The organism is Schumannella sp. 10F1B-5-1 (assembly GCF_006517535.1).
In the GTDB taxonomy this organism is placed as follows: Bacteria; Actinomycetota; Actinomycetes; order Actinomycetales; family Microbacteriaceae; genus Schumannella.
The window spans coordinates 55675-113345 of the sequence record NZ_VHQH01000038.1; the positions used below are offsets into that span (position 1 = coordinate 55675).

Sequence of the window (57671 nt, forward strand, 5' to 3'; positions counted from 1 at the left end):
CGAGATACTCGAGGTCGAACGCGGCCAGCTCGTGGGCGGCGTGCTCGGCCTCGTCGATGTTCCAGCCGCCGTTCGCATCCACCCTGATACGCCCCTCGGGCCCGATCGCCGCGCGCACGGCGCGCACGCGCGCCACGTCGTCGGCGAGGGTCTGACCGCGCTCGGCGACCTTGACCTTGACCGTGCGGCAGCCGTCGAAGCGGGCGAGCACCTCGGGCACGCGCCGCGCATCCACCGCCGGCATCGTCGCGTTGACCGGGATGCGGTCGCGCAGCACGGCGGGCTGGTCGCGCTCGGGCGTCCAGCCGAAGTCGAGGGCGGCGGCGAGCCAGGCGCTCGCCTCGGCGTCGTCGTACTCGGCGAAGGGCGAGAACTCGGTCCAGCCGGCCGGTCCGCGCAGCAGCAGCGCCTCGCGCACGTCGATGCCGCGGAACCGCGTCGCGAGCGGCAGCGCCACGACCCGCGCGCTCGCCAGCACCTCGTCGAGCGGGGGGAGCGCGGCGAGCCCGGACTGCGCGGCATCGGACATGCGAGTCAGTGTGCCACGGGCATCCCCGCCACGGATGCTCGCGGACAGGCGCTGGCGTTCGACGCCGGGGCTGCGCGCGGTCGGCGTCGCCGGCGCATCCGCGTCGACCCGAGGGTGGCCGTAGATGCACGCGATCATCGGCGTGTCGCGGGCGTTCGTGGCCACCCTGACGAGAGTGGGGTTCGCGGGTGGCCACAAGTGCACGGATGCGGCGGCGTGTCGCGCGCATTCGTGGCCACCCTCGGGAGAGCGGTGGTCGTGGGTGGCCACAGGTGCTCGGGCGTGGCGGCGTGTTGCGGGCATTCGTGGCCAGCTCCGTGTGGCGAGGTCGTGGCCTGCAGGTGGATGCGACGCCCCGAAGTCAGGGAGAGGCAGGAAGTAGGCTGGAGGGGATGAGCGATCAGCAGCCGTGGACTCCGGGGCAGCAGCCTCCGCCGACCGCCGCGCCGCAGTGGTCGCAGCCGCAGCAGCCCGCTCCGCAGCAGCCCGCTCCGCAGCAGCCCGACCCGCAGTGGCAGCAGCCTCAGCACCCGCAGCCGGGCTACCCGCAGCAGGCGCCCGCGGGACAGCCGTCGGTCGCGCCGCAGTGGCAGCAGCCGCCGGCCGCACAGCCGGCCCCGCAGCAGCAGCCCGGCCCGGCGCCAGTGCGGCCGGTGCAGCAGCCCGCTCCGGTGCAGCAGCCAGCGCAGCCGCCGCTGGTGGCCGCGCCGCAGTTCACCGGGCCCGCGCCGACGGTGGTGCTCCCGGCGCACGGAGGCACCGCATCCACTGACCCCATCGGCGACGCCGGGGCGACGGCCGACAGCGCGCCCGACTCCAGGCGCCGCCGCGGCACGGGCGTTCTCGCCCTCGTGCTCGTGGTGCTCATGCTCGTCGCGACCGGCGTCGGCATCGCGGTGTCGCCGGGCAGCGCGACCGCCGGCATCGTCTGGTCGATCCTCGCGATCGCGCTCGGCGTCGGCGCGCTCGCCGTGGGCCTGACGGCCACGATCCTCGGCCGGGGCCGCGCCCTCGGCATCGTCGCGATGGTGCTCGGCGTGGTGCTGAACCCGCCGGTGCTCGCGTTCCTGACCAATGTGGGGGCCTGATCCCGATGTCCGCGACCGTCTCCGAGCTGTTCGACGCCGAGGTGTGGGCCGAGGTCGACGGCTTCGCCGACCTGACCGACATCACCTACCACCACGACACGACCGGGCGCATCGCCCGCGTCGCGTTCGACCGGCCCGAGGTGCGCAACGCCTTCCGTCCGCGCACGGTCGACGAGCTCGCCGCCGTGCTCGACGACGCCCGCCAGAATCCGCGCATCGGCGTCGTGCTGCTGACCGGCAACGGGCCCAGCCCCAAAGACGGCGGCTGGGCGTTCTGCTCGGGCGGCGACCAGCGCATCCGCGGCCGTGACGGCTACAAGTATTCCGACGACGCCACCGAGGTCACGCCCGAGGGCGCCGCGCGCGCCGGACGCCTGCACATCCTCGAGGTGCAGCGCCTCATCCGGTTCATGCCGAAGGTCGTCATCGCGGTCGTGCCCGGCTGGGCGGCTGGCGGCGGCCACTCGCTGCACGTGGTCTGCGACCTCACGATCGCCAGCCGCGAGCACGGCCTGTTCAAGCAGACGGATGCGGATGTCGGCAGCTTCGACGCCGGCTACGGCAGCGCCTACTTCGCCAAGCAGGTCGGGCAGAAGTTCGCCCGCGAGGTGTTCTTCCTGGCCGAGACCTACGACGCGCAGCGGGCGCTCGAGATGGGCGCCGTGAACCGGGTCGTGCCGCACGCCGAGCTCGAGTCGACCGCGCTCGAGTGGGCGCGCACCATCCTGGGCAAGAGCCCGACCGCGATCCGCATGCTCAAGTTCGCGATGAACGCCGTCGACGACGGGATGGTCGGCCAGCAGATCTTCGCCGGCGAGACGACCCGCCTGGCCTACGGAACCGACGAGGCCGTCGAGGGCCGCGACTCGTTCCTCGAGAAGCGCGAGCCTGACTGGTCGCCGTTCCCGTGGCACTACTGATCGCGTGACCCGCCCGTGACCCGGCCGCTGCAGGCGCTCGGCGCCGACGCCGACGTGTTCGCGGCGCTGCGCGCGGCGCTCTCGGGCGGACCCGCGATCCTGCCGCTCGCGCCGGGCGAGCACCGCGGCGACCGCGCCGACCTGCCGGCCGAGGTCGAGCAGAAGGTCGCGCTCGTCGTGCAGACCAGCGGCTCGACCGGGCGTCCGAAGCGCGTCGCGCTGTCGGCGGATGCGATCCTCGCGAACGCAGGCGCGAGCCAGGCCGCGCTCGGCGGCCCCGGGCAGTGGATCCTCGCGCTGCCGACGCACTACATCGCCGGCCTCAACGTGCTCAGCCGCTCGCTCGCCGCCGGCACCGAGCCGGTCATCGTGCCCGGCGAGCACTTCACGGCCGACGGCTTCGTCGCGGCGACGCGCGAGCTGAGCATCCCGGAGCGCTTCGTCGCCCTCGTGCCGGCGCAGCTGACGACGCTGCTCGACGACCGCGCCGCGCTCGCCGAGCTGCGCCGGTTCCAGCGCGTGCTCGTCGGCGGGCAGGCGACGCCGCGTGCGCTGCTCGAGCGGGCCGAGGATGCGGGCGTCGCCGTGTCGCGCAGCTACGGCTCGAGCGAGACGAGCGGCGGATGCGTCTACGACGGCGTGCCGATCGGCACGACCCAGGTGCGCATCGTCGACGGCGAGGTGCAGCTCGGCGGGCCGAGTCTGGCCGAGGGATACCTCGGCGACGCGGAGCTGACGGCCGACCGCTTCGTCGTCGACGAGGGGATGCGGTGGTACCGCACCTCCGACGGCGGGCGGCTCGAGAACGTCGTGCCCGACGCCGCTGCCGACGCGGGCGCACCGGCCGTCGAGCGCCTCGTCGTGACCGGCCGCCTCGACGACGTGATCATCTCCGGCGGCGTCAAGGTCGCGCTCGCCGCGGTCGAGCGCACGCTGCGCGAGCTGCCGGGGCTCGTGGATGCGGTGGTCGTCGCCGCGGACGACCCGCGCTGGGGCGAGGCCCCCGTCGCGTTCACCGCCGCTCCCGCCGACCGCGTCGACGATGCCGCCCTGGCGGAGGCGATCGCCGAGGTCGGGCGTCGGCTCGGGCCGGCGTCGCGCCCGCGCGCGATCGTGCGCCGCGCATCCCTGCCGCTGCTGGCGAGCGGCAAGCCCGACCGTCCGGCCCTGCGCCGCGAGGCCGCCGCGCTCTGACGCCGCGGGCTGCTCGCTTCGCAGACGCTCGACGGGGGCTCATGACACACCGCCTAGGATTCGGTGCGTGGCACGACCGAAGCAGCAGCGCATGGACCCCCGCAAGCTCGACGACGCGATGAGCGGCACGTCGCCGAAGGCGGCCGCCACTCCCAAGGGATCCGCGTCCACCGCGAAGAAGGGCGGCGCGACCCCGAAGGCGAACGGCGCGGTCGCGAAGACCCGCCGCGGCGCCTCCGGTCCCGCCTCGGCCGCCGCGCGCGCCGGACGCAGCGAGCAGCAGGAGAACCGCGCCCGCGCCAACGCCGGGCGCTCGGGTCGCCCCGGCGGACGCCCCGTCTCAGTCGAGCGACCGCTGCGCTGGACCGACTGGATCAGCGCCGCCCGCCCGCAGACCCTCGCGCTGGCGATCGCCCCGGTCGCGCTCGGCACCGCCACGGCAGGCCTCGTCGCGGGCGGCTGGACGCAGCACTGGGTGCGCGCGATCGCCTGCCTCGTCGTCGCGCTGGCCCTGCAGATCGGCGTGAACTTCGCCAACGACTACTCCGACGGCATCCGCGGAACCGACACCGTGCGTCAGGGCCCGGCTCGCCTGGTCGGCTCGGGCCGCGCGAAGCCGCGCACCGTGCTGATCGTGGCGCTCGTGTTCTTCGGCATCGCCGCGGTCGCCGGGGTGTTCCTCGTCGTCCGCAGCGAGCAGTGGTGGCTGCTGGCGGTCGGCGCGGTCTGCATCGTCGCCGCCTGGTTCTACACCGGCGGCAAGCGCCCCTACGGCTACATGGCGCTCGGCGAGGTCGCCGTGTTCATCTTCTTCGGCCTGGTCGCGACCGCCGGCACGATGTTCGTGCAGGTCGGCACGGTCAGCTTCGAGGCGTGGATGGCGGGCGTCGCCGCCGGCCTGTTCGCCTGCGCCGTGCTGATGGTCAACAACCTGCGCGATCGCGAGCAGGATGCGCTGGCCGGCAAGCGCACGCTGTCGGTGCTGATCGGCGACCTGCCGTCGCGTATTGCCTTCGGCGTGCTGCTGCTCGCGCCGTTCGTGATCAACGTGTTCTTCCTGCTGCTGTTCGACAACGCGCTCTACGTCTACTTCGTGCTCGTCGCGGCGCTGCCGGCGGTCGTCATCACGCTGACTGCGAAGACGGCGAAGGAGCTCGTGCTGGCGCTGCGCCTCAGCGTGCTCAGCTCGCTCGCGTTCGGGCTCGCGCTCGCCGCGGCGATCGCGTTCTAGCCCGAAAGCGCAGGTCGGCGACTAGCTCTCGTCGGCCGCGTCCTCGGCGCTCTCGTCGCTGGTGCGGCGCGGGCGCCGATTCGCCATCTGCTCGGCGACCTGGTCGCGCTGGCGGCGGAAGAAGATGAAGCCGACGCAGAAGCCGATCACGGCGGCGATGAGCGCGGCCCAGAGCCAGTCGATGCCGAGCATCAAGAGCACGATCAGCACGACGGCGAAGGTGCCCACACGGATGAGGGCGTAGCGCAACCAGGCGGGCATCCCCCCAGTGTAGGAAGCGCGAGCCGGGAGTCCGCCGCACGGCGAGATGCCTCGGGTGCGCGCGCCGACGATGATGGAGGGGATGCCGACGACGATCGAGACCGGAATCCCCCAGCGTGACGAGGCGGTCGCGCTCTATGAATCGGTGGGCTGGACGATCTACGTCGCCGACCCGGAACGTCTCATGCAGGCGTTCCACGGGTCCGACCTCGTGGTGACGGCGCGCGACGAGGTCGGACGGCTCGTCGGACTGGCTCGCACGGTCTCCGACGGCGCCACGATCGTCTATCTGCAGGATCTGCTCGTCGTGCCCGAGCTTCACCGGCAGGGTGTCGGGGGAGCCCTCCTCGACGAGGTGCTGCGGCGCTCGTCCAGAATCCGGCAGTTCGTGCTGCTCACCGACGACGACGAGTCCCAGCGCGCGTTCTACGAGGCGCACGGCCTCGTCGAGGTGAGCGATATCGAGCCGCGACCGCTGCGATCGTTCGTGCGCATCGGCTGATCTGTCGTGCCCGGTCGCGCGCGCCCGCCCGCGTCCGCGCTCACCCGGAGTGACCCTCGGGAATCGCGACGTAGACTGCCCGTGTGGGCAAGGTCTATTTCATCTACGGGCTGATCTCGCTCGCCGCCGTGGTCATCGCCGTGGTCGACATCGTGCGCACCGACGACCTGAAGATCAAGCACCTGCCGAAGTTCGCCTGGGTCATCATCGTGATCCTGCTGAGCCTGCTCGGCGCGCTGCTGTGGTTCTTCCTCGGAAAGGACCGCCCCGAGCGCGATCGCGCCGCCCGCCAGGCGCGCGACGCCGGGCATCCCGTCGGCACCGGCTCGCTGCGCCTGACCCGCCCCGTCGCGCCCGACGACGACCCCGACTTCCTCCTCCAGCTGCGCAAGGAGCGCGAGCAGGAGGAGCGCATCCGCAAGCTCGAGCAGAAGCTCGCCGAGCTCGACGATGACAGCAAGCCCAAGGAGTAGCTCGCCCGCCAGCGCCGTCGCCACCCTGCTGCTGCGGGGTCTGATCGCGCTCGGCGTGCGCGACCTGGTGCTCTGCCCGGGCTCGCGGTCGCAGGCGCTCGCCCTGGCCGCCGCCCAGCTCGAGCGCGACGGCGAGCTGACCCTGCACGTGCGCCTCGACGAGCGCGGTGCCGGCTTCTTCGCGCTGGGCCTCGCGGTCGAGTCGGGCCGGCCGGTGCCGGTCGTGATGACGAGCGGAACCGCGGTCGCCGAGCTGCACCCGGCCGTGCTCGAGGCCGCGCACTCGGGCGTTCCGCTGATCGTGCTGAGCGCCGACCGGCCCGCCGAGCTGCGCGGCATCGGCTCGAACCAGACGACGGTGCAGCCGGGGATGTTCGCCTCGGCGGTCGTCGGCGAGTGGGATGTCGCCGCGCCGGATGCACAGACCGACGTGCCGGCGCGGGTCTCCGGCCTGCTCGGCCAGCTGGCCGCAGCCCTGGATGCGCGACCCGGGCCGCTGCACCTGAATCTGCAGTTCCGCGAGCCGCTGTCGGGGCCCGTGCCCGCGGAGCTGGAGCTGGTCACGGGCGAGGAGCTGCTGGCGGGCACGGGCGCCGTCGCTGAGACCGCCGCTGCGGCCGGGCCCGGATCCGATGCCGCCGCTCCCGCATCCACCATCGACCCTCTCGTGCTGCGCCCCGAGCCCGGCACGGTCGTGATCGCCGGCGCCCGCGCGGGGGAGCGCGCCGAGCAGCTCTCCCGCGAGCTCGGCGCCCCGCTGCTCGCCGAGGTGTCGAGCGGCGCCCGCTTCGGGCCGAACGCCGTGCCCGCCTACCGCGAGCTGCTCGACGAGCCCGGCTTCGGCGACGAGATCCGCCGGGTGGTCGTGCTCGGCCAGCCGACCCTCAACCGTCAGGTGCCCGCGCTGCTGCGGCGCGAGGGCGTCGAGACGATCGTCGTGCGCGCACCGGGCCGCGACGCCTACGATCCGGCGGCCGTCGATGGGCGGCCCGCTCGCGTCGTCGACGACGTGGTCGTCGAGGACGAGCATCCCGAGGGCACCCGCGCCTGGGTCGGACGCTGGGTGTTCGCGTCGCGCGCGCTGCTCGAGCAGCGCGCCGAGGACGTCGGCGCGGTCGACCCGCCCGCCGCGATCGACAGCACCGACTACCGCGAGCGCGCGGCGTTCGCCCGCTCGCAGCTCGAGCGGATGCGCCGCCCGGTGACGCGCGAGGAGCTGGCCGGCGCGGTCTGGTCGGCGACCTGGCCGCACGACCGCCTCGTGCTCGCGGCGTCGCGCCTCATCCGCGTCGCCGACGACACCGTGCCGGGCAAGCGCCTGCGCGTGCACGCGAACCGCGGCCTGGCCGGGATCGACGGCACCGTCGCGACCGCGCTCGGGGTCGCCACGGAGTCGCAGCGCGAGGGTCGGTCGGCATCGGGCACGACGCGGCTGCTCATCGGCGACCTCGCCCTGCTCCATGACGTCGGGTCGCTCGCGCTCACGCCCGGGGAGGCGCGGCCGCGCATCCAGGTCATCGTCGGCAACGACGGCGGCGGCACGATCTTCGACGGCCTCGAGGTCGCCGGGTCAGCCGACCCGACGCTGTTCGACCGCGTGCAGCTGACGCCGCAGCAGGTCGACCTGTCGGCCCTCGCCGCCGCCTACGGCTGGGAGTTCCGTCGCATCGCGAACCGCGGCGAGCTCGACGAGGCGTTCAGCGCGAGCGCCGCGCCGACCCTGATCGAGGTCGTGCTCGGCCGGTGAGCCCGGAGGTCGGCGGCGGACCGCGCGCGCCCGGTCGCTGAACGGCGCCGAGCCGCGCGCCGGCCGACGCCGACGCGTTGCTCGACGCCTGACGCGCATCTGTCACCTGCTGTCGGCAGGTCGTACCCCATTCGTACCCCGATGGCTCCCCTGCGTCCCCCTCGTTGGGGACTGGGCATGTACCCCGCGTGACCGCACACTGACTAAAACGTTTGCGAAGCGCCGTCCCAGCGCCGCCGACGACCCGAAACGCAATACCCGCACCACCACCCGAAGCACCACCGAACCCGACCGCGCCGCCGACACCGAAACCGGCGGCCGGCCCGGCCCTCGACACCGAAGGCACCGTCATGCCCGCGCTCCGCCGCATCCTGCCCGTCCGTCACGCCCGCGCGCTGACGACCGGCGGCGTCCCCGCTCTCCGCGTCCTCGCGACCCGCCGCGCCCGCGCGCTGACCGCCGGCATCGTCGCCGCGCTGGTCGCCGTCGCCGCTGTGCTGGTCGGCGTCGCGCCCGCGCAGGCCGCCGGCTCGCCGCTGCTGACCGACACCTTCACGACCGCGACCGTGGGCAACACCCACTACGTCGAGAACGGCACCTTCACGCCGTGCCTCACGGTGCAGGGTGCGCCGAGCGGCCAGCTGCCCGGCAGCTGCGCCAACACGACCGACACGAGCGGCTCCGGCGCCCTGCGTCTCACCGCCCTGCCCGGGTCGCAGTCGAGCTACTTCCTCTACAACAGCCCGCTGCCCTCGCGCGCCGGTCTCGACATCCAGTTCACGCAGTACCAGTACGGCGGCTCGGGCGCCGACGGCATCTCGTTCTTCCTCACCGACGGCCAGTACCCGCTCACCACCGCCGGCCCGGTGGGCGGCTCGCTCGGCTACAACACCCGCGGCGGCGTGCCCGGTCTCGCCCACGCCCTGATCGGCATCGGGCTGGATGCCTGGGGCAACTACCCGATCGAGACCAACGCAGCCGGATGCGACGCCCAGTACATCGAGACCGGCCTGATCAAGAACGTGATCGCGATCCGCGGCCCCGCCTCTGACGTCGCCGCCGCCGGCGGAACCACCTCGGGCTACTGCCTGCTCGCCAAGCGCGTGCAGCTCGCCGGCACCACCGCGCAGCCGAACGCCACGACGGCCGCGCAGACCCCGAAGCCGACCACGCGCGGCACCGGCGTGCCCGTGCGCATCGTCGTCGACCCCACGAGCGACCCGACGAACTACCCGAACCCGCAGGTGCGCGTCTACTGGAACAACGCCGCGACCCCGATCATCACCGTGCCCGCCCCGCAGGCGCTCAAGGACGCCTCGACCTTCAAGTTCGGCTGGGCCGCCTCCACCGGCGGATCGAACGACATCCACGAGGTCAGCGCGCTCAGCATCTCGACGATCGAGCCGCTCGAGCCCGGCATCACCGTCAGCGCCTCCGCCCCGACGACCGCGGTCGCCGCGAACGGCACGACCTCGAGCCCGGCCAGCGTGACCCTCGGCTTCACCGGCACCGACGGCCCCGCCGTCTCGCCGATCCCGGTCACCGTCAGCATCGCCTCCGGTGCCTTCGCCGGCGCCCCGAGTGGCACCCGCTGGAGCTGCCCGACCCCGACCCCGACCACCGGCCAGACGAGCCTGAACTGCACCTTCACGCCGAACACCTCGGCCGACGTGCCCGGCGCGACCTCGCCCGCCCTGAGCGTGCCCGTCACCTCGACGAAGAGCGGCGCCGTCAAGGTCACCGCGACGGTGAACTACACGAACAACCAGGTCACGGACCCGACGAAGAAGACCTCGAGCGCCAACGTGCCCTTCGCCCCCGTCGCCTCCGCCGTCAGCGGCAGCGGCGTCGCCGCGGCGACCAGCCCCGCGACCGTCACGATGACCGCGTCGACCTCGTCGACCGCGACCTCGGGCGCCACGACCTACACGAAGGCCACCGACCCCGCCAACGGCACCGCGAGCATCAGCGGCAGCACGATCAGCTACACGCCGAACGCCGGCTTCAGCGGCACCGACAGCTTCACCTACACCGCGAGCGCCGACAGCCAGACCAGCGCCCCCGCGACCGTCAGCGTCACGATAACCCCGACGAACGCGGCATTCAGCGTCAGCACCTCCGCCGGCACCGCCGTGGATGCCGACCTCGCCGCCCACAGCTCGGGAACCGGCCGCAGCTACTCCACCCGCAACCCGTCCGCGGGGATCGGCTCGCTCAGCGTGACCGCCGCGGGCCTCGCGACCGTCACCCCGGCATCCGGATTCTCGGGCGACGCGACGTTCCAGTACCGGGTCAAGGACTCCGCTGACGGCCTCAGCGGCTGGAAGACCGTCACGGTGCATGTCTCGCCCGTCACGGGCGACGTCGCTGAGACCGGCACCCTGAACGCCGACGGCGACGCGACCGTCACGACCGACGCGCCCGCCACCACCGCATCCGGAACGAAGCAGTTCGCGCTCGTCGCGGGCAGCGCCTCGCCCGCCGGCGTCGGCGCGTTCTCGATCGACTCCGCGACCGGCAAGGTCACCTACGTCGCCGCGAACGGCACGAGCGGCGTCTTCACCGCGCGCTACACGGTGACCGCCGACGGCGGCGCCAGCACCGAGCACACCGCCACGATCACCGTGCGGCCCTACGCCGACGGTGTGAGCGGCTCGACCCCGGCGAACACCGCCGTCGACCTGCCCCGGCCCGCCCAGAAGGGCAGCGACCTGCACTGGGCCATCACGACCGCGCCGAGCCACGGCACGGCCACGGTCGACGCCGCCACCGGCGTCGTGAGCTACACCCCGAACGACGGCTACTCGGGCCCCGACAGCCTGAAGCTCACGCCGACCAGCGGAACCGGCCCGAACGCCGTCGCCGGCGACCCGGTCACCGCGAGCGTCACCGTCACGCCGGTCGCGAAGCCCGTGTCGGGCACGGCCACCGCCTCGGCCACGCCGGCCGCGGTCGACATCGCGATCGACGCGATCGGCGGCACCGCCGCCGCGCCGCTGAGCGTCACCGCGACCACCTCCGACGCCCGCATCGCCTCGGTCTCGGTCGTGAACGGCGCCGTGCGCATCAGCCCGGCCGCCGGAGCGAGCGGCAAGCTCGTCGCGAGCTACACGGTCAGCGACGGCACCAGCTCGACCAGCTCGACCGCGACCCTCGAGGTCACGCCCGTTGCGGCCGCGGCGACCTTCAGCGTCGACAACGGTAGCGGCGACACCTTCGCCCTGCCCGCCCCGACCGGCACCGGCCCCGTGACCTACACGCTCGTCTCGGGCACCGTCGGCACGATCAGCGGCTCGAGCTTCGTCGTGCCGACCCAGCCGGCCGGCACGAGCGGCGACCGCACCGCCACCTACACGGTCACGACCGACGGCCTGACCAGCGCGCCCGCGACCATCACGGTGCACGTGCTGCCGACGGCCGCGTCGACCACCGAGTCGACCGACGCGGGCCAGGCCGTCACGACCGACCTCGCCGCGCTGAGCGCCGGAACCGACCTCGGCTACACGTTCACACAGCCCGCCACCGGCACCGGCTCGGTCGTCCTGAGCGGCGGCGAGGCCACGTTCACGCCCGCCAGCGGCTTCACCGGCACGACGAGCTACACCTTCACTCCGGTGGATGCGCAGGGCAACGCCGCCGCGCAGCCCGCGACCGTCACGGTCACGGTGAAGCCCGTGCTCGCCGACCTCAGCGCCGAGGTCACGCTCGACGCCGACGGACTCGCCACGGTGAGCGCTCAGCCCGCGACGCAGGCCGGCACTCCCACGTACGAGCTGGTCGGAACGGCCGACTTCGGCAGCGCATCCATCGACCCGAACACCGGGAAGATCACCCTGCAGGTCGCCGACGGCACCTCGGGCGTCTCGACGGTCGGCTACCGCGTCACCTCGGGCGGCCAGTCCAGTGCCACGAAGCACGCCGTCTTCACGGTGCGTCCGCGCGCCACGGGCGTCTCGGGCAGCACCACCGCCGGCACGCCCACGGGCGTCGCCGTCGACCTGCCCGCCCCGGCGAAGCAGGGCACCGACGTGACCTTCGGCATCCAGACCGGGCCGTCGCACGGCACCGCCGGCGTCAACACCTCCACCGGCGTCGTGCACTACGTGCCCGCCGACGGCTGGTCGGGCGACGACAGCGTCGTGCTCAGCGTCACGAGCGGCAGCGGCGCCTCGGCCGTCAGCGGCGCGGCGATCACCGCCGCGGTGCGCACCTCGCCGGTCGCCCGCCCCGTCTCGACCACCGCCACGGCGTCCACCTCGGCGCAGACCGCGAGCGTGGCCGGCGACGCCACCGGCACCGGCCTCACGCTCGTGCCCGGCACCGTCACCGACCCGCGCGTCACCGGCGTCAGCGTTGTGAACGGCGAGCTCGCGATCACCCTCGCGGCGGGAGCCTCCGGCGAGATCACCGTGCCCTATTCGGTGACCGACGGCACCAGCTCGAGCGTGTCGACGACCGCGACCGTCTCGGTCGCCCCGGCCGCCGCCGGCGACGAGTTCTCGGTGAACACGGGCGCGAGCGCCACGCGTCAGCTGCCCTCCGCGGTCGGCACCGACCCGCAGTACCGGCTCGAGACGGCCTTCGGCGACGGCATCCTCGCGACCATCAGCGCGGCCGGTGAGCTGACCGTGCACACCACCTCGGGTCAGAGCGGCACCTTCACCGCCGAGTACGTCGTGTCGAGCGACGGCGTCGACAGCGCCCCGCAGACCATCACCCTGCACGTGCTGCCCACCGGCACCGCCGCGAGCCAGACCACGTCGGTCGACCACGACGCCGACCTCGACCTCGCCGCCCGCTCGAAGGGCACCGACCTGAGCTGGAGCTACACCCAGCCCGCCGCCGGCACCGGCTCGGTGACCGTCGACCAGGCCACCGGTCTCGCGACCTACACCCCCGCCGCGGGATGGGCCGGCACCACCAGCTGGACCTACACGCCCGTCGACGCCCAGGGCAACGCCGCCGCCGCGGCGAGCACCGTCAGCGTGACGGTCGTGCCGACGGCCGGCGACACCGCCGCCTCGACCGCGCTCGACAGCGACGGGGATGCGACGGTCACCGCGACGCCGACCACCACCGGATCGGGCACGAAGCACTACGACATCACGGTCGACCCGGCCGCGGGCTCGGCGAGCTTCGACCAGAGCACCGGCGTGCTGACCTACCAGGCCGCGAACGGCGTCTCGGGCGTCTTCACCGTGAAGTACACGATCACGAGCGGCGGCGTCACGAGCGCCGAGCACACCGCCACGATCACCGTGCGCCCCTTCGCGAAGGACGTCACCGGCAGCACCGACGTGAACACCGCGGTCACCCTGCCCGCGCCCGTCGCCCTCGGCTCGACGCCGTTCACCTGGACGGTCGCGACCGCCCCGCTGCACGGCTCCGTCACCGCGCTGAACACGGCCACCGGCGCCGCCGTCTACGAGCCCGCCGAGGGCTTCGCCGGCGACGACAGCTTCGTGTTCGAGCTCGCCGACGGCCGCGGAGCCGCTACGCAGGTCACCGTGACCGTGCACGTGCGCCCCGCCGCCGGCGACGTCAGCGCCACCACCGCCGCGTCGACCAGCCCCGCCGAGGTGCGCATCCCGCTCGACGGCACCGGCGCGATCCACCACTACGAGATCACCACCCCGCTCGCGTCGAGCCTCGGCACCGCCGTGATCGACGGCACCGACCTGGTCATCACGCCGGCGTCGGGCGTCAGCGGCGCCCTGGTCGTCGGGTACCGCGCCGTGGATGCGGACGGCAACGTCAGCGCCCCGGCCACCGCCACGCTGACCGTGCGCCCCGTCGCGCAAGGCGGATCGATCACCGTGCCCAGCGGCGGCACCGCCTCCGAGGCGCTCGGCGCCCCCGTCGGCAGCGGCCCGCTCACGGCGACCGTCACCGCCCCGCTGCCCGCCGGCATCCTCGCCGCGAGCGTCGACCCGAGCACCGGCCGCATCACCGTCGCGACCGCCGACGACTTCAGCGGCACCGCCACGATCACCTACACGGTGACCAGCGGCAGCGGCGCCAGCGCGGTGACCAGCGACCCGGCGACCGTGACCGTCACGGTCGACCCGACGCTCGTGCCGGCCGCCCCGGCCACGACGACGGCCACCCCGGCCGGCGCCGCCCCGCACGGCGTCACCGGCAGCCCGAAGGCGACCGGTGCGGGCCCCCGCACCTGGACGCTCGGCACCCCGGCGACGACCTCCGGCCCCGCCACGCCCTTCACGCTCGACCCCGCCGTCGGCACCGCGACGATCGACCCCGCCAGCGGCCAGATCGTCGTCACCCCGGCGGCCGGCTTCAGCGGACCGATCGACGTGCCCTTCACGGTCACCGACGGCAACGGCGAGACCCGCAGCGGCACCTTCCACGTGGATGTCGACCCGCTGACCTCGGCGACGCCCGGCACCGGCGCCTCCCGCGGCGTGTACGGCGCGAGCCAGAGCTACGCGCCGCCGGCGCCCGTCGGCACCGCGCCGTTCACCTACCGCATCTCCACGCCGCCGACCGCGGCGCAGGGCACCGCCACGATCGACCCCGCCACCGGCGTGATCACCTTCGTGCCGGCCGCCGGGTTCCACGGCGTCGCCGAGATCTCCTACGAGGTCGTCGACGCCAGCGGACTCGTCGGCGCCCCCGCGGTGGTCGCCTTCACGGTCGACCCGCCGGCCACGGTCGCGGGACTCGCCCACACCGGTGTCGACGGCATCCTGCCCCTCGGCCTCGCGCTGGCCGGCCTGCTCGCCGGCCTCGCGATGGTGCTGACCGTGGTGCGCCGTCGCCGCCTCGAGCAGGCGGAGGTGCCCGCCGCGCAGGCGTGACGCGCTCGCGGCGCGCGGTTCCCCGCGCGCCGCGCCGCGCGCCATCCCAGCTCGCGGGCGGTCGGATCGTCCCCTGATCGCCCGCCCGCGACCGACCCCTCCGTTTCGGTGTCGTGAGGGGTCGCATCGAGCCCCTTCCCGGGAGCGTTTCGGGCCCCGGGAAGGGGCTTCCCCCTGCCCGCCCGCGATAGCGTCGGGGCATGGCCCTCGAGATCCGTCCCACCGAGGAGGACGACTGGCGGGAGGTGCGGGCGCTGCGGCTCGAGATGCTCGCCGACACCCCGATCGCGTTCGAGGAGCACCTCGAGGCGGCCGAGCGCCGCAGCGAGGAGGAGTGGCGTATGCGCGCCGCCCGCGGCTCGGCCGGCCGCAACGCCGTGACCTACGCCGCCATCCTCGACGGCCGCTGGGTCGGCACGATGGGCGTCTACATCCCCGCCGGCGGCACGCTGCCGTTCCTCGTCGCCGTCTACGTCACCCCGCGCGAGCGCGGCCGCGGCCGCGGGGTCTCGGATGCGCTTCTCGCCGCCTGCGAGGACTGGGCCCGCCAGCACGCCGACACCCTCGTGCTCGAGGTGCACGACGGCAACGCCCGCGCCCGCCGCTACTACGAGCAGCGCGGCTGGGTGCTCACCGGCCGCACCCGCCCCTACCCCTTCGATCCCGCGGCGAAGGAGCTCGAGATGGTCAAGCGGCTCTGAGCATCCCTTCTCTGCGAGTGGATGCGCGGCTACCGTGAGCGCATGACGGCAGAGTTCTCGGCGCAGGTGCTGCGCGCATCCCACCCGCTCGACCTGTCGGCGATCGACACGAGCGCGACGCCCGGCTTCGACGGCGGAAAGAAGGCCGGGCGCGCGGCCCTGGAGGCGGGGGAGGAGCGCCTCGCCGAGCTGCAGGAGAAGCTGTTCGCCGAATCCACGGCCGGCGGCACTCGCAGCGTGCTGCTCGTGCTGCAGGCCATGGACACCGCGGGCAAGGGCGGCATCGTCAGCCACGTCGTCGGCGCCGTCGACCCGCAGGGCGTCGCGCTGCACGCCTTCAAGTCGCCCACCGACGAGGAGAAGGCGCACGACTTCCTCTGGCGCATCCGCCAGCAGCTGCCGCCGGCCGGCCGCATCGGCGTCTTCGACCGCTCGCACTACGAGGACGTGCTGATCCACCGGGTGCGCGGCTTCTCGACGCCCGAGGTGATCGAGGAGCGCTACGGCATCATCCGCGACTTCGAGCAGGAGCTCGTGGATGCCGGCACCAGCATCGTCAAGGTCATGCTGCACATCGGCGCCGACACCCAGAAGCAGCGGCTGGCCGACCGCCTCGCCGACCCGACGAAGCACTGGAAGTTCAACCCCGGCGACCTCGACGAGCGCGCCTTCTGGCCGCAGTACATGGAGGCCTACGAGATCGCGATCGACCGCACGGATGCCGACGTCGCGCCCTGGTACGTCATCCCCGCCGACCACAAGTGGTACGCGCGGCTGGCCGTGCAGAGCCTGCTGACCGAGGCGCTCGAGAAGCTCGACCTCGCGTGGCCCGCCGCCGACTACGATGTGGCGGCCGAGACGGCCCGCCTCGCCGCGAGCTGAGGGGTCAGCCGAAGGCCTCGACGATCGGGCGGAACTTCAGCGTCGTCTCGGCGAGCTCCCGCTCGGGGTCGCTCTCCGCGACGATGCCGGCACCGGCATATGCCGTGATCGTGCCGTCGGCGTCGATCTCGGCCGAGCGCAGGGCGACCGCCCATTTGCCGTTGCCGGCCGCATCCACCCAGCCGACCGGGCCGCCCCAACGGGCGCGGTCGAAGGGCTCGAGCTCGGCGATCGTCGCCAGCGCCGCCGCGCGCGGGGTGCCCGCGACCGCGGCCGTCGGGTGCAGCTCGCACACCAGGTCGAGGGCGGTCGAGCCGTCGGCGAGGGTGCCCTCGACGTCGCTCGCCAGGTGCCACAGGTTCGGCAGCTTGAGCGTGAAGGGCAGCTCGCTCGCCACCAGCGACGGGCTGTGCGGCGCGAGCGCGTCGAGCACGCTCTGCACGGCGAAGCGGTGCTCGTCGAGGTCCTTCTGCGAGGTCGCCAGGGCGAGCGCCTCGGCGTGGTCGCTCTCGGCGTCCTTGCCGCGGCCCGCGCTGCCGGCCAGCACGCGCGCCGTCACGGTGCCGTGGGCGACCCGCACGAGCGTCTCGGGACTCGAGCCGAGCAGGCCGTCGACCGCGAAGGTCCAGGTGTCGGGGTAGCCGAGCGCCAGCTCGGTCAGCACCCGACGCAGATCGGCGCCCTCGGGCAGGTGCCCGACCTTGTCGCGGGCGATGACGACCTTGCCGAGGCCGGCATCCGACTGGATGCGCTGCACCGCCGCCGCGACCGCCTCGCGATAGGCGTCGGGACCCTGGGCGCCGGGCTTGAGCAGCAGGCGGTACTCCGGCCCGAGCGGGGTCGACTCGAGCGCGTCGTCGGCGTCGTCGATGCGGGTGACCCAGCTCTGCCCGTCGCGCCGGCCGACGATCACGCGCGGAACGATCAGCACGCTCTCGCGGGCGCTGTCGTCGGCGAACGCGAAGGCGCCGAAGGCGATGAGCCCCGTGCCCGAGATGCCGATCGGGTCGTCGATCGTCGCGGCGGCGGCGATGCGCTTCCAGACGGCCGCCGCATCCCGGATGCGGTCGGGCCCACGGAAGGTCAGCCGCAGCGTCTCGCCCAGCCCGGCGACGCCGTCACCGCGGCGCAGGAACACGAGCGGGCGCACGCCGTCGATCAGCGGCAGCAGCGACGGCAGCTGGGCGATCGGCGTCGTGACGACCCGGAGAGCGGGAACGGAATCCGCGGGATCGGTCACGCCGTCGAGCCTACGCCGGGATTCCGGGCGACAGCGCCGCTCCACCGCCGCCACGAGGCTCAGGATGCGCGTCCCCGCCGGTCCCGTCGGCGCCCTGCACGATCGTGCAGCCCGGGCGCTCTCGCGCACCGGAAACACGCACCCGCGCCCAAGTAGGATGGTCGATCGTGAGTCGCGCCGATCTGAGCAAGAACCCCGACGAGGTGTCGGGCATGTTCTCGCAGGTCGCCAAGGGCTACGACCGCACCAACGCGATCATGTCGCTCGGCAACGACAGCCTGTGGCGCATCGCCACCCAGCGGGCCGTCGATCCGAAGCCGGGCGAGCGCATCCTCGACATCGCCGCCGGCACCGGCACCTCGTCGGCCAGCTTCGCCCGCAGCGGCGCCACGGTCGTCGCCGCCGACTTCTCGCCCGGCATGATCGAGGAGGGCCGCCGCCGGCATCCCGAGATCGAGTTCGTCGAGGCGGATGCCGAGAAGCTGCCGTTCGGCGACGACGAGTTCGACGCCGTCACGATCAGCTTCGGTCTGCGCAACGTCGCCCACCCCGAGGTCGCGCTCGCCGAGATGTACCGGGTGCTCAAGCCCGGCGGGCGACTCGTGATCTGCGAGTTCTCGACCCCGCCGCTGGCCGTGATGCGCCTCGGCTACGACCTCTACATGAAGCGGTTCGCGCCGACCATCGCGCGGCTCGCCAGCTCCAACCCGGAGGCCTACACCTACCTCCGCGAGTCGATCGAGGACTGGCCCGACCAGGGCACCCTCAGCCAGTGGATCCGCGGCGTCGGGTTCACCCGCGTCGCCCACCGCAACCTCACGGGCGGCGTCGTCGCGCTGCACCGCGGACGCAAGCCCATCGACCCGGCCGTGCGCGCCTCCGCCGCACGACGCCGGGCGAGCCGACAGCGCGCCGGCACCGAATCATGAACGACGCGCGCCGAGGCACGGCCGCCGACCATCACCGCGTCGGCCGCCTCGCGCGCATCCCGGAACAGGAACTGAAGGCCACCCCGTGAACCCCACGCCCCTCGTGCGCCGCCGCAGCCTCAGCGGCTCGCTCGGCCTCGGCGAGAAGCTCTTCGCCTCGGCCGACGAGCGCCGCTTCGCCGACGCGATCGAACGCGGACTCGAGCAGGTCGAGCAGGGGCTCGCCGAGCAGTTCGGCTACGCCGACGACCTGGCCGACACCACGAGCCGCTACCTGTTCGAGGCCGGGGGCAAGCGCATCCGCCCCACCCTCGCGCTGCTCACGGCGCAGCTCGGCCAGGGCACGACCGACGACGTGCTCACCGGAGCCAAAGCAGTCGAGATCACGCACCTCGCCTCGCTCTACCACGACGACGTCATGGACGACGCCGACCTGCGCCGCGGGGTGCCCAGCGCGCAGACCGTGTGGGGCAACACCGTCGCGATCCTCACCGGCGACCTGCTGTTCGCCCGCGCCGCCAGCCTCGTCGCCGAGCTCGGCCCCGAGACGGTCAAGCTGCAGGCGCAGACCTTCGAGCGCCTCTGCCTGGGCCAGCTGCACGAGACGATCGGCCCGCGCGACGACGAGGATGCGGTGACCCACTACATCCAGGTGCTCGCCGACAAGACCGGCTCGCTCATCGCCGCCGCCGCCGAGATCGGCGTGCTGCACTCGGGCGCCCCGCAGGAGTTCCGCCCGGCGGTCACCGAGTTCGGCGAGCGCATCGGCGTCGCCTTCCAGCTGATCGACGACATCATCGACCTCTCGGCCGAGACCGGGCAGACCGGCAAGAACGCGGGCACCGACCTGCGTGCCGGTGTGCCCACCCTGCCGCTCATCCACCTGCGTCGCGAGGCGCAGACGGATGCGGCATCGGCCGACCTGCTCGCGCGCATCGAGCAGTCCGCCGCCGACGAGAGCGACGCCGGCGGCGCCGCCTTCGCCGCGGCGATCGCGGAGCTGCGCGACCACGCCGTCACCGCCCAGACCCGCGCCGAGGCGCAGCGCTGGGCCGACGACGCCGTCGCCGCGCTCGCTCCCCTGCCCGAGGGGCCCGTCAAGAAGGCCCTGACGAAGTTCGCCGAGGCGGTGGTGACCCGCTCCAACTGAGCGGCTCCGCCTCCTCGCGTCTCGAACGACACGACATCCAGAGAAGAGACACACCCGTGCCCAAGCTCCGCCTCGCCGTGGTCGGCGCCGGCCCCGCCGGTATCTACGCGTCCGACATCCTGCTCAAGCACGAGCGGGCCTTCGACGTGTCGATCGACCTGTTCGACCACCTCCCGGCGCCCTACGGCCTCGTGCGCTACGGCGTCGCCCCCGACCACCCGCGCATCAAGGGCATCATCAACGCCCTGCGCGACGTGCTCGACCGCGGCGACATCCGCATCTTCGGCAACGTGCGCTTCGGCGTCGACATCACGCTCGACGACCTCAAGAAGCACTACAACGCGGTCATCTTCGCGACCGGCGCCGTCAAGGATGCGCCCCTCGACATCCCCGGCATCGACCTGCCCGGCAGCTACGGTGCCGCCGACTTCGTCAGCTGGTACGACGGACACCCCGACTTCCCGCGCGAGTGGCCGCTCGAGGCGCAGTCGCTGGCCGTGATCGGCAACGGCAACGTCGCCCTCGACGTGGCGCGCGTGCTCGCGAAGCACGCCGACGACCTGCTGCCGACCGAGATCCCCGCGAACGTCTACGAGGGGCTCAAGAAGTCGCCCGTGACCGACGTGCACGTCTTCGGCCGCCGCGGACCCATGCAGGTGAAGTTCACCCCGCTCGAGCTGCGCGAGCTCGGCGAGCTGCGCGACGTCGACATGATCGTGCACGACGAGGATTTCGACTACGACGAGGCCTCGCTCGCCGCGATCAAGTCGAACAAGCAGGTCATGGTGATCGACAAGGTGCTCAAGCAGTGGCGTGAGCGGCCGGTCGGCGAGGCGTCGCGACGCCTGCACCTGCACTTCTTCGCGAAGCCGCTCGAGGTCGTCGCTGGGCCGGACGGCTCCGTCGCGTCGTTCAAGTACGAGCGCACCGAGCCGGATGGCGCGGGCGGCGTGCGCGGCACCGGCGAGATCCGCGAGGTGCCCATCCAGGCGCTCTACCGCGCCGTCGGCTACTTCGGCTCGCCCCTCGACGGCGTGCCCTTCGACGACGAGCGCGGGGTCATCCCCAACCACGAGGGCCAGGCGCTCGACGAGCACAACCAGATCGTGCCCGGCGTCTACGCCACCGGCTGGATCAAGCGCGGACCCGTCGGCCTCATCGGCCACACCAAGTCCGACGCGATGGAGACCATCTCGCACCTGGTCAACGACCAGGCCTCGTGGTGGACCCCGGAGTCGCCGTCGGAGGACAGCGTCGTCGAGCTGCTCGACTCGCGCGGCGTGCAGTACACCGACCTCGACGGATGGCACCGCCTCGACGAGCACGAGATCGCCCTCGGCGCCGCCGAGGACCGCGCCCGCATCAAGGTGGTGCCGCGCGACGAGATGGTGAAGGTCTCGCGCGGGGAGTAGTCGGGGGCGTCGGATGACGTGATGACAGGCCCGGTGCGGCGCTTCGGCGTCGGCCGGGCCTTTTGCGTTGCCGTCGTCGCGGTGCCCCGTGACGTGTGTGCCTGGTTTCGGATGCACGGCGCGCTCGGGCCGCAGGAAAGCTCGGGCGTCGCCTCCATCCGAAACCGCGCACGGTCGCGGGTCAGCGGCGCACGAGGTCGGCCGTCACGGGGAAGTGATCGCTCGGCCAGACCGCGCCGTCGTGCTCGGGCGACGCGCCGTGCGCATCCAGGGTCGCGGTCGCCGTGACCTCGAAGCCGCGCTGCAGGATCCAGTCGATGCGCTCGCCCGGCTCTCCGGCGTCGGTCGCCGCGGCGGGGTCTCCCGTGAAGGCGTGGAACGTCGCGTCGGGACCGGTGTGGTGCGCGGCCGGGGACTCGCGCGCATCCACGAAGCCTGCCCGGATCAGGGTTTCGTGCGTCGCGGACTGCGGGCCCGTGTTCATGTCGCCGAGCAGCACGATCGGCGCTTCGGCGGCGAGGGCGTCGAGCTCGGCGGCGATCAGCTCGGCTGAACGGATGCGCGCCCGCTCGTCGGCGGGTCGGTAGGGCAGGTGGGTGACGGCGACGAGGAGGTCGGCGGCGGCGTCGGTGCTCTCATGTGTCGGGATCTCGCGGTCGCGGAAGCGCGCCCACGTCACCATGCGCGGGAAGAGGTTGCCCCAGGTGATGCTGCCCGGCTCGTGCAGGGTGTCCGAGAGCCAGAAGTCGCCGCCGTCGAGCAGCTCGAGGCGGTCGGGGCGGTAGAGCAGTCCGACGTGCTCGTCGTCGTGGCCGCCGCGGCGGTCGCGTCCGAACCAGGCGGTGCCGGGCATCCACGACAGCAGGTCGACGGCCGGGCCGCTGCGCAGCTCCTGAACGCCGATCACGTGCGTGCCGCTGTCGTGCAGGGTGCGGGCGAGCAGGCGGCCGCGGGCGCTCCAGGATGCGGTGCCCGCGTCGACCGGGATGCGCACGTTCGCCGTCGCCACCCGCAGCGCGGGCGCGGGGCGGGCGGTGCTCGCGGGGATCTCGGACTCGAGCGGCTCGACGGTCATGCGCGGCGCGGTCATCTCGTCGAGCCTACGAGCCGCGTCCCTGCTCCGGGGCGTGGGGCGAGGGGTGCGCGGCGACGAGGCGTGCCGTGCCGCGCCGCCTCGGTACGCGGTTGCGGATGGAGCGCGAGGGCGAGCCGTCCTGAGGCTCGGCGTGGTCCCTCATCCGAAACCGCGTGCACGGAAGCTGGTCAGGAGCGGTGTCGAGGCGCAATACGGCTCGACGGTCGCGCTGACCTGCTTCCGTGCATGCGTGCCGCGCCGTGCCGCGCCGTTACGCGGTTGCGGATGGGGCGGCAGGGCGAGCCGTCCTGGGGCTCGAGGAAGCTCCTCATCCGAAACCGCGTGCGCGGAAACCGGTGTGGGAGTGCGGCGAGCCACAGTGCGGCGCGGTGGTGCTGCTGGCCGGTTTCCGTGCACGCGCGGATACCGGTCTGGCGGGACGCGCCCGCAGCGGCGCAGGATGAGCGCATGAGCATCGCGCGCCGGATCGGCGGCCTCGGAGTCCGCCTCGGCGGCAGCGGATCGGTCGAGAGCGGATCGCTCGGCAGCGTCGGCTCCCGGGGCTCGATCCGATCGGTCGGCAGCGTCGGGTCGGTCGGCAGCGTCGGATCGATCGGATCGGTGGGGAGCATCGGCTCGATCGGGTCCATCGGCAGCATCGGCTCGATCGCGTCCATCGGCAGCGTGGGCTCGATCGGCGGCATCGGATCGGTCGGTTCGATCGCGAGCATCCTGGCCGTCGGCGGCATCGCGGCGGTCGTCGCCGTCGGAGCGATCGGCGTCGTCGGGGTCTCCGCGATCCGAGCGTTGCGTCGCTGGCCTCGTCGATCGTGATCGTTCCGGCCTGGCGCGGCACCGACCGACCCCTAGGGTCGGGTCGGGGGAGTGAGGATTCCCCGCGAGGAACCCGAGGAGTCCGCCGTGCGTTCTGCCGCCCCTCGTCCTACCCGGCTGACCGCCGCCCGGGCGACCGCTCTGCGCGCCAGTGCCGCGCTCGCGGTCGGAGCGCTCGCCCTCGCATCCCTGACCGGATGCACCTTCACGGCGAAGCAGGACTGGGCGAAGTACGAGGCCGCGATCGAAGCCGTCGACGGGGTGGATGAGGCCGTCGGCGGGCTCACCTACAACCTGCCCTTCTCGCCCAGCGGTGAGATGTCGGTGCGGTTCCCGGCCGAGAAGCCGACGCTCGACGCCGTGGACGACGTGGCGTGCGCACCGCCGTCGGGCGTGCCGACGCGCGTCGACTACGACCTGGCGTCGGGGAGCGGCGTGACCGAGGTCCCCGCGTGCGGACGTCCGGCGCCGTCGGATCCGCTGGCGCTCGCCGAGGCGTTCGGCGACTCGCTCGCCGCCTCGGGGCTGCCCGCGGCGACATCGGATCCCTTCGACTTCCCGGCTCTTGTCGTGAGCAGCTACACCCACACCGAGTACCGCGCCGAGGTGCGCGGCACCTCGGCCGGATTCACCGCGCAGGCGGCGGCGCTCGCCGCGGCCGTCGAGCATCTGGACGGCCCGGCGGGCGAGCTGGGCGGTGACCGCATCGCCCTGGTCGGCATCCCGGCCGGCGAATGGGCCGACTACCTCGACGACGCGGTGGCGCTCGACGCGGCGTTCCCGCTCGAGCGCTTCGACATCCGCCGCGGATCGCTCGCGATCACGACGCTGCAGAGCGATCCCGACGCGGATGCGGTGCAGCAGGTACTCGAGTCGCGGTCCGCGGCCCGCTACGCCGACCTCGATATGACGGTCGCGGGCGCCGGGGCCGGCAGCGGGGTCGGCTCGGGCGGCGTCTCGGCGGGCACGTCGCAGGCGGCGATCGATCTGGTCGCGATACTGCGGATCGCGCATCCCGATGTCGACTTCCTGGCCTACGGCGACGGCGTCAGCGCCGACGTCGACGACTGCGCCGCGCTGCTGCCGATCGCCGCCGACGCCGCCGCGGCCGGTGACGGCACCGTCGCGGTGGCGCTGCGCCCGCAAGGAACGCCGTCCTTCGGCATCCGCGAGGCGCCGTTGCTCGGTCCCGACACGAACCCCTACCCGGACTGGTGCGCCCAGTACGCCCAGATCGCGGCCGATTCGGCGGCCGCGTCGGTCTGGTTCAGCGCCGACCTGCTCGAGGTGTGGCCGACGGCCGACACGCGTCGCAGGTCGGCGGAGCTGCGCGACCTCGAAGCGCTCGTCGAACGCGTCGCACGCGCGGGCGGGTACTCGGCCTACGCGATCGCGCGGGACCGCGTCGACCTCTGAGCGGCCTCCGAGGCTGCGGAAGCTTCCGCTGACGCCGCGACTCCGTGGATGCACGTCACCCCTAGTGGGGAGCGCCGCGCCGCACGCCGCGGCGTAGCGTCGCCGCGTGACCTGGCAGCTCGGACCGCACCCCGACGACGCCGCGCGCGCCGCGGCGGCGGCGCCGGGCGGCACGGGATCCAGCGGCACGGGCGCGGGCACCGGCCCGGGCCTCGGCGCGGGCGAAGCCGACCCGAGCGGTCCCTCCGACGCGACTCCGAGCGTCCCGCACCTGCCGACCCGTCCGCAGCTGCGGCGTCCCACCCTGGTGCTGCGCCCGCGCGCCGACACCCGTGACGCGGTCGTGCTCGAGCTGCTGCCGCTACTCGCCCCGGCGCTCGCGATCGGCGCGACGCAGCTGCTGCTGCCGTGGAGCACCCTCCTGCTCGCCGCCTGCCTGGCGGTCACGAGCCTCGCGCAGCTCGTCGTCGCCTCGCGTGACGCGGCGCTGCTGCGCTCGCGCGGATTCGTCGGCACCGCGCCGTCGGCGCTCGCGCTCGTGAGCCCGATCCTCTACCTCGCCGTGCGCGGGCGCGTCTGCTCGCAGCACGACCGCACTGCCTACGCCCCGGTGCCGTGGGCGATCGGCTCGACGGTCGTCGCGATCGGCGCGCTGGCGCTCACGGCGTGGCTCGAGGGCTCGGTGGATGCCTCCCTCGGCGGGATGCTGACCGGCCTGTTCTGAAGGCCGGCGGCCAGCTCGGCAGCGTCGCGCCGCCGGCTCGATCGCGCCGTGCGTCAGCTCATCCGCGCCGCCGCGCGAGCTCGGCGGACCGCCGTGCGATCATGCGCCGGCGCAGCCGCACCGCGAGCTTCATGAGCGCCGCGACACCCGCGGCGACGAGCGCGCACGCGACGATCGCGCCGAGCAGCAGGAGGGCGTTCATCCCGAGCTCTACTGCAGCGCCGCGGTCAGGCGGGCGAAGTTGTCGAGCACCTTGCGGCGCAGGGGGCGGGCCATCCACTCGTCGAGGGTGATCTCGCGACTGTGGGCGCGATAGTCGTCTTCGATCGCGCGCAGGCTCTCGGTGAAGCCGCGGTCGCGCACCATGACCGAGATCTCGAGGTCGAGGGTGAAGGAGCGCATGTCCATATTGCTCGAGCCGATGACCGAGACCTCGTCGTCGATCGTCATGTGCTTGGCGTGCAGGATGGTCGGCTTGGCGTAGAGGAAGATGCGAACCCCCGCCTTCAGCAGCGCCTCGTAGTAGCTGCGCTGCGCGTGGAAGACGAAGAACTGGTCGCCGATCTCCGACACGAACAGCTGCACCTCGACGCCCTTCTGCGCGGCCGTGGTGATGGCGTAGAGCATCGAGTCGTCGGGCACGAAGTAGGGGCTGACGACGATCGCCTTGCGCTGCGCGCCGTAGAGCAGCGCGTTGAACAGGCGCAGGTTGTTCTCGCCGGGGAAGCCGGGTCCGCTCGGCACGACCTGGCAGTCGAGCGATCCGTGCACCTCGTCGCGCGCCTCGGCGGCCTCGCGTTCGAGCAGCTCGTCGGTCTCGCTGTACCAGTCGGTCACGAACAGCGCGTCGATGCCGGCGACGATGGGGCCCTCGAAGCGGGCCATGAAGTCCTTCCAGTGCAGCCCGCGGCGGTGGTTCTTGCGCGACTGGTAGGGCGTCTCGATGACGTTCTGCGATCCCGTCCAGGCGACCTCGCCGTCGATCACGAGCAGCTTGCGGTGGTTGCGCAGGTCGGGACGGCGCCAGTGCCCCTGCAGCGGCAGCACGGGCAGCATGAGGTGCCAGTCGGCGCCCATCTCGGTGAGTCGCTTCTTGGTGCGACGGAAGCCGGGGTAGCGGAAGTTGCCCAGGTGATCGAGCAGCACCCGCACCTTCACGCCGCGCTTCACGGCATCCTCGAGCGCCTGGAAGAACGGCTCGGTCGTGCTGTCGAGGCTGAAGATGTAGAACTCGCAGTGGATGAGGCGCTTCGCCCGCCGGATCTCCTCCGTCATCGCGCGCAGCGCCCGGTCGTTGTCGTCGTAGAGCTCGGCCGTGTTGCCGCCGACGAGCGGCATGGCGCCGAGGGTGCGGTTGAGCTCGACGATCGGGCGCAGCCAGGGCGGCCACGGGTCGCTCTCGGTGACCCGCTCGATGCCCTCGGTCTGCTCGAGGATGTACTGGTTGATCTCGCGCTGCTTCTGCCGGCGGCGTCGCGGCAGCCGGTGCGACCCGAACAGCAGGAAGATCAGGATGCCGAGGTACGGGATCAGGAAGATCGCCAGCAGCCACGCCATCGCCGTCTGCGGGCGGCGGTTGCGCGGGATGATCGCGAGCGCGGCGATGCGCGCGGCGAAGTCGATCACGAGCAGGGCGATCACGATGGCCAGCGTCAGCCAGCCGACCCATCCCTCACCCATGTGAGGAACTCTAGGGCGTGGGCACCGTCGGCACCGCCGCCCCGCTGAGCCGCAGCGCGTAGAGCGCGGCCCCGAGTGACGGGTCGTGCAGCGGCGCGCGCAGCTCGAACGGCAGCCCCGTCTCCTCCAGCGCGGCGGCGAAGCCCGCGACGAAGCCGGGTGCCGCGAACACGCCGCCCGAATACGACACGGGGATCGTCTCGTCGTCCGGCGCGGCCAGACCGGCCCGCACGGCGGCGACCTGCGCGGCGAGCTCGTGCTGCGCATCCACCAGGATCTGCTGCGCCACCGGGTCGCCGGCCGCCGCCGCCGCGGTGGCGACCTTCGACAGGTCGGCGATGAGCCCGCGCTGCGACGCCCACTCGCCCACGATGACGCCGATCGCGTCGAGGTCGTCGGCGACGCCGAGGCGCTCGCGCATCATGCCGTGCAGCGCGGTGCGGGGCAGGCGCCCGTCGGCCATGCGGCTGAAGGCGCCGAGCGCGCGCACCGCGATCCAGTACGCCGAGCCCTCGTCGCCGAAGATCTCGCTCCAGCCGCCGGTGCGGTGGCTGACGCCGGCGCGCTCGCCGTAGGCCATCGATCCGGTGCCGGCGATCACGTTGATGCCGTCGGCGGCGCCGAGCGAGCCCGCCCATCCGCTGATCATGTCGTTGCCGCAGCGGTAGCGGTCGTGCCCGAGGATCGGCGCCGGGATCGCGTCGAGCGTCGGCACGTCGGCGCTCGCCTCGCCGTAGCCGGGCATCGCGTAGAAGACGAAGTCGAGCTGGTCGCGGGTCACGCCGCTCTGCGCCTCGATGTCGGCGAGGCCGTCGGCGAGCACGTCGCCGACGAGCTGGATGCCGCGCTCGGTTCCGAAGTAGTAGCAGGTGCGCTGGCGCGACTCGGCGATGCGGGCGCCGGTCTCGTCGATCAGCAGGAACGCGGTCTTGGTGCCGCCGCCGTCGATGCCGAGGTAGTGCGGCATGCAGAACTCGCTTCGCTGTGAGGGGATGTCTCGCTCACACTCGCGGTTTCTGCGCGTCGGCGCAAGATCCTGCGCGAAAGCGACAGTCGGCCTGCGCGGACGCGCAGTCTGCGTGGAAGATTCGGGGGTCAGCGGCCTCAGCGGCCTCAGCGCATGTTGACGAACTGCAGCGCTACGTCGAGGTCCTTGCCCTTCAGCAACGCGATGACCGACTGCAGGTCGTCGCGGCTCTTCGACTGCACGCGCAGCTCGTCGCCCTGGATCTGGCTCTTGACGCTCTTGGGGCCCTCGTCGCGGATGATCTTCGAGATCTTCTTCGCATCCTCGCTCGAGATGCCGTTCTTCAGGCCCACCTCGATGCGGTACTCCTTGCCGCTCGGGTACGGGTCGCCCTCATCGAGCGAGCGGATGCCGATGCCCCGCTTGATGAACTTCGCCTCGAGCACCTCGAGCACGGCCTTGACGCGCTCCTCGGCGCTGGCCTTGAGCAGGATCTTCTCGTCACCCGACCAGTCGATCGACGCGCCGACGCCCTTGAAGTCGTAGCGCTGGGCGATCTCCTTCTGCGCCTGGTTGACCGCGTTCTGGGCCTCCATGTGGTCGACCTTGCTCACGATGTCGAAAGAGGAATCAGCCATGAACCCAGGGTAGCGGGATGGTCACCGGCACCCTGCGCGACCTGTATTCTGTTGCGTGCGCGTTCGGTCGGTGCCTACACGGGTCGGGAGCGTCTGGCGGGTTACCCAAGCGGCCAAAGGGATCTGACTGTAAATCAGACTGCACTGCATTCGGGGGTTCGAATCCCTCACCCGCCACATCAGCGTGAGACGCACGAGGCCCCGGTTCGCCGGGGCCTTCGTCGTGTGCGGGGTGCTGCGCGGGTGCTGCGGTGTCGGGATGCGCGCGCGGCGTCGGCGGAACTCCGCGCATCCATCAGGGCTCGCTCATCCATCAGGATGGTCGCGTGAGCAGCGTGCCCCTCGAGATCCGCGTCGACGACCTGAGCGGCGCGGCGACGCGGGCGCTCATCGCCCACCACCTCGACGGGATGCACGACGGGTCACCCGAGGAGAGCATCCACGCGCTCGACCTGGCCGGGCTGCAGTCGCCGGCGATCACGGTGTGGTCGGCGTGGGCTTCGTCGGCGGGTGCGTCGGCGTTGAGGTCGGCGGATGCGGCGGGCGGCGCGGGTGCGGAAGCGGACGCGAGCCCGGAGTCGCGGCTCGCCGGCATCGGCGCGCTCAAGCGCCTCGACGCGACCCGCGGCGAGCTCAAGTCGATGCGGGTCGCCGGCGCGTTCCTCGGCAAGGGCGTGGGCCGCGCGATCCTGCGCCACATCGTCGCCGAGGCCCAGGCGGAGGGTCTGCGCACGCTCTGGCTCGAGACCGGCGCCGGCCCGCAGTTCACCCCGGCGCAGCGCCTCTACGCGAGCGAGGGCTTCGGCTTCTGCGGCCCCTTCGACGGCTACGTGGATGACCCGCTCTCGGTCTTCATGACCCGCGCGATCTGAGGGCGCCTTCGCGGGGGTCTCTCGTCGCTCTGATGGTCCGGCGAGCGGATGGTCCACCGCACCGACTGTCGCCCGCGCTGATCTCTCGCCCGTTGGGTAGTCGGGGCGTCGGACTGGATTCGGTCCGTTTCTTGCTGTTTCAGCAAGGATGATTGCCGGAGCGCGCTGCTGGCGTCACGGTGGGACCATGACCGAACCCCATCCCGAGCCCCTCGACCACGATCCCGTCCCCGCTCTCGCCGCTGCCGACGCCTCCGATCTCTGGGACGCCGTCGTGATCGGCGGGGGAGCCGCCGGCCTCAACGCCGCGCTCATGCTCGCGCGGTCGCGCCGGCGGGTGCTCGTGGTCGACGCGGGGAGCCCGCGCAACCGCTTCGCCGAGGGCGTGCACGGACTGCTCGCCCGCGAGGGGACGCCGCCGGCCGAGCTGCTCGCGCGCGGTCGCGCCGAGGTGCAGAGCTACGGCGGGGTCATGCGATCCGGGCGCGTCCGCTCGGTGAGTGGTGCCGACGGCGCGTTCGCGGTCGAGGCCGATGCGCTCGAGGCGGCGGGCGGCGAGGGCCGCGCATCCACCGGACCGATCGCGCTCGCCGCGCGGCAGGTGATCGTCGCGGCGGGCGTGAGCGACGCGCTGCCCGACATTTCGGGGCTCGCCGAGCTGTGGGGGAGCGGGGTGCTGCACTGCCCCTACTGCCACGGCTGGGAGGTGCGCGACCGCCGCATCGCCGTGCTCGCCCAGGACCCGGCGGCCGCCGTGCATCAGGCGCAGCTGTTCCGGCAGCTGAGCGCCGAGGTGGTCGTGCTGCAGCACTCGGCGGCTCCGTTCGGCGACGTGGATGCGCGGGGCCTGGCCGCCCGCGGCATCCGGGTGATCCCGGGGGAAGTGGTCGCGCTCGAGCAGGCGCACGGCGATGCCAATGGCGATGCCGACGCCGACGCCGGCTCCGGTCGCCCGACACTGAACGGCGCCCGCCTCGCCAACGGCACGGTCGTGCCGATCGACGCGCTCGTGGTGGCGTCGGTGCCCGAGGCGCACCTCGACTTCCTCGCGCCTCTCGGCCTCGGCGCCGAGCCGCATCCGAGCGGACGCGGACAGCACCTGCCGACGACCCCGTTCGGCGTCACGAGCGTGCCCGGGCTCTGGGCCGCCGGCAACGCGACGGACCTCATGGCGCAGGTCGGCGCGGCGGCCGCGACGGGGGCGATGGTGGGCGCGCAGGTCAACGCGGCGCTCGTGGCCGCCGAGGTCGCGGCCGCCGTCGAGGGCGTGCGCACCGCATCCTGAACTCGCGCGCGAGCCCGCCCGTCGCTCAGCGCTCGGGCGACGCGGCCTCGGCATCCTCGTCGTCGGCGCTGATCGGCGCGACCGCGGCGGTGACCGGCGGCACGCCGTGCACGCGGCGTCCTTCGGCGTCGAAGAGTCCGAGGAACTCGACCGTCTCACCGTCGGCGCTCGCGAGCCAGTGCGGGGTGCGGCAGTCGAACTCGGCGGCCTCGCCCGAGGTCAGCAGGAACTCCTCGTCGTCGAGCACGAGCCGCAGGGTGCCCTGCAGCACGTAGAGCCACTCCCATCCGTGGTGCTCGCGTCGCTGCTCGACCTCGGTCGCGGTGCGCCCGGGAAGCACGAACTTGACCGCCTGCACGCCGTTCGCGCCGCGCCCGAGCGGCAGGATCGTGCGGCCCGCGTGCCGCACCGGACGGATGTGGATGCGCGGGTCGCCGGTCGGCGGCGCCCCGACCAGGTCGTCGAGCGGCACCCCGTACTCCCGCGCGAGCGGCAGCAGCAGCTCGAGCGCGGGGCGGCGCGTGCCGGACTCCAGTCGCGACAGGGTGCTGGTCGAGATGCCGGTCACCGCGGTGACGTCGGCGAGCGTGAGGTTGCGGTTGACCCGCAGCCGGCGCAGGCGCTCGCCCACTCCCGCGAGGGTGCGCTCGATCGGCTCGTCGGCCATGACCCCACCCTGCCACGGGGATGCGCGGCACGCCCGGGCTCGCGCGGAGTCTCGGCGAGCCGTTACCGACGGCGGGCTGGAGTGGCCCGGGCGGGCGCGGCGTGGCGTCGCGGCGCGGCGCGGCGCAGGGAATGGTGTCGCACCACGCGGTCCTCCCTGCCGCCCCATCCCGTCGTAACTCAGCAGGACCGGGCCGGGATGCCCCGCGCGGGTCGGCAACCGCAGTTCCTGCTGAGTTGCGTCACGCGTGCTCCCGCCAGTGCGATCGCAATTCAGCACAGATCGTGCCGGACGACCGAGCCGGGGCGTGACTGACGTCCCCTGCTGAATTGCGTGGCGCGCGGAGCCGGGGCGCGCAATAGCGTGGGGGCATGGTCGACGACGTCCGAGACGGATCCGCACATCACGCGAGCGGCGTCGACCCGGGCCCCGCGCCGAGCCTCGACCCGGGCCTCGCCCACATCGTCGACCGGCCGACGGGCGCCGACCGCGAGCGCATCACGGCGCACTCCGACTTCGACCCCGACGACGCCGAGTGGATGCGCCCGGCCCGGCCCGAGCACGTCGTCATCGCCGAGCCCGACCCCGCGTGGCCCGAGCGGTTCGCCGCGCTGCGGACGCGCATCCGCGACGCCCTGGGCGATGCCGCGCAGAGCATCGAGCACGTCGGCTCGACGTCGGTGCCGGGGATGTCGGCGAAGCCGATCATCGACATCGATCTGACGGTCGCCGACAGCGCCGACGAGGCGGCCTACGCCGAGCGTCTGCAGGCGGCGGGCTTCGTGTTCGTGCTGCGCGAGCGGCGCTGGCACGAGCACCGGCTGTTCACGGCCGACGAGCCGCGGGCGAACATCCACGTCTGGAGTCCCCACAGTCCCGAGGCGGTGCGGCACCGGATGCTGCGCGACTGGCTGACCGAGCACGCCGACGATCGTGAGCTCTACGCGGCCGCGAAGCGCGAGGCCGCGGCGCCGACGGCCGACGCGCCGGGGCTCGTGCAGGCCTACAACCAGCGCAAGGAGCCGGTGATCCGCGAGATCCTCGACCGGATGTTCCGCGCCCACGGGCTCCTCTGAGCGCGACGACCGCACCGCGGCCCCACCCCACGACGCGCGTGATTGAGTGGAGCCATGACCGACGCCAGCGCACCCCGCGAGCAGTCCGCCGCGGCCGAGCAGCCCGCCCCCGCCGACCTGCTCGCGCTCGCCCGCGAGATCGCGCTCGAGGCCGGAGAGCTGGCCGCGCGCCGGCGCGCCGAGGGCGTCGAGGTCGCGGCCGCGAAGTCGAGCCCGGTCGACATCGTCACCGCCGCCGACCGCGAGGTCGAGCAGCTGGTGCGCGCGCGTCTCGCCGCAGCCCGCCCCGACGACGGCATCCTCGGCGAGGAGGGCGGGTCGGCGGGCGGCACCTCCGGCCTCACCTGGGTCGTCGACCCGATCGACGGCACCGTCAACTACCTCTACGGCATCCCGCACTACGGCGTCAGCATCGCGGTCGTGCAGGGTGACCCCGACCCGCAGCGCTGGACCGCCCTGGCCGGCTGCGTCTTCTCTCCGGGCGAGGGCGAGCTGTTCACGGCCTCCCGCGGCGGCGGCGCCCACCTCGAGACGCGGCCGCGAGCGGGGGTGGATGCGCCGCTCCCGTCACCCGAGTCGGGAGCCGTGCGTGCGCTGCAGGTGCGCGAGCCGATGCCGCTCGGCCAGGTGCTCATGGCGACCGGCTTCAGCTACGACGCCGAGCGCCGTGCGCACCAGGCTCAGGTGATCGAGCGGCTCATGCCGCATCTGCGCGACATCCGCCGCTTCGGCGCCGCCGCGCTCGACCTGACCGCGCTCGCCGCGGGCCGCGTCGACCTCTACGCCGAGCGCTACACGAACGCCTGGGACTTCGCGGCGGGTGTGCTGATCGCCCGGGAGGCGGGAGCCGCGGTCGTCGGCCACGGCGGGGCGGAGCCGGACACGCGGATGGTGCTGGGCGGGCATCCCGAGGTCGTGGCGGCGTTCGCGCCGCTGCTCGCGGACGCGGGGTTCTGACGCGGTTCGACAGCCCTTCGGCGCCGGCCCACCCGCCCGAGGGGTGGCGGGCTCGAAGCACCCCTTCTACAATCGCGGGGTACGTTCGTGCGCCTGAACCCGAAGTCCGGGCGCCGCGAGAGCCGCTCCGCCGCCGTGCGGACCATCTTCTGGAGCCTTCCGATGACCACTGACGCGCTGGTCATCGCCGCGACCCTGGACGGCTCGCTCGCCGCCGCATCCCTCTTCAGCGAGGGCGTCTAATATGCCCCCCGCCTCCGAGAGCTCTCCGCTGACCCGCCGCGACCTGCGGGCCCGTCAGCAGAGCGCGGAGGCGACCCGAGCCGCCCGCACGGCGCGTCCGCTCGCCCGCGCGGGACGCGCATCCCGACCCGCCCGCGGGGCCGGCTATCGTCGCGGATTCGCCCGACAGGTGCTCTCGGCCGGCGTGCTCATCGCCGTCTTCGCCCTGGTCGTGTCGGTGTCGGTGCCCGCGTCGGTGTTCGGCACCCCGTCGGCGGATGCGGCGACCACGGGCGCGCCGCTCGTCGGCAGCGTCGGCGACACCCAGACCTTCCGCGTCTCGGCCGACGCCGCGGCCGACGACACCAGCCGCGACGCCTACGGCGCGACCAGCCGCGCGGAGTTCCTGGCCGCCGCCAACGCGGCCGCGGCGAAGAAGGCCAAGGCGAGCGCCTCGCAGTACTCGAGCACCTGGAACCCGGGCATCGGACCGGTGCGCTGGCCGTACCAGGTGATGCCCAAGCTCGGCCCCGGGTTCGGCGCTCCCGCCACCTGCTCGACCTGCATGTCGGTGCACCAGGGTCAGGACTACCTGGCCGCGAGCGGCACCCCGATCTACAGCATCGCGACGGGCATCGTCACGAAGCGCCAGGAGGACGGCTACGGCTGGGGCAACCACATCGTCATCACCTCGTCGGTGAACGGGCAGACGGTGTCGTTCCTCTATGCGCACACGCAGAGCGGCTCGATCTCGCTGCAGGTCGGCGACACCGTCGAGGTCGGCCAGTTCGTCGGGCTCACCGGCTCGACCGGATCGGTCACGGCCCCGCACCTGCACCTCGAGCTGCAGCTCAACGGCACCAAGGTGAACCCGCACACCTGGCTGCAGGCGAACGTCACCGGCTGAGTCGGCTGAATTCGATCGTCTGACCGCGGGCGTGAGCCGCGCATCCCGGCGGTGAGACAATCGAGGGGATGAACCTCTCCGACTTCGCTCGGAGTCTCGTCGCCTTCTCCCCCTCACCGCGCCGCTGGCCGGTCGCGGTGCAGGCGGGCCTGTCGATGCTGATCCCCGTGACGGCGTTCGCGCTGGCCGGGCATCTGGCGCTCGGCGCGGCGGCGAGCCTCGGAGCCTTCACCGCGATCTACGCGGGCGCGCTGCCCCGACGCCACCGACTGCGCACGATCGCCTTCGTCGCCGCGGGGTTGATCGCGTCGGCCGCGGTCGGCGCGCTGCTCGCGTTCTCGGCGGTGACGTCGGTCGTCGGCGTCATCCTCGTCGCGGGCGCGGCGGCGTGGCTGTGCTCGGCCGTGCGCCTCGGCCCGCCCGGGCCGATGTTCTTCGTGCTCGTCTCGGGGGTGGCCGCGCAGGCGGCTCGGCCGGCCGATCTCGGGGGAGCGGGCGGCAGCGGGCTGCTGACCGTGGGCCTGGTGGCGCTGGGATGCGCGATCTCGTGGATCATCGCCGCGGTCGTCATGCGCGTGCCCCGGGTGCGTTGGCAGACCGGCCCCATCCCGGTCGTGCGGGCGCCGCGCCTGAGCTCGCGCGCCGACGGGGTCGAGGTGCTGCGCCAGGTGCTGGCCGCGGCGATCGCGACGCTCGTGACCGTGCCGTTCGATCTCTCGCACGCCTACTGGTCGGCGGCGTCGGCGCTGGCCGTGCTGGCGGTCGCGCGCGGCAGCCGGGTGACGCTGTCGCGGGCCGTGCACCGCGTGCTGGGCACGGTCGTCGGCGCGGCCGTGTTCCTGGGGCTCGCGGCGCTGCACGTCTCCGACCTCGGGACGCCGCCCGGGCTCGTGCTCGCGCTCGTGCTGGGCCTGCTGCAGTTCGCCGTCGAGCTGCTCGTGGTGCGGCACTACGCGCTCGCGCTCGTGCTGATCACCCCGCTCGTGCTGCTCATCGCGCACGCGGCGCATCCCTCCGACCCGGTGCCGATCGCGCTGCAGCGCCTGGCCGAGACGGCGGTGGGCGCGGCGGTCGCGGTGCTCGTCGGGCTCGCGACGATTCCGCTCGCGCGCCGCGCGGCGGCCGACCCGCGCTGAGCCCCGTCCCGCGCCGAGCCGGCCCCGACCCGAAGCCGACCTGCGCTGAGCCGTCCCGCCGCATCCCGAACATGACGGCGGCGCCCGCACCGGATCGGTGCGGACGCCGCCGTGGCCCGAGCTCGGCCCACCCGAAAGGCGAGCACGGGCGGGGGAGGGCCCGTGATGACGGCCCTCCCAGCCTGCTCAGCTCTCGCTGTCGGTGATCGTCGGGTCGCCCGCGTCGCCGCGGCGACGACGCACGATCCAGGCGCCGGCCAGCACGGCCAGCACGCCGGCCCCGATGGCGCCGAACGCGAGGGCTCCGACCGGCTGGGCGCCGTCGACGCCCGTCGCGGCCAGTCCGCCGTAGGCACCCGGCAGGATCGGCGCCTGCCCGTCGACCTGCGGCAGCGCGGCGGCGATGCGCAGCGGCGTCGAGGCGCTGAGGCCCGAGGTGAGCCCCACGACCTCGATCGTGTGGTCGCCCAGCGGCACGTCGCTCGGCAGGCTCACCGAGGTGGTGAGCACGCCGTCGCCGTTGGCCTGCGCCTCGGCGAGCACGATCGGGTCGGAGTGCAGGATGATCCGCACGCGCTCCCCGGCGAGGAATCCGCTGATCGTCACCTGGAAGGTGTCGCCCGGGCGGGCGATCTCGACCGAGATGCTCACCGTGCAGCTGCCCTCCGGCGGCGTGGTCGGCTTCGCGGTGACCGCGAGGATGCCGTCGGCCGGCACCGCCGAGACGGCGCCGATCGCGCGCACCGGGTAGCTGCCCGCATCCGCGGCGGCCGGCACGGTGACGGGGGCCGAGATGGCGCCCGAGCCGTTCGCGATCGCGTCGACGACCACGGCCGGGTCGCTCGACAGCGTCACCTTCACCTTCTCGCCGGCGGCGAAGCCGCTGCCGGTGATCGTGACGGTGTCGCCGGGGTGGGCCCCCTCGCGCGGCACCTGGATACTCGGCGTGTACGTCACCGGGTCGGCGACGACGACCGTCGTGACGCCGGCGGCGCTGCGGATGCCGTCATCCACCGTGACCGTGACCGTGTAGCGGCCGGCCGTCGCGTAGCGGTGCGTTCCCGCGACCCGGGCTCCGCCCGCCTCGCCCGCGGCCGCCGTGACGGCGCCCTCGGTCGTGGCGGTGCCGTCGCCCCAGTTCACCGTGGCGGTGCTGTCGGCGCCGGCGTGGCCGCCGGTCGCGGTGGCGAGGTCGGCCGTGAACTCGACGCCGGTGACCTGCTGGCCCACGACCTCGCCGCTCACGCTCAGCGCCGCGGTCTCGGGGGCGCGGTCGCCGTCCGAGGCGATCGCGAACACGTGGATGCGGCCGTCGGGGCGCGGCGAGCCGGGCTCCTTCGGCAGCGTCACCGAGGCGACCGTCTTGCCGGCCGGGATCTCGTAGGCGGCGGTGGCGTAGATCGCCGCGACGGCCGTGTCGGTGCCCGTGGCGCCGCGGCTGCGGCCCTCGGACTTCGCCACGATCGTGTTGCCGAACTGCGGGGTGGTCGCGGCGCCCGTCCAGTCGCCGAAGGCGATCGTGATCGGGGCCGAGGTGCCGTCGGTGAAGTTCACCGTGCCGCCGTCGCGCGAGAGGTGCTTCTCGGTCGCCGTTCCGATGAACGACAGCTTCGTCGCACCCGCGCCGAGGTCGACCGCGATGGTCTGGCCGCGGCCGGTGGCGTTGTCGGGCTGACCCGGCTCGACCTGCGGCAGGTCGAAGTCGAGGTCGGTTCCCGGAACGGCCACGGTCGAGCCCTGCACGAAGCCGTTCGCGGCGAGCTTCGCGCGCAGGAAGCCCGCGTCGAGGTCGTCGCAGTCGGCCGTCACGCCGTCGCCGCCGATGCACACGCTGTCGAAGGCGCCGGTGAGCGACTGGTCGCGGCTGATCGCGATGGATGCGGTGGCGCTGGCCTGCTGCATCCCCTCGGTCACCGTGATCTTCGCCGAGTAGGTGCCGGCATCCGCGAAGGTGTGCGGGGCCGAGATCTGCCAGGCGCCGAGCGGCGACTTCGTCAGCTTCGCCGCCTGCGGGCCGCTGCCGTCGAGGTAGTCGACGGTCGCGGTGTAGTCGGCCGCGTCGGACGAGGTGCCGCCCGAGAGCGTGGCGAGCGTGCTCGTCAGCTCCACGCCGGCGGTGCCGGTGATCGACGGGGCGGCGTCGAGTCGGAACTCGCTCGCCTTCGCCGCCGGGTCGGCCAGCAGCTCGACCTCGGCGAGCGTGGCCGGCTTGCCGTCGCTCGTCGCGGTGATGTGCAGGCGGTAGTGGTCGAAGGCGACGGTCTCGTCGACCTTCGATCCGCTGCCGGAGCCGTCGCCCGAGAGCACGAAGGGCCGCGTCTGCGTGGCCCAGGCGAACTTCTCGCCCGTGCGCTCATCCAGCTTCAACCAGGTCTGCCCGTCGCTGGAGCCCTCGAGGGTCCAGGCGGTCGGGGTCGACCCGGTCGCGCCGTTCGTCAGCGTGTACGAGGTCAGCTGCACGGGGCCGCTGGCCGAGGTCCACTCGATCGAGGGCGTGGCGCTCGTGAAGGTCGCCGACGAGCGCGAGTTGTCGTCGACCAGGGCCGTCGCATCCGTCTCGGCGGTGGTTCCCGACTCCGAGACCGTCGTGGTGCCGTAGGCCGGCTTGGTGGCGTCGACGTGCGGCACGCGCGCGCCCTGGTCGGCGGTGCGGGTGCCCCACTCCGACGGGGATGCGCCCATCTGCAGGTTCAGCGTGCCGCCCTGGTTGAGCGTGGTGGTCGGGATGACCGCCGAGTCGATCGCCTGGCCGTCGAAGCTCGCCGACTGCACGAAGACGTTCTTCGTGCTGTTGCCGGGAGCGTTCACCACGAGGTCCTTGCCGTTGGCGAGGTGCACGGTGGCCTTGTCGAACAGCGGCGAGCCGATCACGTACTCGCCCGAGCCGACGGCCTCGGGGTAGAAGCCGAGCGCCGAGAAGATGAACCACGCGCTGGTCTCGCCGTTGTCCTCGTCGCCGGCGTAACCCTGGCCGATGTCGCTGCCCACGAACAGGCGCTGGGTGATCTCGCGCACGACCGCCTGCGTCTTCGACGGCTCACCGGCCGCCGCGTACAGGTACGGGATGTGGTGCGAGACCTGGTTGCTGAAGCCCAGCTGGCCCATGCGCACGTCGCGCGCCTCGAGCATCTCGTGGATCACGCCGCCGTAACCGCCGGGCTTGTCAGCCTTCTCCGGGGTGGCGAAGAACTGGTCGAGCTTGGCGATCAGCCCGTCGGTGCCGCCGTAGAGCGCGGCCATCCCGTCGATGTCGAACGGAGCGTGGAACGCGAAGTTCCAGCCGTCGCTCTCGGTGAAGGCGTCGCCCCACGAGCCCGGGTCGAACTCGTCGCTCGGGATGTGCCAGCTGCCGTCGGCATTGCGGGCCTGGAAGAAGTCCGCATCCTGGTCGAACAGGTTCACGTAGCTCCACGAGCGGGCCAGGAAGTAGTCGGCCTCCTCCTTCAGCTGCGCGCGGCGCGACTCGGGCGTGGCCGGGTCGTCGGCGAGCTTCGCCGCCATCCGCCCGATCCCGTAGTCGTTCGTGCCGCCCTCGAGACCCCACGAGACGCTCTCGCCCGTGCTCGCCGGCGTGTAGCCGAGGAAGGTGGAGGTGTCGAGGCCCTTGCGGCCCACGGCGCTCGAGGTCGGCAGCACGGTCGCGTTCTTCAGCGCCGCGTCGTAGGCCTCGAGGGCGGTCTTCGTGTCGAGCGCGCCGTTGAGGTACGCGTCGGCGAAGGCCACGTCAGAGCTCGTGCCGGTCATCAGGTCGGCGTAGCCGGGCGACGACCAGCGGGCGACCCAGCCCGCGTCACGGTACTGCTGCACGAATCCGTCGACGAGCTCCTGCTCCATCTCGGGGTAGAGCAGCGAGTAGGCCGGCCACACGGTGCGGTAGGTGTCCCAGAAGCCGTTGTTGACGTAGACCTTGCCGTCCTTGACCTGTGCGTTCGTCGTCGTCGCGGTCGGCTCGCCGACCTTCGGCGCGACGGGGCTCGCGTACTGGTACTTCGGCGCGGCGGCCGTGCCCGTGTTCTCGAACTGCGAGTTCGGGTAGAGGTTCAGGCGGTAGAGGTTCGAGTAGAGCGACTGCTTCTGCGCGTCCGTCGCCCCCTCGACCTCGATCACGCCGAGGCGGTCGTTCCACTGCTGCTCGGCGTCGTTCTGCACGGTGTCGAAGCTGCGGCCGGTGACCTCGAGGTCGAGGTTCTTCGTGGCCTGCGCCTGCGAGATGAACGAGGTGGCGAGGCGCAGGGTCACGACCTTGTCGGCGCCGCTCGTGTCGAAGGCGGCGTAGCGGGCCGAGTCGCTGCGGTTGCCCGTCGCGCTGCCCGCGCCGGTCGGGGTCTTGTCGAACTGACCCGAGACGAACATCCGGCTGCGTCCCGCGCTGAGTCCGCTGCCGCCGTCGACCCAGCCGGTGACGGCGCCGCTGGCGCTGACCGCGAGGCCCGAGAGCGAGTTCGAGGCGACCTTGTCGAGCAGCACGCTGCCCGTGCTCCCCGTGAACTGGAAGCGGTAGATGCCGCCGTGGTCGGTCGGGGTGACCTCGGCGATCATGCCGTTCGTGAACTTCACGCTGTAGAGGTCGGGGCGGGCGATCTCCTGCCCGTGGCTGAACTCGAGCTGACGGTCGGTCAGCGTCGAGGTGGGCACGGCGGATGCGGAGGGCAGCACCGCGAGCTGGTTGCGGTCGCCCATCCACGGGCTGGGCTCGTGCGAGATGCCGATGCCCTGCAGGCGCGGCAGGTTCGCCGCGTTGTTGTCGCTGAGGTAGCTGTAGAGCCACGAGTCGGTGTTCGCGTTCGTCATCGGCGTGAAGAAGTTGAAGCCGTTCGGAACCGCGGCGGCGGGGATGTTGTTGCCGCGCGAGAAGCCGCCGCTCGACTGGGTGCCGCGGCGGGTGTCGACCCAGTTGACGAGGCTCGAGTCATCCACCTGCACCTTGGGCGCGAGGGCGATGTCGTCGACCCAGCCCGAGAAGCCGTGGCCGGCCCGGCCGTTCGGGTCGTCGTAGCTGAACAGGATCTTGTCGATCTTCTGGCCCTCGAGGCCGCTCAAGTCGACCTTGACCGAGTTCCACTGGCTGGCGTAGAGCGCCTTCGCGGTGCCCTGCTCGCGCGCCGAGGCGCCGAAGCCGTTGCCGTCGACGAGGCCCTTCTGCGACAGGCGCGAGCCGTCGGCGAAGACGAGGTCGATGGCCGCGTAGGTGGCCGAGTAGGTGAGCGCGTCATCCAGGATCGGCAGGATCTTGTAGCTCAGCTCGGTGTCGGCGCCGACCGTGAGATCGACGTTGTAGAGCAGGTTCTGCCCGGTCGTGGCGCCGTCGGCGATCGGGGCGCCCGCGTAGCGCAGCGCCTTGAGGCCGCTGAAGCCGGCGTTGGGCTTGATGTTGTAGCCCGAGACCGGGCCGTTGCCGACCGCGGTGACCATCGGCGTCACGGGCGGCGTCGGCTGGGTCGAGTCGAGGATGTCCCAGTCGGCCAGCTGCGTCAGGCTGTCGCCGCTGTTGGCGGTGACGTTCAGGCGGTAGCGGCTGTAGGTCTGCGGCGCGCTCAGCGTGTAGCTGTTCTTCGCGAAGCGGTCGCGGAAGGTCTGGTTCGCGCGGGTGTCGAGATCGGTCCAGGTCTGGCCGTCGTTCGAGCCCTGCAGCGTGAAGTTCTTCGGGTCGCGCCCGGGGGTGTCGTTCGCGCTCGTGAGCGTGTAGCTGTCGATCGTGGTGGCGCCGCTGAGCTCGTAGGCGACCCATCCGGTCCTCGCGCGGGTCAGCCACTTGGTGCTGCTGGCGCCGTCGGCCAGGTTCGCGGCGACCTCACCGGGAGGGTTCTCGCCCGAGGTGGTGACCTTGCCGACCTTGCCGAGCTGGCTGCCGGCGCCGAAGCTCGAGCCGGTGACGTTCGTCTGATCGCCCTCGGGCTGGCTCGTCTTCGCCGGCGCGTCGGACTCCTCGAACGAGCTGAGGAACAGCGGCTCGTCCGATGCGGCGGCGTTCGCCGCGGTGGGCTGCGCGAGGCTCAGGCCGGCGGCCGCGGTGGCGGCGGCGACGAGCAGCGCGAGCGCGGCGGCGGGGCGCACGGGCGCGGCGGCGCGCAGGCGGCGCGCTGTGCTGGCGGCGGCGATGCCAGCGCTGCGGGTCGCGGTGCCGATGTCGCGCGCGGGGCGGCGGTCGGGCGGGGATGCGGGGCGCTCGTGTCGAGGCGTGAGCGCACGGAGGATCGACGGCATTGTCCTGAGCTCCAGGTTTCGGGGGTGGAACGACGCCGTCCGGAGATGACAGCGCTGTCACGGGGAGTCTGGACGCAACCTGGCAACGCTGTCAACCCACTGCGGCGCGCCGTGCCGTTCCGGCATCCGTCACCCGCGGTTCACCGGGCGCTCAGCTGTCGTGCTGATCTCGCGAGTTGCCCACTTCTGCTGGGTTGGCGGCCTGCAACCCAGCAGAAGTGGGCAACTCGGTGGGGCTCGGCGACGGGGAGCCGATGTCGTTTGGGAGCCTCGTCAGCACTCGACGACGTTGACGGCCAGGCCGCCCTCGCTCGTCTCCTTGTACTTGGTCGACATGTCGGCGCCGGTCTGGCGCATCGTCTCGACGACCGTGTCGAGCGAGACGTGGTGAACGCCGTCGCCGCGCAGGGCCAGGCGCGCCGCCGTCACGGCCGTGGATGCGGCGATCGCGTTGCGCTCGATGCACGGGATCTGCACGAGCCCGCCGACCGGGTCGCAGGTGAGGCCGAGGTGGTGCTCCATCGCGATCTCGGCCGCGTTCTCGACCTGCGCGGGCGTGCCGCCGAGCACGGCCGTGAGCCCGCCGGCCGCCATCGCGCTCGCCGAGCCGACCTCGGCCTGGCAGCCGCCCTCGGCTCCCGAGATCGACGCGTTCGCGCGGAACAGCGAGCCGAGCGCCGTCGCAGTCAGCAGGAAGTCGTGGATGCCGGAGCGCGCGTCGGCGGCGGGGTCGGGCTGGTCGGCTTGATCAGCCTGGTCGGCGAGGTCGTCGTCGCTCGTCATGCCGTCGGCGGCCCGCGCCGCGCACAGGAAGTCGACCCAGTAGCGCGCGACCGCGGGCAGGATGCCGGCCGCGCCGTTGGTCGGCGCCGTCACGACGCGTCCGCCGGCGGCGTTCTGCTCGTTGACCGCGAGCGCGTAGATGCCGAGCCAGTCGCCGGGCAGCGCCGTCGCGGGCTCCGCCTCGAGCTGGGCGCGGATCGCCGCCGCGCGTCGCCGCACCCGCAGCCCGCCGGGCAGCTCGCCGCCGCTCTGCAGGCCGGCGTCGATGCAGTCGGACATGGCGGTCCAGATCGCGTCGAGGCCCGCATCCAGCTCGCCCGCGGTGCGGCGCTCGAGCTCGGCACGACGCGCGACCTCGGCGATCGACTCGCCCGTGGCGGCGCACAGGGCGAGCAGATCGTCGGCCGTCGCGAAGCGGGCCGGCGGGAGCGCGGTCGGGGCATCGCCGGTGTCGGCGGCATCCGCCGTGTCGGTCGCAGGGATCGCTGCGCTCGCCGACGGCGCGCTCTCCGGTGCCGGAACCGCGGCCGCGTGGTCGGCATCCGCCGCGTCGTCGCGCCGGATGAACCCGCCGCCGACCGAGTAGTAGGTGCGCCGCAGCAGCTCGTCGCCGGCGGCGTCGACCGCGACGACGGTCAGGGCGTTGGGATGCGCGGGCAGCCGCGTGAACGGACGGAACACGATGTCGCCGCGCGAGAACGGCACCGGATGCGCGCCGCCGAGCAGCAGCGTCGCGCCGTCGGTCCACGAGCCCCAGGCATCGCGCACGACGGCGGGGTCGACGGTCTCGGGCTCGGCGCCGGCGAGTCCCGCGACGACGGCGTCGGGCGTGCCGTGGCCGATGCCGGTGGCGCCGAGCGATCCGAAGAGCTCGACCGTGACGTGGGCGACCCCGGCGAGGCGGCCGTCGGCGCGCAGCTGCTCGATCGCATCCCGGGCCGCGCGCATGGGGCCGACGGTGTGCGAGCTCGACGGGCCGATGCCGATCGAGAACAGCTCGAGCGCCGAGACGTAGGCGCCGTCGGGGGAGCGCGGCGGGCGCGGGGCGTGGACCGGAGGAGCGGGCGGGGCCGCCGGGGTGCTCACGGGCGGCGCGACGGGGGCGGTGGATGCGGTGCTCGCGGTCATGGGCGTGCCTCGGGCCGGAGCGCCGCGGGGTGCGGCGGCGCGGATGGCGAGCGGCGGATCCGGCGGTCCGTCGCGGCGGCGGCGCCGGTCGTGGCGGCGTCGCACTCCGCAGGCTACCCGCCGCGCATCCCGGTCGGGCGGAGCGCGCGAGCGCCGCGCACGGGTGGCGTCGACGCTCGGCCCCGGGGCGAGTCCGCCCCGCCCGGCGTGACAGCGTTGTCATCGGATGTCAGACTGGGCGCCGATCTCCGGCCGCGCGGCCGGCGGTGCCCGATCCGGGCCGCCCGCCGATCCGCCGCCGACCACCCGCCACCTGCCGACCGACCGCCACCCGCCGACCGACCGAACCGAGGAGGACGCCGTGGGGATCCCCGCCTCCGGAGCGACGACGCTCGCCGACGTCGCGGCGCGCGCCGGCGTCAGCCTCAAGACCGCGTCGCGCGCCGTGAACGGCGAGCAGCACGTACGGGAGGAGACGCGCGCGAAGGTGCTCGCGGCGGCCGCCGACCTCGGCTTCCAGCTGAACTCCTCGGCGAGCCTGCTCGCGCGCGGCATCGCGTCGAGCTTCGTCGGCGTCGTGACGGGCGACCTCGCCAACCCCTTCTACGCGGCGCTCGCGCAGGGCGCCGCGAGCGAGCTGCGCAGCCACGGGCTCAGCGTGACGCTCGGCAGCTCCGACGAGTCGTCAGCGCAGGAGGGCGTGCTCGTCGACGAGCTCGCCCGCCGCTCGGTGCGCGCCGTGATCGCGGCGTCGGCGATGACGTCGCACGCGCCTTACGAGGCGCTGCAGCGGCGCGGCGTTCCGGTCGTGTTCGTCGACCGCGCGCCGACCGACATCGCGGCCGACTCGATCGTGCTCGACAACGTCGCCGGAGCCCGCGTCGCCGCCGAGCACCTCGTCTCCGGCGGGCACCGCCGCATCGCGTTCCTCGGCGACTTCGAGCGCCTGCCCACCTACCGCGAGCGCCTCGACGGGTTCCGCGCGGCGATGCAGGCGATGGATGCGCGGCTCGCGTCCGACGCGGCGCCCGCCACCTCGGCTGCGGACGCCCCCGCCGGCGGGGCCCGCACCGCAGCCTGGGCCGACCTCGTGCGCGAGGGCGCCCACGATCCGGAGGTCGCGGCGCGGGTGACGCGCGAGCTGCTGGATTCCGCGCATCCGCCGACCGCGATCCTGGCCAGCAACAACCGGGCGACGCTCGGCGTTCTGCGCGAGCTGGCCCGCCGCGGCGACACGACGACGGCGCTGGTCGGCTTCGACGACTTCGACCTGGCCGAGGTGCTCGGCGTCACGGTCATCGCGCACGACGCCCGCGCGATGGGAGCGCAGGCCGCGCGGCTCGTGGTCGAGCGCCTCGCCGACCCGCGCCGCGAACCCGAGCTCGTGCGCCTGCCGACGCGCCTCATCGAGCGCGGCTCGGGCGAGCGTCCGCCGCGCGCCTGAGCCCGCGCATCCCGCGGGGCCGCGAGTTGCCCACTTCGCTCGGGTCGGCGCCCCTCAACCCGGCAGAACTGGGCAATTCGGCAGATCAGCGGACCCCAGCCCAGCTCTGAATACGCGAGTTGCCCGCTTCTGCGGCTTCCCGGGAGGGACATGCCGCGGAAGCGGGCAACTCACGAACCAGGTGGGCGAGCGCCCACCCCGCGCGCCTACTTCGCGTCGAGCGGCAGCAGGATGTTCTTCACGTCCTTGTTCGTCGCGAGGAACTCCTGCACCTCCGGGTCCTTGAAGGCCTTGATGAGCTGCTGGATGTTCTTGCTCTTGAGGTACTTCGTGCCGACCGTCAGCTGGCCCGCGAACTCGTCGGGCGCGGCGGGCGCGAAGATCTGCTTCTCGATCGGGATGCCGGCGGCGAGGTAGTACTCGGTGTAGCCGACGGCCGCATCCAGGTCAGGAAGCGAACGGGACTGCGCGGCGAAGTCGAGCAGCGTGAACTTGAGGTTCTTCGGGTTGGTGGCGATGTCGTCCTGCGTCGCCTCCCACTTGTTCACGCCGTCCTTGAGCGTGATCAGGCCGGCGCGCTCGAGCACCCAGAGGCCCTGGGCCTCGTTGGCCGGGTCGGAGTAGAGCGAGATGTTCGCGCCGTCGGGGATGTCGTCGACCGAGCTGTACTTGTCGCTCCAGAGCCCGAAGCCCCAGCGGAACACGGGCGTCGCCGCCGTCTCCTCGAAGTCGGGGTTGGCCTCGAGCACCTGGCTCAGCCAGAGCTTGTGCTGGTAGACGGTGCCGGCGACCTCTCCCTCGCTCACGGCGCGGTTGAGGGTGGTGCTGTCGCTGAGGCCCTTGAACTCGACCTTGATGCCGTACTTCGGCGCGATCTTCTCGCCGACGAACTTCACGAGGGCCTCTTCGCTCGCGTTGCCCTCGGCGGTGACGACGGTGAGGGTGGCGCCCTCGGTGTCGTTGGCCGAGGCGGGGGCGGCGAAGCGGGGCACGACGATCGCGGCGGCGACGCCGAGCACGACGACGGCGGCGCCGGCGATCCAGGGCCAGCGGCGCTTCTTCGTGACGGTGAAGCCGTGGTCGGCGGCGGGGGTGCTGTTCTCGGACATGAGGTCTCCAGGTGCGGTGCAGGGGTCGGTGACGGGATGCGCGCGGTGCGCATCCCGGGATCTGAGGTGTCGGGACGACGGGTTAGGTGCGGGCGGCGGCTCGAGCCGCGGCCGGTCGGGGGTGCGCGGACCAGGCCGCTGTCGGTCGGGGTGCGCGGCTAGGCCGCGACGGGCATTCGCTCCTCGGCGACGCGGCCGTTGCCGGTGCGGCCCCCGCGATCGCCGCGTCCGGCGCGGCGCCTGTCGCGCGAGGCCGGCGTCAGCGCCCGGGCGACGCGGTCGCCGAGCAGCTGGGTGAGGGCGACGGTCGCGACCAGGATGATGATCGTCGCGATCATCACGGCGTGGTCGAAGCGCTGGTAGCCGTAGGTGACGGCGACGTAGCCGATACCGCCGGCGCCGATCGTGCCGGCGATGGCCGAGTACTCGATCATCGCGATCGTGTTGATCGTGAGTCCGCCGATGATCGACGGCACGGCCTCGGCGAGCTGCGCGGTGATGATCACCTGCACGGTCGACCCGCCCGACGCGATCGACACCTTCGCGTACTCGCGCGGCACGCTGCGCAGCGAGTTCTCGACGATGCGCGTGAAGAACGCGATGCCGGCGATCGACATCGGCACGACCGCGGCCGGGATGCCGATGTTGGTGCCCGTGATGAGTCGCGTGAACGGGATGATCGACGCCATCAGCACGAGGAACGGCAGCGAGCGGCCGATGCTGATGATCCAGCTGAGCACGGTGTGACCGGCGCGGTGCGGGAACAGCCCGTCGGGGCCGAGGTTGTGCACGATCGCGCCCAGCGGGATGCCGACGAGGACGACGATCGCCATCGTCACGCCGACCATGATCAGCGTGTCGCCGAGTGCCGGGATGACGAGGGCCGGGATGTCGGGCAGCGGCACGCGGTTGTCGGCGCGCACCGCTCCGGCGGCGTGAGCGGTTCCGGCGGCGCTCGCGGCGAGGGTGAGGGCGCTCATGCGCGGACTCCGATCAGCTCGGTCAGGTCGTCGGCGGCGGGCTCGGCGGGCTCGGCGGCCGGTTGCGCATCCACGTCGTTCTTCGACGCGCTCGACGCGACCGCAGCTCGCCGCACGGCCAGACCGAGCTCGCTGAGCGCGGCCGCGACGTCGTCGGCGACGAGCGAGGCCGGGATGCCGAGGCTCGCGCGGCCGACCGGCACGCCGTCGATCTGCTCGACCGCGGCGCCGAGCAGCGCGATCGGCGCGGCGAGGCGGGCGCCGAGGCGGCCGATCCAGTCGCCGGGAACGTCGCCGGCGTAGGAGACGGTCCAGACGCGGTCGCCGTCGGCCGCGGGCAGCGCGGCGCGCGCGGGCCGCAGCTGCGCGCCGAGGGCGGAGTCGGGGTCGCGCAGCAGCGCGGTCAGCTCGCCCTGCTCGACGATGCGGCCGTGGTCGAGACGGGCGACCGAGTCGGCGACCTGCAGCACGGTGTCCATCTCGTGCGTGATGAACAGGATCGACAGGCCGAGGTCGTCGCGCAGCTCGCGCAGCAGACGCACGATCGACGCGGTCGAGTCGGGGTCGAGGCCCGAGGTGGCCTCGTCGCTGAGCAGCACGCTGGGGCGCAGGGCGAGCGCGCGGGCGATGCCGACGCGCTGGCGCTGGCCGCCCGAGAGCTGGTGCGGGTAGTGCTTCGCCTTGTCGGCGAGGCCGACGCGGTCGAGCAGCTCGGCGACGCGGGCGCGCGTCTCGGCCTTGGTCACGCCGAGGTACTGCAGCGGCAGGGCGACGTTGTCGGCGGCGGTGCGACGCGAGAACAGGCCGTCCTGCTGGAAGATCGTGCCGATGCGACGGCGGGCGACGCGCAGATCGTCGGCGCCGAGGGCGGTGAGGTCGTCGCCGTTCACGACGACGCGGCCCGAGGTCGGCTTCTCGAGCAGGGTGACGCACTGCGCGAGGGTCGACTTGCCGGCGCCCGAGGGTCCGACCACGGCGAAGACGCGACCGGTGTCGACGGCGAGGTCGAGGCGGTCGAGCACGGTGGCGGCGGCGTCACCGGAGCCGTACACCTTGCTGAGCTGGTCGAGGCGGATCATGCGGCGACAGTAGGGCCGTCGCGCCCGGTTCTCGAGCGCCGTCGTCACGATGCGTCGCGTCGCGTCACGCGACGAAACACAGCGCAACCGAGCGACGCGCAGAGCCCCCGGATGCCCGACGGACGTCGCTCATCCGATCGAGTTCCCGCGCTGTCCGCGGCGTGGTCTGGCAGCTGGCGTGGTGGCAGGATCGCCGCGCGATCCTGGCTTCGCCGCCCGATATCGTGACGCGCGACCGAGATCGTGCGGCGCTCTCGGGAGATCGCTCCCGTACGCCCTCCGGTTCGTGCGGGATCGCCGCGCGATCCTGTTATCGCCGTGCGATGTCGGCGCGCGATTCCAAGATCATGCGGCGCTCAGGCGGACGGTGCCGCAGAATCTGCGGATGCGGCGGCCGTCGCGCGCAGGGTGCCGGGGGCGAGGCCGAGCGTCCACTCGGCCACGTCGGCGACGAAGCCGCGCTGCACGGGGTCGACCTCGGCCGAGCTGTTGATGTACGAGCCGGTGCCGTCGACGGCGAGCAGGATGCGCCGGGCCGCGGTCTCGACGTCGAGCTGGGTCTGCTCGGTGCCGCGGCGGTTCGCCGCGATGCCGGCCCCGGCAGGGCGCCCGAAGTCGCCGCTCGCGACACCGTCGACGATGATCGACCGCAGCCGCTCGCGGTCGAGGGCGTCCTGCTGCTGCAGCGCCGTATCCAGCGCCGGCACGAAGCGCGACAGGTGCTGCGCGTTGAGCCAGAGGCGGGCGAGCGGCGCGGAGAGTCCGCGCTCCATGTGGTCGACGAAGTGCGCGAGCCGTCCGACGGGGGTGCGGTCGCCGGTCGGGAAGAACAGCTCGCGCTCGGTCGCCGAGGCGCGGGTGAAGGCCTCGACCACGAGGTCCTCGGCGGCCGGGAAGTAGTGCGTGATCAGGCCCGGACGCACGCCGAGGCGCTCGGCGACGGCGCGCAGGGTGATGCGCTCCATGCCCTCGTCGAGGGCGATCGCGGCGGCCGCGTCGACGATCTCCGCGCGGCGCTCCTCGGGGCGCTTGCGGGTGCGATTCGACGTCGTCGTCGAGGCGGGTCTTGACGGCATGGTCCTCAGGCTATTGAATGACTGACCAACAGTCCATTGGTCGCATGGCCAATAAGCGAATCCCGCCCCGAGCACCACTCCGCATCCCGCATCCCTCGGAAGGCCGCCGATGTCCGCAGAACCCCAGCTCGACGCGCCGAGCCCCGGCGCGAGTGCCGACCCCGGCGCCCCCGCGCGCCCCGCCGACCACGTCGACTCCGCCGCCCGCCCCGAGACCCGGGGCATCGAGCTCATCGCCGACTCCGAGCGGCACGGCCGCGCCCGCGACCTGTTCCTGATCTGGGCGGCGCCGAGCTTCAGCATCCTGAACTTCACGGTGGGCGCGACGCTGATCCTGCTCGGACTCGAGGTCTGGCAGGCGGTGCTGGTGATCCTCGCCGCATCCACGCTCTGGGTGCTTCCGGGCGTGATCGCGGTGAGCGGTCCGTCGTCGGGCACATCGGGCTCGGTCGTCACCCGCGCCATGTACGGGATGCGCGGCAACCGCGTCTTCGTCGTGCTGGTCGGCTGGTTCATCGGCGCCGTGTTCCTGGCGCTCACCTGGCTCGGCTCGTCGTTCCTGGGCGCCGATCTGCTGCGGCGCGTCGGCGTCGACGACCCGGTGTGGGCGCCGATCGGCGTGACGATCGTGATCTCGGCGATCACGGTGCTCGTCGCGATCTTCGGGCACGGGCTGATCCTGCGCATCTACCCCTACATCGCGGCCGCGATCTTCGTGGTCTTCGTGCTGGTCGCGGTGTTCATCCTGCCGACCGTCGACTGGGCGTACCGTGCGCCCGCGACCCTGCACGGCGTGCCGCTCTGGGCTGCGGTCAGCGTCGGCTTCACGATCCTCGCCTCGACGCCGCTGTCGTTCATCAACAGCCCCGACATCGCCCGCTACCTGCCGCGCGACACCCGCCCCGGCGGCATCGTCGCGGCGACCGCGCTCGGCGGCGCGCTGCCGGCGATCGTGTTCACGACGCTCGGCGCGCTGCTCGCGACCGGACTCAGCGCCGAGGCGATCGCGGGCGGCATCGACGCCGCCCTGTTCGACGTGCTGCCCGCCTGGCTCGGCCCGGTGCTCGTGATCGGCGTGATCCTCAACACGATCGCGCTCAACGCCATGACGGCCTACACCTCGAGCATGTCGCTGCAGTCGATCGGGCTGAAGCTGCGGCGCATCCCGGCGACCATCATCGTCGGGCTGGTCGGCACCGCCCTCACGGTCTACCTGGTGCTGTCGTCGAGCCTGCTCGACGCGGTCAACCTGATGATGCAGTTCCTGGTGATCGTGTCGGGCCCGTCGATGGCGATCTTCGTCGTCGACGTCGTGCGCCGGCGCTTCGCCTACGAGGGCGTCGAGCTCTTCGACGAGCGCCGCGGCGGCGCCTTCTGGTTCAGCGGCGGATGGTCGCTGCCCGGTGTCATCGCCGTGCTGCTCGGCGGCGTCGTCACGGCGCTCAGCCTGTCGACCGACGTGTCGACCGGGCCTCTCGCCGCCGCGCTCGGCGGCATCGACCTCTCGGTTCCGCTGGGCATGATCGTCTCGGCGGTCGTCTACGCGGCGCTGAAGCGAACCACTCTCGGACGGGAGGAGCGGTCATGACGACCACCCTGTACACGAACGCGCGCGTCTTCACGGCGACCGATGCGGCCGCGGGGGCGGTGGATGCGCGGACCTGGGCCGAGGCCGTGCTGGTCGACGGCTCCACGATCGCCTGGGTCGGCGCCGCCGCGGACGTGCCGAGCATCCCGGCCCCCGATCGCACGGTCGACCTGGGCGGCCGCCTGCTGATGCCGGGCTTCACCGACGCCCACGTGCACCTCGTGATGATGGGCGCCGCGCTCGCGCAGGTGAACCTCGACGACGCGCGCACGCTGCCCGAGATCCAGGAGCGGCTGCGGTCGGCGCGCGACGCCGCGCCCGACGCCGAGCGCATCTGGGGGCGCGGCTGGCTGTTCGACGCCGTGCCGGGTGGCCGCCCGACCGCCGCGATGATCGACGAGGCCGTCGGCGACCTGCCGGTGTTCCTCGACGCGAACGACTACCACTCCTGCTGGGTCAACGCGGCCGGGCTCGAGGCGCTCGGCATCACCCGCGACACCCCCGACCCGCTCGGCGGCGAGATCGTGCGCGACGCCGCCGGCGATGCGTCCGGACTGCTGCTCGAGACGGCCGCGACCGAGATCGCCTGGGCCTACCGCGACCGCATCACGAGCGACGACGACCGCGATGCGGCGGCCGACCGCGCGATCGACAGCTACCTCGCCGCGGGCGTCACCGGCGTCGTCGACATGATGCTCGACGAGCACAACCTCGCCGCGCTGCAGCGGGCGAGCGCGCGACACGGTGGGGAGCTGCCGATCCGCGTCGCGGGGCACTGGCTCGTCGAGAACCGCGGCGACGACGCCGCCAACCTCGCCCAGGTGGCGCGCGCGGCCGAGCTGGCCGCCGCATCCGCATCGCACTGGCTGCGGGTCATCGGCATCAAGCTCGTGCTCGACGGCGTGATCGACGCCTGCACGGCCGCGATGCGCCACCCCTACAGCGACGGCTCGAACGCCGGGCCGATCTGGCCGCTCGAGCAGCTGACGCCCGTGGTCGTGGCGGCGGATGCGGCGGGCCTGCAGATCGCGCAGCACGCGATCGGCGACCGGGCCAGCGACATCGCCCTCGACGCGCTCGAGCGCGCGATCGAGGTCAACGGCGACCGCCCGCGCCGGCACCGCATCGAGCACCTCGAATACGCGGCGCCCGAGACGCCCGCGCGGATGGCGCGGCTCGGGGTGACCGCATCCATGCAGCCCGTGCACTCCGACCCGGCGATCTTCGCCAACTGGGCGGCGATGCTCGGCGACGAGCGGGTCGAGCGGGCGTTCCCGTGGCCCGAGTACGAAGGCGCGGGCGCGCTGCTCGCCTTCGGAACCGACGCGCCGACCGCGCCCTACGCGGCGCTCGCGAACATGTACGTGGCGACGACCCGGGCGTCGGCGCTCGACCCGCGGGTGCCGGCGACGCATCCGCAGTTCGCGCTGCCGATCGAGCGCGCGCTCGGGCACGCCACGCGCGACGCCGCGGCATCGATCGGCGACGGCTCCTGGCGCGGACGCATCGCGCCCGGATTCGCCGCCGACCTCATCGTGCTCGACCGCGACCCCTTCGTCGACGGGCCCGCCTCGCTGCTCGAGGCGCGCGTCGCCGAGACGATCGTGGCGGGGGAGTCGCGGTACCGGGCGGAGTGAGGGTTAGCCTGCCCGCGTGAGCGAGTCGACCGCGCCCGCCGAGCCCGCCCCTGACCCCGCCGCCGGGCCCACCCAGACCAGCGAGCGCGTCGCGGTCGCGGCGCCTTCGCCCTACACGGCGCTGCGCACGGCCGAGGCGCCCGTGCTCGACGGGCGTCTCGCCTCCCCGTGCTGGAGGCGGGCACCGCGCTCGCCGCGCTTCGTCGACCTGGTGAGCGGCGCATCCACGGCTCTCGACACCCGCGCGGCGATCCTCTGGGACGACGCGAACCTCTACGTCGGCGCCTGGCTCGAGCAGCCGTCGGTCACCGCGACGCTGACCGAGCGCGACGCCGAGATCTGGCACGACGACGACGTCGAGCTGTTCATCGCCGGGCCCGACGGCGCCGGCGGCCGCGCCTACTACGAGCTCGAGGTCAACGCCTTCGGCACGATCTACGAGGTGCTGTTCGCCTGGGGTCGCGAGCGCTCTCCCTTCGGCGTGGATGCACCGCCCGAGCTGCACGCCGACCACGAGCTGGCGCGGGAGTTCCCGGGCGTCGGATACGCGCATCCCCGCGGCCCGCGCACCGGATTCTGGGGCTGGGATCTGCCGGGCCTGCGCACCGCCGTGCACGTCGACGGCGCGATCAACGACCCGTCGGTCGTCGACCGCGGCTGGAACGTCGAGATCGCGGTGCCGTGGGCGTCGCTCGGGGTCGTGATGGGCGGTGACGGGGGCCCGGATGCGCGGCTCGCGCCCGGGCACGCGCCGAGCCCCGGCGACGAGTGGAGCATCGAGGTCTCGCGCTTCAACGTCGCGCGCCACGGCGAGGGCGATTCGGGCGGCTGGTCGTGGAGCCCGCACGGCGTCTGGGACTCGCACCTGCCCGAGCTGTTCCCGCGCATCCGCTTCTCCGACGACCTGGTCTGACCCGCTCTCCCGCTCCGGGAGTTGCATCCGCCCTGCAACGGCCCGCAACCCCGGCCTGCCTAGCGTCGGCGGTGCCGCATCCCCTCCGATGCGGCGCCACCACGACGACGAAGTCTGGAGAGTCGATGTCGACCATCACCCCCGCCCCCACCACCGGCGCCGCACCCGGCGTCCGCGGATCCGTCCCGACCGGCACGATGCGCGCCGCCGTGGTCACCGCCCCCGGCGCCCCGCTCACCGTGACCGAGGTGCCCATCCCGACCCCCGGGCCGCACCAGGCGCTCGTGCGCGTGCAGACCACGGGCGTCTGCCACACCGACCTGCACGCGGCGAAGGGCGACTGGCCGGTCGCGCCGAAGGCCGACCTCATCCCCGGCCACGAGGGCTACGGCGAGGTCGTCGCCGTCGGCGACCAGGTCACCCTGCTCGAGGTCGGCCAGATCGTCGGCAACGCCTGGCTCTGGTCGGCCTGCGGCACCTGCCAGTACTGCCGCACCGGCTGGGAGACGCTCTGCGAGGAGCAGCAGAACGGCGGCTACAGCGTCGACGGCAGCTTCGGCGAGTACATGCTCGTCGATGAGAAGTTCGCCGCGCGCATCCCCGGCGGAGCCGACCCGGTCGAGGTCGCGCCCGTGCTCTGCGCCGGCGTCACCGTCTACAAGGGGCTCAAGATGACCCAGGCCCGACCCGGCGAGTGGGTCGTGATCTCGGGCATCGGCGGGCTCGGTCACATCGCGGTGCAGTACGCGGTCGCGATGGGGATGCGCGTCGCCGCCGTCGACATCGACGACGCCAAGCTGGCCCTGGCGAAGAAGCACGGCGCCGAGCTGGTCGTGAACGCGGCCGAGCACGACCCGGCCGAGTACATCCAGGCGCACACCGGCGGAGCGCACGGCGTGCTCGTCACGGCGGTGCACCCGAAGGCCTTCGGCCAGGCGCTGGGCGTCGCTCGCCGCGGCGCCACGATCGTCTTCAACGGGCTGCCCCCGGGCGACTTCCCGGCGAACATCTTCGACATCGTGCTGCGCGCCATCACGATCCGCGGCTCGATCGTCGGCACCCGCCAGGACCTCGCCGAGGCGCTCGAGTTCTACGCCCAGGGCAAGATCCACCCGACCGTCGCGGTCGAGTCGATCGACGACATCAACGACATCTTCGAGCGCATGGAGCACGGCCAGATCGACGGCCGCATCGTCATGAAGTTCGACCGCGCCTCGTAGCGCGACCCCGACTCGGCCGGGCGGCTCATCACGCCCGGCCGATCCGCTCGGGCCGGATGCGCTTCAGGGAAGGTGCGCCTCCGGCCCGGAACCCTCCCGGGGCGGCCGCTCGTGTGCGCGGGGCCGCCCCGGGTTCGCGCGAGCTCGTGAACCCCATCGAGATGTCAGAGATGTCTCGCTCGCGCGGCGTGTCGCGTGGATCTTCGACATCTCGAGCGGGTCGCGTGGCACCGCGCGCTCAGCCCGCCCCGCCCGCGCGCCGCTCGAGCAGCGGACCCACGCGATACGGCAGTGCCTCGTCGAGCACGATCGCCGTGCTCGACCGCAGCACTCCGTCGACCTCGAGCATCGCGTTCGTGACGCGGTAGAGGTCGGGGGTGTCGCGGGCGACGACGCGCGCGAGCAGGTCGGCGCGGCCCGTCGTCGCGTGCAGCTCGACGACCTCGGGGATGCGCGCCAGCTCGCTCACCGCCGAGCTCGAGTGCCCCTGGCTCAGCACGACCTCGACGAAGGCGAGCAGCTCGTAGCCGAGCGCCCGGGCGTCGACCCGCGCGCTCGGAACGGCGAGGTGCCCCTCGCGCTGCAGCCGGGCGAGCCGCGCGTGCACCGTGTTGCGGGCGATGCCGAGGGTGCGCGCGAGTGCGACGGCGGATGCGGTCGGATCGTCGTCGAGCGCGAGCAGCAGGCGGGCATCCAGGGGATCGATCGAGCTCATGGTGAGCATTCTGCTCAATAGACACGCTCAATGCGAGCAGATCGATGCATCCGGGCCCATCGAGTGGAACGGGCGCCCTGCCGCGTCCGATGATCGGGGGATGCGCCTCCGCCGCCTCACACCCGACCCGCCAGCCGCTGCATCGGCCGACGTCACGTCGGTCGGCACGGCGGCGGAGGCGCCGGGGGACGCCGATCGCATCCGCGACGACGCTCCCGACACCGCACCCGACGCGCGCGACGAGCCGGCCGAGGCCCCGCATCCCGAGCCCGCTCCCGCGATCCCGCTGCCGCACGGCCGCGTCGAAGACGTCGCGGGCCTGATCGTCGGCTGCCTGCTCGCCTCGTTCGGGCTGTTCGTGCTCAAGGCCGGCGGCGTCGTCACCGGCGGCACGGCCGGTGTCGCGCTGACGATCAGCTACGCGAGCGGCTGGTCGTTCCCGATCCTCTTCGTGCTGGTGAACCTGCCGTTCTTCGCGCTGGCGATCCGCCGCCGCGGCTGGAGCTTCTCGATCCGCTCGCTGCTCAGCATCGCCGCCGTCTCCGCCGGGGCGGCGGGTCACGCGCTCGTCTGGCCGCACGTCGAGATCCCGCCGATCTACGCCGCGATCGTCGGCAACGTGCTGGCCGGCGTCGGGCTGATCGTGCTGTTCCGGCACAAGTCGAGCGTCGGAGGCTTCGGCATCCTCGCGCTCATCGCTCAAGACGCCCTGGGCTGGCGCGCCGGCTGGGTGCTGCTCGTGCTCGACGCGATCGTGCTGCTCGTGTCGCTGCTCGTCATGCCGCCGCTCGTGATCCTGGTGTCGACGCTCGGCGCCGTCATCCTGAACGGCATCATCTCGCTCAACCACCGCCCCGGCCGCTACACCGGCAGCTGAGCGCGGCGGTCTCTCTCCGCCTCGCGACCCATCCCGGCTCGCTCGAAGGTGGCCACGAACGCCCGCCTCGCGCGGCGTGTTGCGAGCTTTTCCGGCCATCCTCGCTTCTCGCCGGATCGAGGGCGGCCACGAATGCACGCCTTTCACGGCGTGTCCGGTGCATCTCTGGCCACCCTCCGGCGTGCGCATGACGAGGGTGGCCGCGAATGCCCGCTTGCGGCGGCGTGTCCGGTGCATCTCTGGCCACCCTCCGGCGTGCGCATGACGAGGGTGGCCACGAATGCTCGCGGGATCCGGCGCGTCGCGTGCATTTCTGGCCACCTCGCGCTGCTCGAGCGACGAGAGGTGGATGCGGTGCCGGTATACAGAAGGTGGCCGCGAGGCATCGGAAGTAGGCCGACGGGCACGCTCGGGATACACGGGCGTAGAGTGACCGCGTGCGAGCGAGCGATGCGGCCTACACGCGACTGCGTGACGACATCGTCGCGTGGCGGCGCCGCCCCGGCGCGGTGCTCAGCGAGATCGACCTCGCCGCCGAGCTCGGCGTCTCGCGCACGCCCCTGCGCAGCGCTCTCGCCCGGCTCGCGATCGAGGGGCTGGTCGACACGAGCCGTCGCACGGCCGTCGTCTCGGCCGTCTCGAGCGACGGCGTGCGCGAGCAGTTCGAGGTGCGCGAGGCGCTCGAGGTGCAGGCCGCCCGGCTCGCGGCGCGCCGCGGCGACCCCGCCGTCTTCGCCGAGCTCGCCGAGCGCTTCGCCGCCGCATCCACGACCCTGAGCGACGCGGGCGTCGACGCCTACTACGCGGTCGTCGCCGACTTCGACGACGCGGTGGGGGATGCGGTGGGCAATTCCGCGCTGCGCTCCGCCCTCGCCGGCATCCGCACGCACCTGCAGCGCGCGCGCCGCAACGCCGCCGACGACGTCGACCGGCTGCTGCGCGCGGCCGACGAGCACCGGCTGATCTGCCTCGCGATCGGCGACCGCGACGAGGTGCTGGCGGCCTCGGCCACGACCGTGCACCTGCGCGCCTCGCTCGCGCACCTGCTGGCGACCCTCGGCCGCGCCGACGCCGCCGACGCTGCCCGCGAATACGCCCCGCAACCCGACTCCGACACGAACCCCCGCCCCACCTCGAAGGAAGGCCGTCGATGAACCTGCACCCCCTGCGCGTCTACCGCAGCGAGGAGCCCCTGCCGCGCGAGCAGCAGCTGGCCTGGAAGGTCGCCGAGGTCGCGGCCGATCCGGTCGCGGTCGAGCCCGAGGTGGTCGACATGATCATCAACCGCGTGATCGACAACGCGGCGGTGGCCACCGCATCCCTCGGCCGGGCGCCGGTCGTCGCGGCCCGCGGCCAGGCGGAGGCGAACCCGAAGACCCCGGGCG

Annotated in this window: 47 protein-coding genes and 1 tRNA gene (2 of these 48 only partly in view); 32 read left to right on the forward strand and 16 right to left on the reverse strand. The window is 73.2% G+C overall.

What is annotated here, in order from left to right; all coding sequences use genetic code 11:
- Positions 1 to 529, reverse strand: the 5' portion of a protein-coding gene (locus FJ658_RS09185) for an o-succinylbenzoate synthase (protein ID WP_141145092.1). It extends 593 nt beyond the left edge of the window; only the first 529 of its 1122 coding nucleotides appear in the window; the start codon lies at positions 527 to 529; its stop codon lies off the left edge, out of view.
- Between the two features lie 392 nt (positions 530 to 921).
- Between FJ658_RS09185 and FJ658_RS09190 the strand changes: the two genes are divergently transcribed.
- The 4 genes from FJ658_RS09190 (at position 922) to FJ658_RS09205 (ending at position 4962) form a co-directional block, all read left to right on the forward strand.
- The gene (locus tag FJ658_RS09190) at positions 922 to 1617 is read left to right on the forward strand and encodes a hypothetical protein (protein WP_141145093.1); all 696 of its coding nucleotides are present in this window, start codon (positions 922 to 924) and stop codon (positions 1615 to 1617) included.
- A 5-nt stretch (positions 1618 to 1622) separates the two neighbouring features.
- The gene (locus tag FJ658_RS09195; RefSeq protein ID WP_141145094.1) at positions 1623 to 2537 is read left to right on the forward strand and encodes a 1,4-dihydroxy-2-naphthoyl-CoA synthase; all 915 of its coding nucleotides are present in this window, start codon (positions 1623 to 1625) and stop codon (positions 2535 to 2537) included.
- Between the two features lie 15 nt (positions 2538 to 2552).
- Positions 2553 to 3731, forward strand: coding sequence for an AMP-binding protein (locus FJ658_RS09200; RefSeq protein ID WP_141145095.1), 1179 nt, complete (start codon positions 2553 to 2555; stop codon positions 3729 to 3731).
- 67 nt (positions 3732 to 3798) lie between these two features.
- Positions 3799 to 4962 carry a 1,4-dihydroxy-2-naphthoate polyprenyltransferase gene (locus FJ658_RS09205; protein ID WP_370454783.1) on the forward strand — a complete coding sequence of 388 codons (1164 nt, stop codon included), beginning with the start codon at positions 3799 to 3801 and terminating at the stop codon, positions 4960 to 4962.
- 21 nt (positions 4963 to 4983) lie between these two features.
- Here the strand turns inward: FJ658_RS09205 and FJ658_RS09210 are convergent, their stop codons facing one another.
- Positions 4984 to 5223, reverse strand: a complete 240-nt coding sequence (locus FJ658_RS09210) for a DUF4229 domain-containing protein (protein ID WP_141145096.1) — start codon at positions 5221 to 5223, stop codon at positions 4984 to 4986.
- Positions 5224 to 5305: 82 nt separating this feature from the next.
- Between FJ658_RS09210 and FJ658_RS09215 the strand changes: the two genes are divergently transcribed.
- The 6 genes from FJ658_RS09215 to FJ658_RS09245 all read left to right on the forward strand — a co-directional run bounded on the left by FJ658_RS09215 (position 5306) and on the right by FJ658_RS09245 (position 16346).
- A complete protein-coding gene (locus FJ658_RS09215) occupies positions 5306 to 5725 on the forward strand; it encodes a GNAT family N-acetyltransferase (protein ID WP_141145097.1) in 420 nt (139 codons plus the stop codon).
- Between the two features lie 83 nt (positions 5726 to 5808).
- The gene (locus FJ658_RS09220) at positions 5809 to 6198 is read left to right on the forward strand and encodes a PLDc N-terminal domain-containing protein (protein ID WP_141145098.1); all 390 of its coding nucleotides are present in this window, start codon (positions 5809 to 5811) and stop codon (positions 6196 to 6198) included.
- Complete coding sequence (gene menD / locus FJ658_RS09225) at positions 6176 to 7945, forward strand: 2-succinyl-5-enolpyruvyl-6-hydroxy-3-cyclohexene-1-carboxylic-acid synthase (RefSeq protein ID WP_141145099.1); 1770 nt, start codon at positions 6176 to 6178, stop codon at positions 7943 to 7945. The genes FJ658_RS09220 and menD overlap by 23 nt, the downstream gene beginning before the upstream one ends.
- A gap of 350 nt (positions 7946 to 8295) precedes the next feature.
- On the forward strand, positions 8296 to 14763 hold the full coding sequence (locus tag FJ658_RS16120) for a tandem-95 repeat protein (RefSeq protein ID WP_181408397.1): 6468 nt from the start codon (positions 8296 to 8298) through the stop codon (positions 14761 to 14763).
- A gap of 200 nt (positions 14764 to 14963) precedes the next feature.
- Positions 14964 to 15464, forward strand: a complete 501-nt coding sequence (locus FJ658_RS09240) for an N-acetyltransferase (protein ID WP_141145101.1) — start codon at positions 14964 to 14966, stop codon at positions 15462 to 15464.
- 42 nt (positions 15465 to 15506) lie between these two features.
- A complete protein-coding gene (locus FJ658_RS09245; RefSeq protein ID WP_141145102.1) occupies positions 15507 to 16346 on the forward strand; it encodes a polyphosphate kinase 2 family protein in 840 nt (279 codons plus the stop codon).
- Between the two features lie 4 nt (positions 16347 to 16350).
- On the opposite strand, the gene FJ658_RS09250 is transcribed toward FJ658_RS09245, so the two are convergent.
- Positions 16351 to 17586: an isochorismate synthase MenF gene (locus FJ658_RS09250; RefSeq protein ID WP_141145103.1), complete on the reverse strand. Its 1236-nt coding sequence runs from the start codon at positions 17584 to 17586 to the stop codon at positions 16351 to 16353.
- A gap of 167 nt (positions 17587 to 17753) precedes the next feature.
- Here FJ658_RS09250 and FJ658_RS09255 point away from each other — a divergent pair, with 167 nt between their 5' ends.
- From FJ658_RS09255 to FJ658_RS09265, 3 genes are all read left to right on the forward strand, one after another.
- Positions 17754 to 18515: a class I SAM-dependent methyltransferase gene (locus tag FJ658_RS09255; RefSeq protein ID WP_255447653.1), complete on the forward strand. Its 762-nt coding sequence runs from the start codon at positions 17754 to 17756 to the stop codon at positions 18513 to 18515.
- A gap of 85 nt (positions 18516 to 18600) precedes the next feature.
- Positions 18601 to 19665 carry a polyprenyl synthetase family protein gene (locus FJ658_RS09260; protein WP_141145104.1) on the forward strand — a complete coding sequence of 355 codons (1065 nt, stop codon included), beginning with the start codon at positions 18601 to 18603 and terminating at the stop codon, positions 19663 to 19665.
- Positions 19666 to 19721: 56 nt separating this feature from the next.
- A complete protein-coding gene (locus FJ658_RS09265; RefSeq protein WP_141145105.1) occupies positions 19722 to 21077 on the forward strand; it encodes an FAD-dependent oxidoreductase in 1356 nt (451 codons plus the stop codon).
- A gap of 181 nt (positions 21078 to 21258) precedes the next feature.
- Here FJ658_RS09265 and FJ658_RS09270 read toward each other — a convergent pair whose 3' ends face one another.
- Positions 21259 to 22167: an endonuclease/exonuclease/phosphatase family protein gene (locus FJ658_RS09270; RefSeq protein WP_141145106.1), complete on the reverse strand. Its 909-nt coding sequence runs from the start codon at positions 22165 to 22167 to the stop codon at positions 21259 to 21261.
- A 270-nt stretch (positions 22168 to 22437) separates the two neighbouring features.
- On the opposite strand from FJ658_RS09270, the gene FJ658_RS16125 reads away from it, so the two are divergent.
- The 3 genes from FJ658_RS16125 to FJ658_RS09285 all read left to right on the forward strand — a co-directional run bounded on the left by FJ658_RS16125 (position 22438) and on the right by FJ658_RS09285 (position 25126).
- Positions 22438 to 22986 (forward strand): hypothetical protein, encoded by a 549-nt coding sequence (locus FJ658_RS16125; RefSeq protein ID WP_181408398.1) that lies wholly within the window; start codon positions 22438 to 22440, stop codon positions 22984 to 22986.
- 87 nt (positions 22987 to 23073) lie between these two features.
- Positions 23074 to 24402 carry a hypothetical protein gene (locus FJ658_RS09280; RefSeq protein WP_141145107.1) on the forward strand — a complete coding sequence of 443 codons (1329 nt, stop codon included), beginning with the start codon at positions 23074 to 23076 and terminating at the stop codon, positions 24400 to 24402.
- 106 nt (positions 24403 to 24508) lie between these two features.
- The gene (locus FJ658_RS09285; protein ID WP_141145108.1) at positions 24509 to 25126 is read left to right on the forward strand and encodes a hypothetical protein; all 618 of its coding nucleotides are present in this window, start codon (positions 24509 to 24511) and stop codon (positions 25124 to 25126) included.
- 58 nt (positions 25127 to 25184) lie between these two features.
- Here FJ658_RS09285 and FJ658_RS16130 read toward each other — a convergent pair whose 3' ends face one another.
- The 4 genes from FJ658_RS16130 to FJ658_RS09300 all read right to left on the reverse strand — a co-directional run bounded on the left by FJ658_RS16130 (position 25185) and on the right by FJ658_RS09300 (position 28411).
- Positions 25185 to 25328, reverse strand: coding sequence for a hypothetical protein (locus FJ658_RS16130; protein WP_181408399.1), 144 nt, complete (start codon positions 25326 to 25328; stop codon positions 25185 to 25187).
- Between the two features lie 8 nt (positions 25329 to 25336).
- A complete protein-coding gene (gene cls / locus FJ658_RS09290) occupies positions 25337 to 26806 on the reverse strand; it encodes a cardiolipin synthase (RefSeq protein ID WP_141145109.1) in 1470 nt (489 codons plus the stop codon).
- Between the two features lie 10 nt (positions 26807 to 26816).
- On the reverse strand, positions 26817 to 27773 hold the full coding sequence (locus FJ658_RS09295) for an N-acetylglucosamine kinase (RefSeq protein ID WP_141145110.1): 957 nt from the start codon (positions 27771 to 27773) through the stop codon (positions 26817 to 26819).
- 146 nt (positions 27774 to 27919) lie between these two features.
- The gene (locus FJ658_RS09300; protein ID WP_141145111.1) at positions 27920 to 28411 is read right to left on the reverse strand and encodes a YajQ family cyclic di-GMP-binding protein; all 492 of its coding nucleotides are present in this window, start codon (positions 28409 to 28411) and stop codon (positions 27920 to 27922) included.
- A gap of 95 nt (positions 28412 to 28506) precedes the next feature.
- Here FJ658_RS09300 and FJ658_RS09305 point away from each other — a divergent pair.
- The 3 genes from FJ658_RS09305 (at position 28507) to FJ658_RS09315 (ending at position 30568) form a co-directional block, all read left to right on the forward strand.
- Positions 28507 to 28588 (forward strand) — tRNA-Tyr (locus FJ658_RS09305).
- Between the two features lie 149 nt (positions 28589 to 28737).
- Entirely contained in the window at positions 28738 to 29283 is a 546-nt protein-coding gene (locus tag FJ658_RS09310; RefSeq protein WP_370454784.1) for a GNAT family N-acetyltransferase, read from the forward strand.
- A gap of 187 nt (positions 29284 to 29470) precedes the next feature.
- Positions 29471 to 30568 carry an NAD(P)/FAD-dependent oxidoreductase gene (locus FJ658_RS09315; protein ID WP_141145112.1) on the forward strand — a complete coding sequence of 366 codons (1098 nt, stop codon included), beginning with the start codon at positions 29471 to 29473 and terminating at the stop codon, positions 30566 to 30568.
- 25 nt (positions 30569 to 30593) lie between these two features.
- On the opposite strand, the gene FJ658_RS09320 is transcribed toward FJ658_RS09315, so the two are convergent.
- Positions 30594 to 31235 (reverse strand): cupin domain-containing protein, encoded by a 642-nt coding sequence (locus FJ658_RS09320; protein ID WP_141145113.1) that lies wholly within the window; start codon positions 31233 to 31235, stop codon positions 30594 to 30596.
- 371 nt (positions 31236 to 31606) lie between these two features.
- On the opposite strand from FJ658_RS09320, the gene FJ658_RS09325 reads away from it, so the two are divergent.
- The 5 genes from FJ658_RS09325 (at position 31607) to FJ658_RS09340 (ending at position 35533) form a co-directional block, all read left to right on the forward strand.
- Positions 31607 to 32311, forward strand: coding sequence for a GrpB family protein (locus FJ658_RS09325; protein ID WP_141145114.1), 705 nt, complete (start codon positions 31607 to 31609; stop codon positions 32309 to 32311).
- 54 nt (positions 32312 to 32365) lie between these two features.
- The gene (locus FJ658_RS09330; RefSeq protein WP_141145115.1) at positions 32366 to 33268 is read left to right on the forward strand and encodes an inositol monophosphatase family protein; all 903 of its coding nucleotides are present in this window, start codon (positions 32366 to 32368) and stop codon (positions 33266 to 33268) included.
- Positions 33269 to 33355: 87 nt separating this feature from the next.
- Positions 33356 to 33511: a hypothetical protein gene (locus tag FJ658_RS16135; RefSeq protein WP_181408400.1), complete on the forward strand. Its 156-nt coding sequence runs from the start codon at positions 33356 to 33358 to the stop codon at positions 33509 to 33511.
- Position 33512: 1 nt separating this feature from the next.
- Positions 33513 to 34397: a M23 family metallopeptidase gene (locus tag FJ658_RS09335; protein WP_141145116.1), complete on the forward strand. Its 885-nt coding sequence runs from the start codon at positions 33513 to 33515 to the stop codon at positions 34395 to 34397.
- 68 nt (positions 34398 to 34465) lie between these two features.
- Positions 34466 to 35533, forward strand: a complete 1068-nt coding sequence (locus tag FJ658_RS09340) for an FUSC family protein (RefSeq protein ID WP_141145117.1) — start codon at positions 34466 to 34468, stop codon at positions 35531 to 35533.
- Positions 35534 to 35719: 186 nt separating this feature from the next.
- On the opposite strand, the gene FJ658_RS09345 is transcribed toward FJ658_RS09340, so the two are convergent.
- Positions 35720 to 41737 carry a GH92 family glycosyl hydrolase gene (locus tag FJ658_RS09345; RefSeq protein ID WP_141145118.1) on the reverse strand — a complete coding sequence of 2006 codons (6018 nt, stop codon included), beginning with the start codon at positions 41735 to 41737 and terminating at the stop codon, positions 35720 to 35722.
- A 273-nt stretch (positions 41738 to 42010) separates the two neighbouring features.
- Entirely contained in the window at positions 42011 to 43648 is a 1638-nt protein-coding gene (locus FJ658_RS09350; RefSeq protein WP_141145119.1) for an L-serine ammonia-lyase, iron-sulfur-dependent, subunit alpha, read from the reverse strand.
- A 361-nt stretch (positions 43649 to 44009) separates the two neighbouring features.
- Between FJ658_RS09350 and FJ658_RS09355 the strand changes: the two genes are divergently transcribed.
- Positions 44010 to 45092, forward strand: coding sequence for a LacI family DNA-binding transcriptional regulator (locus FJ658_RS09355; RefSeq protein ID WP_219995750.1), 1083 nt, complete (start codon positions 44010 to 44012; stop codon positions 45090 to 45092).
- A gap of 206 nt (positions 45093 to 45298) precedes the next feature.
- Here the strand turns inward: FJ658_RS09355 and FJ658_RS09360 are convergent, their stop codons facing one another.
- The 4 genes from FJ658_RS09360 to FJ658_RS09375 form a co-directional block, all read right to left on the reverse strand.
- Complete coding sequence (locus FJ658_RS09360) at positions 45299 to 46201, reverse strand: MetQ/NlpA family ABC transporter substrate-binding protein (protein ID WP_141145121.1); 903 nt, start codon at positions 46199 to 46201, stop codon at positions 45299 to 45301.
- Positions 46202 to 46359: 158 nt separating this feature from the next.
- Positions 46360 to 47181: a methionine ABC transporter permease gene (locus tag FJ658_RS09365; RefSeq protein ID WP_141145122.1), complete on the reverse strand. Its 822-nt coding sequence runs from the start codon at positions 47179 to 47181 to the stop codon at positions 46360 to 46362.
- Positions 47178 to 48260 (reverse strand): methionine ABC transporter ATP-binding protein, encoded by a 1083-nt coding sequence (locus tag FJ658_RS09370; protein ID WP_141145123.1) that lies wholly within the window; start codon positions 48258 to 48260, stop codon positions 47178 to 47180. The genes FJ658_RS09365 and FJ658_RS09370 overlap by 4 nt, the downstream gene beginning before the upstream one ends.
- A gap of 356 nt (positions 48261 to 48616) precedes the next feature.
- Positions 48617 to 49336: a TetR/AcrR family transcriptional regulator gene (locus FJ658_RS09375; protein WP_141145124.1), complete on the reverse strand. Its 720-nt coding sequence runs from the start codon at positions 49334 to 49336 to the stop codon at positions 48617 to 48619.
- A gap of 109 nt (positions 49337 to 49445) precedes the next feature.
- Here FJ658_RS09375 and FJ658_RS09380 point away from each other — a divergent pair, with 109 nt between their 5' ends.
- From FJ658_RS09380 to adhP, 4 genes are all read left to right on the forward strand, one after another.
- Positions 49446 to 50924, forward strand: coding sequence for a cytosine permease (locus tag FJ658_RS09380; RefSeq protein ID WP_141145125.1), 1479 nt, complete (start codon positions 49446 to 49448; stop codon positions 50922 to 50924).
- Positions 50921 to 52561: an amidohydrolase gene (locus FJ658_RS09385; protein ID WP_141145126.1), complete on the forward strand. Its 1641-nt coding sequence runs from the start codon at positions 50921 to 50923 to the stop codon at positions 52559 to 52561. The genes FJ658_RS09380 and FJ658_RS09385 overlap by 4 nt, the downstream gene beginning before the upstream one ends.
- 16 nt (positions 52562 to 52577) lie before the next feature.
- The gene (locus FJ658_RS09390; RefSeq protein ID WP_141145127.1) at positions 52578 to 53474 is read left to right on the forward strand and encodes a carbohydrate-binding family 9-like protein; all 897 of its coding nucleotides are present in this window, start codon (positions 52578 to 52580) and stop codon (positions 53472 to 53474) included.
- 197 nt (positions 53475 to 53671) lie between these two features.
- Complete coding sequence (gene adhP / locus FJ658_RS09395) at positions 53672 to 54694, forward strand: alcohol dehydrogenase AdhP (protein WP_141145373.1); 1023 nt, start codon at positions 53672 to 53674, stop codon at positions 54692 to 54694.
- Between the two features lie 238 nt (positions 54695 to 54932).
- On the opposite strand, the gene FJ658_RS09400 is transcribed toward adhP, so the two are convergent.
- Positions 54933 to 55418, reverse strand: a complete 486-nt coding sequence (locus FJ658_RS09400) for an Lrp/AsnC family transcriptional regulator (RefSeq protein WP_141145128.1) — start codon at positions 55416 to 55418, stop codon at positions 54933 to 54935.
- A 91-nt stretch (positions 55419 to 55509) separates the two neighbouring features.
- Here FJ658_RS09400 and FJ658_RS09405 point away from each other — a divergent pair, with 91 nt between their 5' ends.
- The 3 genes from FJ658_RS09405 to FJ658_RS09415 form a co-directional block, all read left to right on the forward strand.
- Positions 55510 to 56286, forward strand: coding sequence for a YitT family protein (locus tag FJ658_RS09405; protein WP_141145129.1), 777 nt, complete (start codon positions 55510 to 55512; stop codon positions 56284 to 56286).
- Positions 56287 to 56723: 437 nt separating this feature from the next.
- Positions 56724 to 57440 (forward strand): GntR family transcriptional regulator, encoded by a 717-nt coding sequence (locus FJ658_RS09410; RefSeq protein WP_141145130.1) that lies wholly within the window; start codon positions 56724 to 56726, stop codon positions 57438 to 57440.
- On the forward strand, positions 57437 to 57671 hold the 5' portion of the coding sequence (locus FJ658_RS09415; protein WP_141145131.1) for an MmgE/PrpD family protein. It continues 1286 nt past the right edge of the window; only the first 235 of its 1521 coding nucleotides appear in the window; the start codon lies at positions 57437 to 57439; its stop codon lies off the right edge, out of view. The genes FJ658_RS09410 and FJ658_RS09415 overlap by 4 nt, the downstream gene beginning before the upstream one ends.

Bases quoted from the DNA above. Each gene is read 5' to 3' on its own strand.
- FJ658_RS09190 (WP_141145093.1), top strand. From the start codon at position 922: ATGAGCGATCAGCAGCCGTGGACTCCGGGGCAGCAGCCTCCGCCGACC.
- FJ658_RS09195 (WP_141145094.1), top strand. From the start codon at position 1,623: ATGTCCGCGACCGTCTCCGAGCTGTTCGACGCCGAGGTGTGGGCCGAG.
- FJ658_RS09210 (WP_141145096.1), bottom strand. From the start codon at position 5,223: ATGCCCGCCTGGTTGCGCTACGCCCTCATCCGTGTGGGCACCTTCGCC.
- FJ658_RS09215 (WP_141145097.1), top strand. From the start codon at position 5,306: ATGCCGACGACGATCGAGACCGGAATCCCCCAGCGTGACGAGGCGGTC.
- menD (WP_141145099.1), top strand. From the start codon at position 6,176: ATGACAGCAAGCCCAAGGAGTAGCTCGCCCGCCAGCGCCGTCGCCACC.
- FJ658_RS16120 (WP_181408397.1), top strand. From the start codon at position 8,296: ATGCCCGCGCTCCGCCGCATCCTGCCCGTCCGTCACGCCCGCGCGCTG.
- FJ658_RS09240 (WP_141145101.1), top strand. From the start codon at position 14,964: ATGGCCCTCGAGATCCGTCCCACCGAGGAGGACGACTGGCGGGAGGTG.
- FJ658_RS09245 (WP_141145102.1), top strand. From the start codon at position 15,507: ATGACGGCAGAGTTCTCGGCGCAGGTGCTGCGCGCATCCCACCCGCTC.
- FJ658_RS09270 (WP_141145106.1), bottom strand. From the start codon at position 22,167: ATGACCGCGCCGCGCATGACCGTCGAGCCGCTCGAGTCCGAGATCCCC.
- FJ658_RS16125 (WP_181408398.1), top strand. From the start codon at position 22,438: ATGGGGCGGCAGGGCGAGCCGTCCTGGGGCTCGAGGAAGCTCCTCATC.
- FJ658_RS16130 (WP_181408399.1), bottom strand. From the start codon at position 25,328: ATGAACGCCCTCCTGCTGCTCGGCGCGATCGTCGCGTGCGCGCTCGTC.
- cls (WP_141145109.1), bottom strand. From the start codon at position 26,806: ATGGGTGAGGGATGGGTCGGCTGGCTGACGCTGGCCATCGTGATCGCC.
- FJ658_RS09295 (WP_141145110.1), bottom strand. From the start codon at position 27,773: ATGCCGCACTACCTCGGCATCGACGGCGGCGGCACCAAGACCGCGTTC.
- FJ658_RS09300 (WP_141145111.1), bottom strand. From the start codon at position 28,411: ATGGCTGATTCCTCTTTCGACATCGTGAGCAAGGTCGACCACATGGAG.
- FJ658_RS09315 (WP_141145112.1), top strand. From the start codon at position 29,471: ATGACCGAACCCCATCCCGAGCCCCTCGACCACGATCCCGTCCCCGCT.
- FJ658_RS09320 (WP_141145113.1), bottom strand. From the start codon at position 31,235: ATGGCCGACGAGCCGATCGAGCGCACCCTCGCGGGAGTGGGCGAGCGC.
- FJ658_RS09325 (WP_141145114.1), top strand. From the start codon at position 31,607: ATGGTCGACGACGTCCGAGACGGATCCGCACATCACGCGAGCGGCGTC.
- FJ658_RS09330 (WP_141145115.1), top strand. From the start codon at position 32,366: ATGACCGACGCCAGCGCACCCCGCGAGCAGTCCGCCGCGGCCGAGCAG.
- FJ658_RS09335 (WP_141145116.1), top strand. From the start codon at position 33,513: ATGCCCCCCGCCTCCGAGAGCTCTCCGCTGACCCGCCGCGACCTGCGG.
- FJ658_RS09340 (WP_141145117.1), top strand. From the start codon at position 34,466: ATGAACCTCTCCGACTTCGCTCGGAGTCTCGTCGCCTTCTCCCCCTCA.
- FJ658_RS09345 (WP_141145118.1), bottom strand. From the start codon at position 41,737: ATGCCGTCGATCCTCCGTGCGCTCACGCCTCGACACGAGCGCCCCGCA.
- FJ658_RS09350 (WP_141145119.1), bottom strand. From the start codon at position 43,648: ATGACCGCGAGCACCGCATCCACCGCCCCCGTCGCGCCGCCCGTGAGC.
- FJ658_RS09360 (WP_141145121.1), bottom strand. From the start codon at position 46,201: ATGTCCGAGAACAGCACCCCCGCCGCCGACCACGGCTTCACCGTCACG.
- FJ658_RS09365 (WP_141145122.1), bottom strand. From the start codon at position 47,181: ATGAGCGCCCTCACCCTCGCCGCGAGCGCCGCCGGAACCGCTCACGCC.
- FJ658_RS09370 (WP_141145123.1), bottom strand. From the start codon at position 48,260: ATGATCCGCCTCGACCAGCTCAGCAAGGTGTACGGCTCCGGTGACGCC.
- FJ658_RS09375 (WP_141145124.1), bottom strand. From the start codon at position 49,336: ATGCCGTCAAGACCCGCCTCGACGACGACGTCGAATCGCACCCGCAAG.
- FJ658_RS09380 (WP_141145125.1), top strand. From the start codon at position 49,446: ATGTCCGCAGAACCCCAGCTCGACGCGCCGAGCCCCGGCGCGAGTGCC.
- FJ658_RS09385 (WP_141145126.1), top strand. From the start codon at position 50,921: ATGACGACCACCCTGTACACGAACGCGCGCGTCTTCACGGCGACCGAT.
- adhP (WP_141145373.1), top strand. From the start codon at position 53,672: ATGCGCGCCGCCGTGGTCACCGCCCCCGGCGCCCCGCTCACCGTGACC.
- FJ658_RS09400 (WP_141145128.1), bottom strand. From the start codon at position 55,418: ATGCTCACCATGAGCTCGATCGATCCCCTGGATGCCCGCCTGCTGCTC.
- FJ658_RS09405 (WP_141145129.1), top strand. From the start codon at position 55,510: ATGCGCCTCCGCCGCCTCACACCCGACCCGCCAGCCGCTGCATCGGCC.